Genomic DNA, 57,671 nt, shown 5'->3' with positions numbered 1-57,671 from the left:
GGACTTCGTTGCGGGTGGAGCAGCCGTCGGCCGGGTCGTCTCCGGTGTTCCAGTGGCGGAAGGCGTCGCGGTTGTAGCCGTCGCGGGACTCGGTGTCCACCGGCAGCCGGGTGACGGCTTCGGTCAGGGGAAGCGTCTCCGCGGCGTGAACGGGAGAGGACACGGTGAAGGGCAGGGCAGCGAGGGAGGCGGCGGCCAGGCCGCGCAGCACAGTGGTGAGCATGAGCCGTTGATAACGGCCCCGGAGGGGGCGCTGTCGGGCGTTCCTCGAGTGCGCCGCCCGTGTGGGTGGAATGGTCGTACCGGAAACGGCGAGGCGCAGCGCTCGTGCAGCACGCGGCGGACGAGTCAGCACGCATGTTGCTGCGTACCCGGCCGGGTGACGCTGCCCGAACGCGAGAACTCTGGCGGGCACCGGCGCGTCGTGCCGGGTATGAAGCCGATCAACGAGGCGCATGTAGCGGAGCCGGGACTCGCGGTCGTGGAGGTCGCCGCCGCCGATGACGAGACAGCATTCGCGGTCTAGGAGCTGCTCGCCACACGGTGGGCGATCGCGGCGGCGGACCGCACCACGCGCGAGCCGGGCGAGGCGGGTGTCCGGCTGCGCTGTTTCCTGGACCTGCGGCAGCACGCCGGGCACGAGGCCGACGACCGGGTGCCTAGCAGTTACTGATCAACTGCGCGCTGCCGGACCGTGTCCACCATGAGCCCGTCCGGCCCGAGCGCCGTCCCGATCCCCCTGCACATCGCCGGCGAAGCGCCGGCGCCTCCGGCCCCCGACGTGATCGGCACGTCCGCCGGGGCGGTGGAGCCGCGGTGGAAGGATCAGGAGACGGGCGACTGCGCGGCCGTCCTGTCCCCCGTCCTCGGACCCGCCACCGGCCTTGAGCCCTACAAGCGCTACGCCGCGGGAGCCCGGAAGCGTGGGGAGACCGCCCTCGTCGTCGCCTGCACCGGCGCGGGCGAACGCAGGCACAACGTCTTCTCCGGACACGTCGCCCCCGGCATCCACCTGCCCCACTACTACGGCTCGATCTCCGCCAACCCGCTCCCCACCAACGTGAACCCCGAACTCGCTGACGGCCTGGACCACGCCGAACACGAACTCGGCACCCGGCTGCTCAACCGTCCCCCGGACACCTGGTTCCGCCTGACCTACCTCAAGGACAGGCCCTCGCACCCCGGATCTGCCAGGATGTGGCCGCCGCCGGGGGAGGGGGAACTGCGCCCGATCCTGGTCGACGGCCTCGGCCACCCGGTGGCGGGCGTTTGGATGCCGACGGGCGGCAGTGCCCGGTGGTTCGTAGTTCCCCACGGCACCGACCAGCAGCTGCTGGTGGAGTGGCTGGTCCATCACGCGCTGCCCGCGTACGTGCCCGGCGCGCTGACCCGCGCCCGCTCGAACCTGGTGCGCGACCCGGCACTCGCCACCGACGCCGAAGCCCGGCTGGTCGAGACGATTGCCGAGGAGCAGCGCGCCCACGAGCGGCGGCAGACCGAGCTGCAGCAGCAACTCACCGCGCTGCGGGCCGTGGCCGATCCCCTGCGCGACGGCATGCCGTTCGACACCGGCCGCCCGCTGGAGGATGCGGTACACGACGTCCTCGTGGCGGCCGGCGCCGCAGTGACCCGCCTCGACGACGTGTACGGCACCAAGTCGGCAGACCTACTGGCCGAGTTCGGCAGCCGCCGAGTCTTGGTCGAGGTGAAGTCGGCGAACAACCGGCCACCGCAGAGCCTGCCCGACAAACTCCTCAAGCACCTGAACACCTGGCCCGGTCTGACCGGGACCGAGCCTGTTGACGGCGGCGTCCTGGTGGTCAACTACCAGATCAAGCTCCACCCTGCGCAGCGGGACACCGAGGTCTACACCGACCGCGCGTTCGCCGACGCGCTGACCATGCCGGTGATCGGCAGCGCCCGCCTGTTCGACTGGTGGCGCCGCGAAGACTGGGATGCCGTGCGACATGCCGTCTTCGGCGACACCGGCGTCGCGCAGCCTCCCGAGATCGCCGCGCCGGGTGCCGACCCGAAGGCGTCCGGGCGGCCCGGCCTGCTCTCGCGCCTGCTCCGGTAGCCAGCAGACGCCGGAGCACGACGGGACACGTCAGACCTGCTCGGCGTTGAGGGGGTCCGGGATCGGGCGGGCCTCCACCAACACCAGCTGCTCGGCCAATTGCGGAGACACCAAGTACCAGCAGGACCGCCGTCAAGTCCCCGTCACCCGAACGGATTGCCGTCAGTCGGCGATCTCCTACGCTCCATGGGCGTGCCGTACCGTTTCCGGACTGCGTCCGCCCAGGGGAGGGCGCGGACAGGACCTGGGAGAGGATGGCGACGGGGTGGGCGGGGACGCGACGGAGACGTGGGGCGAGAGAGCGGTCTGTCGGACCGCAGACCCGGACGAGCTGTTCGTCGAGGGCGCGGCCCAGAACCGGGCCAAGGCCCTCTGCACCGGCTGCCCGGTGCGCACCGAGTGCCTTGCCTACGCCCTCGACCACCGGATCGAGCATGGAATCTGGGGTGGCATGACCGAGCGTGATCGGCGGGCCCTCCTGCCGCGGCGTCCGCTGGTCACGTCCTGGCGTCGACTGCTGGAGGCCGCGCGGTCCGAGCATGATCGGCTCGTGCGCCCCGACGATGATGCGCCGGACTGGGAAGCCACTGCTTGACGGCCCGCCCCGACGAGATCCCTACAGCACGTCGGCCTCGGCGTCGACGTACCCGAACGCGTGGGCCATGTGCACCAGGGCCTCCCGGAGCAGGTGCTGCCGCTCGGCCCGGTCCATGGCCGGCGCCGCGGTGATGATGACGGCCAGCTTCGGCCTGGGGCCGTTGTCGTTCGGCCCGAGGGGCCCCAGGTCGACGAGGGTGTCCAGGACCGGCAGGACGCCGTTCTCGGCGGGCTGTTCGCTCGTGATCCGCAGCTCGGTGGTGGGCGGTGCGGCCCACTTCAGGCTGGCCGGGTCGCCGACGACGTCGGGCAGCAGCTCGGCGGCTGTCTCCCACGCGGCGAGCAGCACGGCCTGGACCTCGTCGAGGCCCAGCTGCGTGTCACAGCCGGGTCGGAGGGCTACTGCCCACGCCTCCGGGTTCTCGATCAGGACGTCCGCACAGGCGACCACGGTGGACTCCATCGTGGTGGGCAGGGCGAGCATGACGGAGGCCGTCACAGCCGGGGTGCCGTCGGGCCCGGCAATCTTGCACGTGTAGCCGGCGGAGCGGCCCGAGTTGCCGAAAGGCCCCCGCTCCCACCGGGCGGCGGGCAGCTCTGCGCCCCGGCGGCGGGACAGGATCGTCACCGCGCCGGCCACCGCACTGTGCGGCAGCTGCTGCTCGAGCTGCGTGCGCCAGGACTTGTTGATCTCCAGTGTGCTCGCCTCGGCCCAGGGCAGGTTCACCAGGGCCCGCAGGCGCAGCGCCGGTGTCTGGCCACCGGTCCCGATCTCCGCCGAGCGGCCCTCGTTCAGGCTGAAGCGGGGATCCGGCTGCCACCGCCACACGCCACGTCCCGAGCACGTCACGTGCCCCGGACCCCACAAGCCGCCGTCGAGGTCCACGCGCCGGGCGTCGGCCGGGATCACCCACGGGGCAGCCGTGCCCGCGGGCGGGCGGGGGAATCCGACGGCCGCGAGCGGATCCTGACCGCCCGGCGCCCGCCGACCGGCTTCGACAATCGCCTGCCAGACCGGCTCGGCGACGACGACTGCGGGAAGATCGGGGACCAGGCACAGCACCCAGCCCGGCTCGCCGTCGACCTCGTGCCGGACATCCTGCAGCGCGGCCGCGCCCTGCGCCCAGGCCTCCCCGCCGGGCTTCCCCAGACCCGCGCCGGCGAGCTCCTCGTAGGCCGCCCTCATCTCCCGCTCACGGTCCGGCAGGCCTTGGCCGACGCGCGGCCCGCTGTCAGGCCCCGCTTCGGACACGGCTTGCCGGACGAGGTCGGCGAGAGCCTGGGCGGTGGGCATGCCGGAGGCCCGGACACCGGCGGAGAGCAGCTGCACGATCTCGGCCCGGGGCAGCCAGTACGTGCTGTCCCCGTCCCGCATCGGCACCGCGACCGTGTCCGGACGCGGAGCCCCGGGCTTGCCCACCGCGGCCGGCACGGCAAAGAGCGCATGATCGGTCTGCGCGGGGATCTCGATGAACAGCACCCGCTCGTCGCCCTCCGCCCCAGACCATCCAATGCGTACGCCGCGGGGAGCCGGGGAGACCCTCTGGCGGATCAGCGTGCGGATCTGGTCCGCGTTCACAGCAGCCGGGTCGACGCCGACGACATGGTCCAGGACCTCTTCGTCGTGCTCAAGTCGGGTGGCGATGCCGACGACGATGACCCCGCCGCCCCCGTTGGCGAAAGCGGCGACGTCCTTGGTCAGCTCCTCGACCGCCTTCGGATCGTCCGCCACCCGGTACGGAGCCTTCTTCGCGTCGAGCCACTGCGTCTCGCGCAGCCCGAGCAGAGAGCCGGGCCGATGGGCCTCCAGCTCGGCCAGGGCGCTCTTCAAATCGTTCACCACTTCGGCAGTATCCACTGGCGCACCGGCCTCCCGCACGGCTCCCCGCAGGCCCTGCGGAAGGCGGGCCGCCGCAGGCTGGTCGAGGTCGTCCGGCCCCGGGCGCCGCGCATGGCCGAGCGGCTGGCCGACGACATCTTCACCGCGCTCGACGAGCAGACCGTCGTCGTCCCGGGCACCGGCACCCTCGACGTGATCCTCCCGTCGCCGGCGAAGTCGCTGGCCGCCGTCCACGAACAACGCCGGGCGCTGGAAGCCCGGATCGAGGACCTGCTGGAGGCCCACCCTAATGGGCAGTGATGCGGGGCACCGCCAGGCCCACCCCGGCCCATCGAGGCCCTGAAAGAGACTGCGGGCCCCGCATCACTCTCGTGACGGTGGTCGGTTCCGGAGAAGCCGCACACACCCCCTGGGACTTGGATCCCTTGGTCAAGAGTCGGCCTCCGGGACCGTCCTCCGCCACGAGTTCGCGCCTCCACCGCATCCAGTCCGATGATCGGATCGTTGAGGTTTGTGGTCTGAGCCGCCCGCAGGGATCACCTCTCACTACGCCTGGAGCCGCCGAGCTCTGGAGCAGACCGAGGGCCTTGGAGGCCGCTGGGGTCACGAACGGCTGATCGGATGCAGGGCTATCGAGCCCTTCCATTAGGGAGACGCGTGCCCCCGCACGGCTGCGATCAGCAGCACGCCCCCGACCGAGAGGACGAACACGACACGATGACCGTCACCTGCGGAATCGACTGGGCCAGCGACCACCACGACGTCGCCCTGGTCGACCACGAGGGCACCTTGTTAGCCAGGGCCAGGATCACCGACGACCTCAACGGCCTGCACCAGCTCCTCGACCTCTTCACCGCCCAAGGCGATACCGCGAACGCCCCCATCCCCGTCGCGATCGAGACCTCCCGCGGCCTTCTCGTCGCATGCCTCCGCGCGACCGGCCGGCCCATCTACGCCATCAACCCGATGGCCGCCGCCCGCTACCGCGACCGCCATACGGTCACCCGCAAGAAGTCCGACCACCTCGACGCGATGGTGCTCGCGAACATCCTGCGCACGGACAAGGCCGCCCACCGGCAGCTGCCTGACGACAGCGAGCTCGCCCAAGCGGTCGCCGTCCTGGCCCGCGCCCAGCAGGACGCGGTCTGGGACCGCACCCAGGCCGGCAACAAACTCCGCTCCCACCTGCGCGAATACTTCCCCGGCTTCCTCGCTGCCTTCCAGCACAACCGCGAAGGGCTCACCAGCGGCGTCGCCCGCGCCGTGTTGGCCGCGGCCCCCACCCCCGAACAGGCGGGCAAGCTCACCCGCGCCCAGCTGCGCTCACTGCTGAAGAGGGCCGGCCGCCAGCGCGGCATCGAGGCGGAAGCTGAACGACTTCGCAACGCACTGCGCATCCCGCAGATGCGCCAGCCCCCGCAGGTCGAGCAGGCCATGGGACGTCAGACCACCGCCTTGCTCAGACAGCTCGATGCCGCCTGCACCAGCGCGGACGACCTCGCCGAAGCAACGGTGGAGTCTTTTGACACGCACCCGGACGCCGAGATCATCACCAGCTTTCCAGGGCTCGGGTCTCTCACCGGCGCCCGGGTGCTCGCCGAGATCGGCGACGACCGATCCCGATTCACCGACGCGAAAGGCCTCAAAGCCTTCGCCGGGGCCGCACCGGTCACCCGGGCGTCCGGCAGAAGCCTCGCGGTCATGGCCCGCAGGGTCAAGAACCAGCGTCTGGCCTCGGTCGGCTACGTCTGGGCCTTCGCTGCGCTGACCGCCTCACCCGGCGCCCGCGCCCACTACGACCGAAGGCGAACCGACGGAGACCGCCACACCGCCGCCCAGCGCGACCTCTTCAACCGCATGCTCGGCTGCCTCCACCACTGCCTCACCAAGCGCACCCCCTACGACGAACTCACCGCGTTCCCCACCCCGACCACCCCACAACTCACCACCGCCGCTTGACAGATCAACTGCATCGGATGTCTCTTTCCCAGGTCCTGACCTCGATGCCCGGCATCGGTGTCAGGACCGCCGCAGTCCTCCTGGCCACCGTCGGCGACGGCAGCAGCTTTTCCACCGCCGCCCACCTGGCCTCCTACGCCGGCCTTGCCCCGGCAACCCGCCAGTCCGGCACGTCGATCCACGGCGAGCACGCCCCCAGAGGCGGCAACCGGCAGCTGAAACGAGCGATGTTCCTCTCCGCGTTCGCAGCGCTCCACGATCATCCCGCATCTCGCACCTACTACGACCGCTGCCGAGCCCGCGGCAAAACCCACACCCAGGCCCTCCTCCGCCTCGCCCGCCACCGCATCAGCGTCCTGTTCGCCATGCTCGGCGACGGAACCTTCTACGAACCGAGGAGCCCTCGACTCGCTTGACGAAGGACATAGAGGCACCCCCCCGGTCCCGGTGGTTGAGGAGGAGCTGCCCCCGTGGGCCAGCAACAGCGGTTTCTGACCAGGCGTCGGCGTACCCCCAGCCTTATCTTTCCGAGGACAACCCGATGACGCACTGCTTGGCCCCGCAGCACGCGGGGGACGCGGCCCATCCCTGCATCCGGCTGATGCTGGGCGGCGACTCCCCCCAGGGCACCTTCACCAGCTCGTGGACGTGGGCGGCGGTCATCGGCCTGGCCACCTTCGTCGTCACCACGTGCGTCTCCATCGACCAGGTACGCAAGAGCCGCCGCGCCAAGGAGGCCAAGCGCTACCAGCCGGACTACGACCTCCTCAACGAGACCGTCGTCGTGCTGGACAAGCTGGCCGGCACCGCCGCGCAGAAGGCCGATCTGGTCCGGCTCAACCAACTCCTCAGCCGCGTCAAGCAGGCCGAACGGCGCTTTCCCGCGCTGCCGTTCGGTGCCGTCGTCGCGCACCTCGACAACTACCGGAAGGCCACGCTGCCGGACGACTTCCGGCGCAAGCTGCTCGGCAAGAAGATGCCCCTGGACGAGTTGCTGGGTCTGTCGCGTCAGCAGGGCGCCGCCATCGCCGGGGCCCTCGCCGCCATCGCACAGGTGCTGAGTGAGATAGACCGGCGCACCGCCTGAGACACGGCGGCCTCACCGGCGCGACGGGGCGAGCGTGCGGCGGGCGAGCAGTGCGGCCGTGCCGTAGGCGGCGGCCGTGATCAGGAAGGAGGTGCGTGCCACGCGGTACCAGTCGTCGGGGTGTGCCAGCACGATGCCGGTGACCGCGACGCCGACCAGTCCGCCGAACTGGCGGTTGGCGTTGAGCATGGAGCCGGCGATGTTCGCGCGGTCCGTGCCCGCCGCCTCCATCAGGGCGAAGGTGACGGCCGGGGCGCCGACGCCGACGCCGAGGTTGGCGAAGCCGACGGCGGTGGCCAGCAGCCAGTACGGCGTGGAGTCGCCGACGCCCAGCAGCGCCGCGGACGCCACGCCCGCCAGGGCCAGGGCGGCGATCAGCAGCCGGCGCACACCCCAGCGGTGGCTGTAGCGGGCGAAGAGCAGGTTGCCGAGCAGCGGGCCGGCCATCATGGGCAGCATTTGCAGGCCGGCCACGAACGGCGGGACGCCGCGCGCGTTCTGGAGGAACAGGCCGAGCATGTAGATGCCGCCCATCACCCCGAAGTTGATGAGGAAGCCGACGAGGTTGGCGGCGGTGAAGCGGGCGTCGAGGAAGAGGCCGAGGGGCACGACGGGTGCCCGGCTGCGGCGCTGCTGCGTCACCAGGGTGACGGCCAGTACGACGGCCGCCGCGCCCGAGAAAAGGACGGGCGGGGACGACCAGCCGAGCGCGGGACCCTCGATGAGGGTGAAGGACAGCGCCACGAGGACGAGGACGCCCAGGGCGTTGCCCAGGACCGGGGGCCGGACCCGGCGGGCCGGGATCGCCGCGATGTACCGCCTGGTCAGGAGGGCGCCGGCGAGGCCGATGGGCAGGTTGAGCAGGAAGATGCTGCGCCAGCCGAGCGCGCTGACCAGCACGCCTCCGATTACCGGGCCCAGCGCGGTGAACGTGGACACGATCGCCGTCCACAGGCCCACCATGCGGGTGCGCACGGCGGGGTCGGCGAAGGAGGTGGTGAGCAGGGTCAGCGAGGCGGGCATGAACAGGGCGGCGCCCGCGCCCTGCACCAGCCGCGCGGTGATCAGCACCGGGCCGTCGGGGGCGAGTCCGCACGCGGCCGACGCCACGACGAACACCACCATGCCCTGGAGGTAGATCCGCCGGGCGCCGAAGCGGTCGGCCAGCGAACCGGCGAGCAGCAGCAGGGACGCGAAGGTCAGTACGTATCCGTCGATGACCCACGTCAACTGGGACACGCTCAGGGGTAACAGGGTGCGGATCCGCGCCCCGGCGATGTTCACGACGGTGGCGTCGACCGTCGCCATGACGAACCCGGCCGCGAGAGCGGCCAGTCGAACGCCGGGTCCGCCGCCGGGCCCGAGGGTTCGGCCGCCGGTGTCTTCCCTGGTCTGGTCGCTCACCGCGTCGCCGGTCATGGTCTCCTTCTCGGTCAGTTCAGTTTCAGTGTGGGGTTGCGCAGGTCGAGCCAGGTCGCGAGGTCGAGCGAGCGTTCCAGCACGGTGCGCTGCTGGAGGCTGATGGTGTCCTGGTCCGCGGCCACCGCCTCGGTCAGCCGCTCCCGGCTGCACAGGGCCAGCGCCGGGTGGTCCCCCGCGAGCAGGTCGCGGACCTGGGTCTTGACCACCGCGAGGTAGCGGGGGTCGAAGGTGCTGGGGTAGCCGCTCTTCCGGCGGTCGGCCACGGACGGCGGCAGCACGTCGCGCGTCGCGGCGCGCAGCAGGCTCTTCTCCCTGCCGTCGAACGCCTTCAGCGACCATGGTGTGCCGAACACGTACTGCACCAGCCGATGATCGCAGAACGGGACGCGCACTTCGAGGCCGGCCGCCATGCTCATCCGGTCCTTGCGGTCGAGCAGCGGCTGCATCTTCCGGGTCACGTTCAGGTAGCAGATCTCGCGCATCCTGCGCTCCAGGCCGGTCTCGCCGTCCTTGACCGGGACGTCCCGCAGGGCGGCGCGGTAGTGGTCCCGGACGTAGGTGTCCAGGTCGAGGCGGCGTACCAGGTCGTCGTCCAGGAGTCCGCCCGCCTCGAACAGGGAGCCCTTGCCGGCGAGCCAGGGGAAGGTGTCCGCGTAGCGGAACTCGTCGCGGTGGAACCAGGGGTAGCCGCCGAACAGTTCGTCCGCCGCCTCCCCGGAGAGCGCCACCGTGGAGTGCTCCCGGACGGCCTTAAAGAGCAGGTACATCGAGTTGTCGCGGTCGCCGATGCCGTTGGGGACGTCCCGGGCGCCGACGGCCGCCCGCCGTACCCGGGGGTCGGCCAGCGCGTCGCCGTCGAGCAGGACGTCCCGGTGGTCGGCGCCGACGTGCCCGGCGACCTCATGCGCGTACGGGGTGTCCAGCGTGGGGGCGAGGTCGATGGCCCTGAAGTGCTCCGCCTGGCCGGGGAAGTCGACGTTGAAGCTGCGGACCGGCTCCCCACGCTCCCGGAGCCGCCGGGCCGCGAGGACGGTGATCACGGAGGAGTCGAGTCCGCCGGAGAGCAGGGTGCAGCGGGGCACGTCCGCGACGAGCTGCCGGGCGACGATGTCCTCCAGCAGCTCCCTGATGTGGGCGACGGTGGTGTCCCGGTCGTCGGTGTGATCACCGGCCTCCAGCCGCCAGTAGGCGTGTTCGCGCAGGCCGCCGGCGTCGACCACGGCGACGTGTCCGGGGCGCAGCTCCCGCATGCCGTCCCAGATCGCGTGCCCCGGGGTCTTGGCGAAGGAGAACATCTCCCGCAGTCCGTCCAGGCCGACGACGGCGGGGCAGAGCGGGTTGGCCAGGATCGCCTTGGGTTCGGAGCCGAAGAGGACGCCGTCCTGGGTCTCGTGGAAGTAGAAGGGCTTGACGCCGAGCCGGTCCCTGACCATGACCAGTCGCTCGGTGCGCGCGTCCCAGACGGCGAAGGCGAACATGCCGTTGAGGTGCTCGCCGACCGCCTCGCCCCACTCCAGGTAGCCGCGGAGCACCACCTCGGTGTCCGAATCGGTGGTGAACCGGTGTCCCCGACGGCCGAGTTCGGCGCGCAGTTCGGTGTAGTTGTACGTCTCCCCCGAGTAGACGATCACCACGGCGCCGTCCGGGGTGTCCGCCCGCATCGGCTGCGCGCCGCCGGGCAGGTCGATGACGGCGAGCCGCCGGTGGCCGAGGGCGGCGTGCCGGTCCGTCCAGGTGTCCGCCGCGTCGGGGCCCCGGCAGGCCATGGTCCCGGTCATCGCGTCGAGGACCGGTGACTGCCGCGTCAGGTCCCGGCGGTACGAGACCCAGCCGGCGATACCGCACATGGGGTCAGCCCTTCCTCACGTGGATGACGTCTGCCGGGCAGACGTCGATGGCGTCCTCGACGGCCTCCTGGGCGTCGTCGGGGGGCGTGGGGTCCAGCAGCACCACGATGCCGTCCTCGTCCTGGTCGAAGACGTCCGGTGCGACCAGGACGCACTGTCCCGCGCCGCAGCACCGGTCCGCGTCGATGGAAATCCTCATGGTTGTCCTCCTCGGGCCTCGGCCCGTTCGTCCGTCCGGCCAGCCAGTCACCAGGTGACCGGAAGCGCGTGGCAGCCGTAGACCAGCATGTCGCTGCGGAACGGAACGTCCGCGAAGTCCACCGCCAGCCGCAGTTCCGGGAAGCGGGCCAGCAGGGTGTTCAGGGCGATCTCCAGCTCGGCCCGGGCCAGTGACTGGCCGAGGCACTGGTGGACGCCGTACCCGAAGGCGATGTGGTGCTGGGCGTTGCGGCGCCGGATGTCGAAGGTGTCGCCGTCGGGGAACTGTCCGGGGTCCCGGTTGGCGGAGGCGACGGCGCAGACGATGCCCTCGCCCGCCTTGATGAGCCGGCCGCCCACTTCGACGTCGGCGGTCGCGGCGCGGCGCGGTCCGCTGCGGGTGATGCTGTGGAAGCGCAGCAGTTCCTCGACGGCGCCGGGCATCAGGGTGGGGTCCGCGCGCAGTTCGGCGGTGGCCCGGGGGTGGCGGATCAGGGTCAGCGCGCCGAGTCCGATCATGTTCGCGGTGGTCTCGTGCCCGGCGATCAGCAGCAGGGTGGCCGTCCCCCGCACCTCCTCCCGGGTCAGCTCGCCGCCGCCCATCCGGTCGTGCACCAGCTCGCTGAGGATGTCGTCGCCCGGGTTCTCCTCCTTGCCGGCGACCAGGCGGGCGAGGTAGGCGCGCAGTTCCTCGCGGGCCGCGGTGCGTTCGGCCTCGGTGTTGACCCGGGAGAGCACGGTGGCGGTGATCGACTGGAAGAGCGCGCGGTCCTCGTAGGGCACGCCGAGCAGCAGGCTGATGACCAGCGACGGGAGCGGCAGGGCGAGGGAGCGCACCAGGTCCACGGAGCCGTCCGGTCCGTCCTGTTGCCGCCGGTCCGCCATCTCGTCGCAGAGGCGGTCGGTGATCCGCTGGATGCGGGGGCGCAGCGCGGAGACGCTCTTCAGGGTGAAGGGGCGCGTCAGCATCCTGCGGCGGCGGCCGTGTTCGGGAGGGTCGGTGCGGATCAGGCTGCCGCCCTCGCCGGCGGTGACCATGCCGCTGCGGGGGTAGCCGGGCGCGTTCACGTCGGAGCTGAACCGGGGGTCGGCCAGGGCGCTGCGGATGTCCGCGTAGCGCGTCAGCAGCCAGGCCCAACTCCCGTCGGGCATGGTGACCCGGGTGACCGGGTGTTCGACCCGCAGGCGCGTGTACGCGTGCGGCGGGGAGAAGGGGCAGCCCGGTGGTGGCTCGGCGGGCAGGGGCTCGTAGGTCTGCGACGTGTCCACGTCAGTCCTCGTCAGTCCTTCGTCGTCGGTGTCGTCGTGCCGGCCGGGTGCGGCGCGGACCGGTGGCCGCCCCAGGAGATCAGGGAAGTGCCCATGGTCATGCCGCCGCCGAACCCCGCGAGCAGGACCAGGTCCCCGGCCGCCAGCCGGCCCGAGCGGTGCGCGTGGTCCAGCGCGAGGGGGATGGAGGCCGCCCCGGTGTTGCCGTGCCGAGTGACCGGCAGGTGCAGGTGGGCCCTGGGCAGGCCCAGATGGGTCCAGAGGTCCTTGAGCATGGCCCCGTTGGCCTGGTGCGGGACGAAGTGGCGGATGTCCTCCGGCGGGACGGACAGCTCGGCCAGCAGGCCGTGCACGGCGCGCGGCAGTTCCCGGGTCACGTAGTCGCGTACCTCGCGTCCGCGCATGCGGAAGTAGTGGTCGCCGCGGGCCAGGGGGCCGGGGGTGGCCGGCTGCCTGCTGCCGCCCGCGTCGACGCGGATGAGGTCGAGCAGCGTGCTGTCCGTGGCCACGCGCGTGCCGAGGAAGCCGCCCGCGCCGGTGACCGGTCCGAGCACCACCGCTCCGGCTCCGTCCCCGAAGAGGGGGGCGGTCCGGCGGTCCGCCGGGTCGACGACGCGGGAGTACACGTCCCCGCCGATCACCAGCGTCCGACCGCCGGTCCCGCCGTCCCCCAAGGACGCCATGCAGACCCCGGCCCGCAGGGCGACGACGAAACCGGCGCAGACGGCGTTGACGTCGAAGGCGGCGGCACGGTCGGCGCCCAGCAGGTGCTGGACGACGGCGGCGGTGGGGGGCTGGGGCCGGTCGGGGGTGGAGGTGGCGACGATGATCAGGGACAGTTCGGCGGGGTGGACCCCGGCGTTCTCCAGGGCCCGGCGGCCGGCTTCCGCCGCGAGGTCCGAGGTCGCCTGGTCGCCCCGCGCGTAGCGGCGCTCAAGGATGCCCGTCTTGCGTTCGATCCACTCCGGGGTGACGCCGGTCGCGGCGGCCATCTCCTCGTTGCCGACCGTGCGCTCGGGCAGGAAGGAACCGGTGCCCAGTATCCCGACGCGCGCCGGGGTCGGCCTGTTCGCGCTCACTGCCGCTCGTCCTCACCGGTTGCCGGCACCGCACAGGGTGCGCTCGATCTCGGTGGCGATGTCTTCCTGGCCGTCGACGAGGTAGAAGTGGCCGCCGGAGAAGACGTCCAGCCGGAAGGGTCCCTCCGTGTGGTCGGCCCAGTGGTGGAGTTCACCGGGTGCCACCCGTGGGTCGGAGAACCCCGTGAAGGCGCGCAGCGGGCAGTCCAGCGCGGGGCCGGGCACATAGGCGTAGGTCTCCGCCGCGTGGTAGTCGCTGCGGATCGCGGGGAGGAACATCCGCATCACGTCCGCGTCGCCGAACATCTCCGAGCCTGTGCCGTCGAGGGCGCGGATGTCGTCGGCTATCTCCTCGTCCGTGAGCCGGTGCAGTCCGGTGTCGACGTTGCGGTGGGGAGCGGGCCGCCCGGAGACGAAGAGGGCCTCGGGCCAGTGCCCGCTCTCCCGCAGCCTCAGCCCGACCTCGTAGGCGAGCGTCGCTCCCATGCTGTGCCCGAACAGGGCGTAGGGGCCGTTCACTCGCGGGCCGACCGCCTCGGCGACGCGGTCGGCCAGTTCGTGCAGGTGCGGGATGTTGGGCTCATGCCGGCGGTCCTGCCGTCCCGGGTACTGGACGGCCCAGACGTCGACGCGCGGGGCCAGGCGCTGGGAGAAAGGGAAGAAGAAACTGGCGGACCCGCCGGAATGCGGGAAACAGAGCAATTGGTGGCGCGCCTCGGGCGAGGGGTGGAATCTGCGCACCCAGGCGGTTTCTCTGACGGGTTTACCGACCACGCCGCCCACTCCTCATCGTTCGCGTCGTCATTCGTTGGTGTTCTTTGACTTCGCTCATGCTGCCCCACCGGTTCGGGGCCGGGCAATCCCCCTATTTCCGCCGGGCCTTCCGGTAGGGGGGCGGGTATGCGGGGCCGTCGACGTTAGGGGTTTTCCATGGGATTGCGGCCGCCTAATCTCGGGCCGGAAGGGTGTGTACTGCCCGGTCCCGCACTCGCCCCCCCCCCGGAGGAAATCACGTGAGGGAAATAGTCAACGCCATCGTCTCCGCCGAGGCGACGTCCGGTGACTACGCGGCGCTGGCGCTCCCGGACAGCTACCGGGGCATCGCCGTCCGCAAGTCCGACACCGGCATGTTCGACGGGCTGGCCTCGGGGGTGAAGGACCCGCGCAAGTCCCTGCACTTGATGGAGGTCCCGGTGCCCCAGCCGGGCCCGGGTGAGGCGCTGGTGGCCGTGATGGCTTCCTGCGTCAACTACAACACCGTCTGGTCGGCCCTGTTCGAGCCGCTGCCGACGTTCGGCTTCCTGGAGCGCTACGGCCGCACCAGCGAGCTGGCCGGGCGGCACGACCTGCCCTACCACGTCCTGGGCTCCGACCTGGCGGGCGTGGTGCTGCGCACCGGACCGGGGGTCAACTCCTGGAAGCCCGGTGACGAGGTCGTCGCCCACTGCCTGTCCGTGGAGCTGGAGTCCAGCGACGGCCATGACGACACCATGCTCGACCCCGAGCAGCGGATCTGGGGGTTCGAGACCAACTTCGGCGGTCTGGCGGAGCTGTCACTTGTGAAGTCCAACCAGCTCATGCCTAAGCCCCGTCATCTGACGTGGGAGGAGGCCGCCGCGCCCGGCCTGGTCAACTCCACCGCCTACCGCCAGCTCGTCTCCCGCAACGGGGCCCGGATGAAGCAGGGCGACAACGTGCTGATCTGGGGCGCCAGCGGCGGACTGGGCTCCTACGCCACCCAGTTGGCGCTGGCCGGGGGCGCCACGCCCATCTGTGTGGTCTCCAGCGCGCGTAAGGCGGAGGTCTGCCGGCGGATGGGCGCCGAGCTGGTCATCGACCGCTCCGCGGAGGACTACCGGTTCTGGAAGGACGAGCACACCCAGGACCCCGGGGAGTGGCGGCGGCTGGGCAAGCGGATCCGGGAGCTGACCGGCGGCGAGGACGTCGACATCGTCTTCGAGCACCCCGGCCGGGAGACCTTCGGCGCCTCCGTGTACGTGGCCCGCAAGGGCGGCACCATCGTCACCTGCGCCTCCACCTCCGGCTACCAGCACAGCTACGACAACCGCTACCTGTGGATGTCGCTGAAGCGGATCATCGGCTCGCACTTCGCCAACTACCGCGAGGCGTGGGAGGCCAACCGCCTCATCGCCAAGGGCAAGATCCACCCGACGTTGTCGAAGGTCTACCCCCTGGAGGAGACCGGGCAGGCCACCCACGACGTCCACCGGAACGTCCACCAGGGCAAGGTCGGCGTCCTGTGCCTGGCCCCCGGGGAAGGGCTGGGCGTGCGCGACGGGGAACTGCGCGCCCGGCACATCGACGCCATCAACCGCTTCCGGCCTTGAAGGTCCGGGACCGGTACCGGTACCGAGGAGGGGACAGGGGAATGGACGTGCAGGACACGGCGGAACCCGGCGGTGCCGTCGGGATCGTGGGGCTCGGGGCGGTCGGCGAGGCCCTGTTGCGCGAGGTGGCCGCCGCCGGGCTCCCGGTGGTCGGCGTGGACCACGACCCCGATGTCGTCGCGCGGGTCGAGCAGCGCCTCAAACGGGACGCCGCCGGCGGGGGGCTGGTCCCCCGGGCGGTGACCACCGAGACGGCCGCGCTGGCCGGCGTCGGGATCGTCGTGGAGGCGGTGCCGGAGGACCCGGTTGGCAAACGGGGCGTGCTGCGCCTGCTGCGCCGGAGCTGTCCGCCCGGGGCCGTCCTCGTCACCACGGCCTCCTCGCTGCCCCTGCTCCCGCTGGCCACGGCCACTGGCTGTCCCGAGCGCGTCGCCGGGCTGCGGCTGCTGCGGCCACCGGCGGCGGGCGGTCGCGCCGAAGTCGTCCGCACCCCGCTGACGTCCGGCGCGGCGGCCGGGGCGGTGGAACGGCTCATGACCGCCGTCGGCCTGGAGCGCGTCGCCCTCGGACACGGCCCGAGCACCTCCGCCGCCCGGCTCGTACACCGGTACCTCAACCGCGCCGTCGCCCTGGTGGCGGAGGACCTCACCACGCCCGGTGACATCGACACGGCAATGCGACTGGGCTGCGGGCTGCCCGCTGGCCCGCTGGAACTGATCGACGAGTTGGGCGTGGACGAGGTGCACCGCTGCCTGGAGTCCGCGTGGGAACGCACCGGTGAGGAGGCGTTCCGCCCGGCACCGCTCCTGACCTCGATGCGGGAGCGGGGCCTGCTGGGACGCAAGACCGGCCGGGGCTTCCACCGCTACGACCGCCGGGGTCGTCGCATGGACGGGCAGCTCCCCGGCGGGGACGGCCGGGTCGGCGGCACGGCGGCGGGCGGGGCGGTGCGTCACGTCGGCGTGGTCGGTTCCGGCACGATGGCGCGCGGGATCGCGGAGGTGTGCGCCGCGTCCGGGCTACGCATCACCCTGCTGGCCCGGGGCGCCGACCGGGCCCGCGACGCGGCGACGGCCATCGAGGCGTCCCTGGTCAAGGCGGTGCGCCGGGGCCGGATCACCCCCGGGCAGAAGGAGGACGCGGTCGCCGCGCTGACCGCCGTCGACGACTGCTCCGCGCTGTCCGGCTGCGACCTGGTCGTCGAGGCCGTCGTGGAGGACCTCGCCGTCAAACGGGACGTCTTCGCGCGGCTCGGGGAGGTCTGCCGGCCCGGCGCGCTGCTGGCCACCACCACCTCCAGCCTGTCCGTCGCGGCCTGCACGGCTCCGGCCGGCCGCCCCGGCGAGGCGCTCGGCCTGCACTTCTTCAACCCGGCTCCGGTGATGCGCCTGGTGGAGCTGGTGCGGACGCCGGACACGGCCGACGACGCGGCGGAGGCGGCCCGCGTGTTCTGCGCGGGCCTCGGCAAGGTCTCCGTGGCCTGCCCCGACCGGGCCGGTTTCCTCGTCAACCGCCTCCTCTTCCCCTACCTCGTGGACGCGGTGCGGCTGCTGGACGACGCCGGTCAGGACGCCGCGGCGCTCGACACCGCCGTGGAGCGGGGGTTCGGCTACCCGATGGGCCCGTTCACCCTGCTCGATGCCATCGGCCTGGACGTCTCACTGGCGATCCTGGAGCGGCTGCACGCCGCGTTCCCCGAGGCGGGCTGCGCGCCGCCGGCCGTGCTGCGGGAGCTGGTGGCGGCGGGGCACCTGGGGCGCAAGGCGGGCGGGGGGCTGCGCGGGGCGTGAGGTCACGCCCGTCCGCCGAGGGCGTCGGCCGCGTCCAGTGCGGCGGGCAGCCCGGTGCGGCCCCGCACGCCCAGCTTGCGGTAGATGCGGGTGAGGTGCTGCTCGACGGTGCTGGGGGTGACCCGGAGCCGGCCGGCAATCTGGCGGTTGGTGAGACCTGCCTTCGCGAGGCAGGCCACCCGGTGTTCGGCCCTGCTCAGCGCGGGCGGACCGGCCTCCGATGCCGACGGCCGCGGCCCGGGTCCAGGGCCGGGGCCGGGGCCCGCGCCGCGCAGCCGGTCGTGCAGCGCCCGCGCCTGGGCGCGCAGCCACGGGCTGCCCATGTCCGGCTGGGCCAGCTCCTCCGCCAGCAGCCGCACCGCCTCCTCCCGGTCGCCGAGCGCGGCCAGCGCCTCGGCGGCGTACACCCGCCACGCGGTGAAGACGGTCACCTTCAGCCGCCACGCGGTCATCAGGTCGCGACACGCGTAGAAGTCGCCGAGCGCGGCCCGGTGACGGCCCGCGGCCAGGTGGAAGCGGCCCCGCGCCTGGAGGTAGTGGAGTCCGGGCAGCGACTGGAACATCAACTGCGGTACCGGCACGCGGAAGCACTCGGCCGCCGCGTCCAGGTCGCCGAGGCCGACGCAGGCCAGCACCTTGGCGGCGAGCGGCAGGCCCAGCGCCACCCCCCAGGCCGACGGCGGCAGCAGGGCGAGGGCCTGCTCCGCCCGGGTCAGCGCGGTCGTGAAGTGGCCCAGCCAGCTCTCCAGGGTCGCGCTGGCGGCCAGCAGGATGGCCTGGCAGGTGACCGTGCGCTCCGCGCAGCCCACGACCAGGCGGTCGCCCCAGTACGCGGCCCGTTCCAGACGCGCGGCGCGGATCAGCGAGATCAGCGCGGCCATCGCCGGTGCCAGGGGCGGCTGGTTGGGCATCTGCGCCTGTAGGAGCTGCTCGGCGGCGGCACACGCGTCGTCGGTGGGACCCTCCGTCAGCAGCAGCGACAGCACCAGCGCCCCGTCCCACTGCGGGTCGACGGAGACGATGCACAGGCCGGCGTCGTGCCCGGACTCCAGGGGGCGGTCCCGGTAGCGGGCGCCGTAGGTGGGGAAGAAGTAGGCGAACCAGACCCGCAGCGCGTCCAGCCGGACCCGTTCCTCCTGGGACAGCTCCTCCCGCACGGCGTCCAGGTCGGTGAGGAGCGAGCCGACCTCCCGGGTCCGTCCCGACCACAGCAGGTAGATCCCCAGCAGCAGGCTGTGCCGCCGGCTCAGCAGGCCGGCCCGGTGCTCGTCGAGCAGGTCGGTCAGGTGCCAGCGGACCGCGCCCGGGTCCACCTCCCACTCCGCCTGGGTCAGTTCGGCGCGGACCACCGCGCGCTGCGCGCCGTCGGCGTCGTAGGCGGCCCGCAGATAGGCGACGGCCCGTTCGGCGTCGTGCCCGTGCAGGGCTTGCGCGGCGGCCTCGCGCAGGGCGACGACCGCCCAGGGGTCCCGGGCGGGCCGCGCGTGGACTAGGTGGTCGGCCACGTCGCCCAGGGCGGCGTTGGTCTCGCGGAGGGCCAGCGCGGCGTCGCGGTGCAGCCGGGTCCGCTCGTGGCCCGGTATGCCGTCCAGCACCACGTCGCGGGCCGCCGCCAGGCGGTAGCGCAGGCCGTCGGTGAGGCCGACCGCCTCCAGGGCGTTGCGGGTCCGGTCGGCCTCCCCTGCGGGCATGCCCAGGTGGTGCAGCAGGCGTTCGGCGCGCTCCGCGGTGGCCGCCTCCCCGAGGACGGCGAGGGCCCGCGCGGTGCGCAGCGCGTCGTCGGACATCAGGTCGTGGATGTACTGCACGGCGAACCGCACCGCGTCGCCGCCCGGCGGGGGCAGGGCGGCGCCCCGGTCCGGACCGGCGGGTGCCGGGGACGTCGACCAGTCCTTCAGCAGCGCGTGCAGCAGCAGCGGGCTGCCGCCGGACGCCTGCCGCCACAGCCGCGCGGTCCGGTCGGGGACGGCGCCGCCCATGTGCCTGGCGAGCACGGCGGCGACGCACGCGGTGCACAGCGGGGCGAGGCACAGCAGCGAGCAGCTCGGATTGCGCATGTACTCGGCGAGCAGCACCGGGTTCTGCTGGGGGAGGTCGGAACTCCCGGTGAGCAGGATCAGCGCGCGCAGCGGGGCCACCCGGTGGATGACGTAGAGCAGACAGCGCAGGGACTCGCGGTCGATGTCCTGGGCGTCGTCGATGACGACGACGAGTGGGGTGCGTCCGGTGACCGCGCAGACGGCCTCGTGCAACGCGACGGTGGCCCGGGCGGGTGACGCGCAGACGGCCGCCGTGTCGTCCGCGGAGTAGCCGAGACAGGACAGGAGTTGGGCGACGATGCCCAGCGGTAAAGCGCGTTCCGCCACCGATCCGGCGGCACTCAGCACGGTCACTCCGGCGCGTTCGGCGCGTTCTCTGGCGTATTCGGCCACTCCGGTTTTCCCGAGCCCAGGGGGACCGAGAACGAGAACGGCCTGTCCCCTACCGTCGCGGGCCTGTCCCAAGAGTTCGTCAAGAAGTTGTTGCACACGGCATCGCTCCACCAACTCCATGACGGACATCACTCCTTCCTCGGGCCGGTTCCCGGCCCACGCACGCACTGATCATGCAGTCAAAGCACGCCCCGCGACACCCCCCCCCTACTCCGGGGGTCCGACCGCCGCCGGGGCCCGTTCACCGCTGTGCGGCAAGGGGCGTCGACCGGATCGGCGGCGCTGTTCGCGGACGGGAGATTAGGGGGGTCATCACACCCCCCTAATCGCCGAAGACGGTGAAGTTGGGGCTTCTTGCGGCACGTTCGGGCATTGGCTAGCGTGCAAAGCCTTGCGAAGCCCTTTCCGACTTCGGGCGACGCCGCGTGAATCCGATGTCATCGCCGGGCCGCCGGCCCGCGTGCCGTGCCCCCGCACCTCACCCATTGGAAGAGTCCCCATGGCATCCGAGACACCGGACCGTATGTGCCCCGTCCATCTCGATATGGATTTCTACCGGGACCCGCACGCGGTCTATCGAGCGATAAAGCAGCACGGAAACAAACCCACCGAGGTGGTACTCGAAACGGGTATGGCCTATCTGCCGCCGAAGTTGCGCGCCTGGATGGTGACGTCCTACAAGGACGTCGAATTCGTGTTGCGGGACGACCGGTTCCGCAAGAGCATCGACCGGGCGATGCCGCTGTTCGCGGCCAGCACCCCGGGCGGCGGACAGGCGCGGGACCGGGGCTCGCTGCTCTACGACAACATGGCGAACAACGACCCGCCGGTGCACACCGCCCTGCGCAAGCCGCTCAACAGCTCCTTCACCGCGCGGGCGGTGGCCCCCCGGCGCCGGGCGATGCGGGAGCTGGTCGACTCGGTGCTGGACGCCGTCGCGGGGCGGGAGTCGTTCGACCTCGTCCAGGACTTCGCCTTCCCCTACTCGATCGGGGTCATCTGCGACACGCTCGGGGTGCCGCGCGAGGACCGCGGGACGTTCCACCAGTGGGTGCAGACGATCACCGGTGACGCGGCGCCCGAGGTGCTCCGGCGCGACGCGCGGCAAATGGCCGGGTATCTGGGCGGGCTCATCGCGCGGCGCCGGGAGAACGGCACCGACGACATCCTGACGCTGCTCGCCCGCTCCCTGGACGAGCCGCAGGCGGTCGCGCAGGCGTACGCGCTGCTGGCCGCCGGCTACGAGACCTCGGCGAACCTGATCGTCACCGGGCTGCTGGTGCTGGAGTCCGACCCGGAGCAGAAGGCGCGGTTGTGGCGGGACCGGTCGCTGGTGCCGGCCGCCGTGGAGGAGATGCTGCGCCACCAGTCCCCGTTCAACCTGTCCCTGTACCGGTACGCCACTGAGTCCGTGGAGGTCGGCGGCGTGACCATCCCGGCCGGTTCCATCGTGTTCCTGGCCTTCGCCGCGGCCAACCGCGACGACACGCGTTTCGCGGACCCGGAACGCTTCTCGGTCGGCACGCCGCGCCGCGAGCACCTGGCGTTCGGCGGCGGCATCCACAACTGCATCGGCAAGCACCTGGCGCGGCTGGAGGCGGAGGTCGCCTTCGACGCCCTGGTCCGGCGCTGTCCGCAGCTCTCCGTCCGCACCCCGCCCCAGCGCATGGAGTGGAAGGCCAGTCCCACCTTCCGGGGGCTCAGGAACCTCCTCGTCGCCCCCGGACCGCGGCCGTCCCGCCCATGCCCGGAAGGAACAGGTGAAACAGCCTGATGACCGCACGGACCCACCCCCCACGACCGGCACGGCCGCACCCGGGACCGGACCCGGCGCCCATGGCCGTCATCGGACTGTCGTGCCGCCTTCCCGGCGCCCGTGACCCGGGCGAGTTCTGGCGCAACCTGCTCTCCGCGACGGACAGCGTGGGCACCGCCCCGCCCGGCCGCTGGGCGGACCGCGCCGGGCCCGCGCCCGCCGAACCCCAGGTCCCCGTCCGGCACGGCGGCTTCCTCGAGGGTGTCGACGACTTCGACGCCCGGTTCTTCGGCATCGTCCGCCGCGAGGCCGAGCACATGGACCCGCAGCAGCGGCTGCTGCTGGAACTGGCCTGGCAGGCCCTGGAGGACGCCGCCGTGCCCGCGCACGACCGCCGTGTGGCGCGCTGGGGCGTCTACGTGGGGGCGAGCGCCGACGACTTCCGGATGCGGTACTTCGCCTCCGGGTGCCTGGACCGGACCGGGCACCTGGGATCCAGCCGTGCGCTGCTGGCGGGGCGGATCTCCCACCACCTCGGGCTGCGCGGCCCCAGCGAGGTCGTCGACACCGGTCAGTCGTCCTCCCTGTGCGCCGTGCACCGGGCCGTGGCGGGGCTGCGGCTGGGCGAGTGCGACGCCGCCCTGGTGGCCGGGGTCAACCTGAACCTGCTGCCGGACGTCACCGACCAGGTGCACCTGTGGGGCGGTCTGTCCCCCGATGGCCGCTGCCGCGCCCTGGACGAGCGCGCCGACGGGTACGTCCGGGGCGAAGGGGGCGGCGTCGTCGTGCTGAAGCCGCTCCACGCGGCCGTGCGCGACGGCGACCACGTCTACTGCGTGGTGCGCGGCAGCGCCACCAACAACGACGGGGGCCGGGCCGGGCTCGGCGTGCCCAGCGCGGAGGCCCAGCGCGAGGTGATCGAGGCCGCCCACCGCGCCGCGGGTGTCACGGACGCCTCGGTGGGCTACGTCGAACTGCACGGCACGGGCACGCCCGTGGGTGACCCGGTGGAGGCCGAGGCGCTCGGCGCGGCGATCGGACGGCACCGTCCGCCCGGCGCGCCGCTGCTGGTGGGCTCGGTCAAGTCGAACATCGGGCACCTGGAGGCGGCGGCGGGCATCGCCGGGCTGATCAAGGCGTGCCTGGCTCTGCACCACGGACGGCTGCCGCCGACCCTGCACCACCGCCGCAGTTCCCGGAACGTGCCGCTGGCCGACCTCAACCTGCGGGTCGTCGTCCCCGGCCGGGAGGAGCGCCTGGGCGCCGAGGAGGCCGTCGGGGTCAGCTCGTTCGGCATGGGCGGCACCAACGTGCACGTGGTGCTCGCCGGTCCGCCGCCGGCCGCGCCGCCCGCCGGCCGGGTCCCGGCCGGGGGCACCGTGTGGTGTCTGGCCGGTCGCACCCGGGACGCGGTCCGCGCGCTGGCCCGGGCCTTCCTTGACCACCCGTTCCCCGTGGAGCGGCACACCGTGCACGACGTGGCGTGGTCGCTGGCCCAGCGCGCCGGGGGCGAGCACCGGGCCGCCATGGTCGGCGGCGGCTGGGACGAGATGCGCGACGGGCTGCGCAAGATCGTTGCGGGTCACGACCTGGCCATCCCCGGGGACTGGCTGCGCGCCGGGGAGGACGGCCGGGCCGCCTGGGTCGCGGTCGCCGCCGCCTACGCCGCCTACGGCGACACCGCCGAGGTCGCCCGCCGGCTGGGCACGGGCCTGCGCAAGGTGCCCGGCCTGCCCACGTACCCGTTCGCCCGCGACACCTTCCGCGGCCCCTGGCCGGCCCGCATCGCCGCGCCGCCGCCCGCCCCCGCCTCCGCGCCCGCGCCCGTGCCGCCCCCCGAGGAGGTGCGGGAGGACGGCGAGAAGGTGCGGGAGGACGGCGCCCGTCCGCTACTCGACGACTGGGAGCGGGCCGCCGATCCCGCCGAACGGCTGTGGCTCGTCCGGTCGTTCCTGGTGGGTGCGCTGCTCGACGTGCTGGGCGAGACGGGCGACGAACCGCCGGACGTGGACGCCGACAGCACCTTCGAGGACCTGGGTGCCGACTCCATGTCGCTGCTGGAGCTACAGGACCGGGTCAAGGCCGCCACCGCCGTGGAACTCCCGGAGTCCGCCCTCTTCGACCACCCGACGATCAACGACCTCGCGGCCCGCCTGAACACCGAACTGGAGGCATTCCGTGGCTGAGCGCACACCGGAGCCCGAAGACATAGCCGTCGTGGGCATGGCCTGCCGCTACCCCGGCGGCACGGACACCCCGGAGAGGCTGTGGGCCCTGGTCGAGGAAGGCCGGGACCCCATCACCGACTTCCCCGACAACCGCGAGTGGTACACCGAGGACCTGTACGACCCGGGCTATGTGCGCCAGGGCGGGTTCCTCCACGACGCCGACCTCTTCGACGCCGACTTCTTCGGCATCAGACCCGCCGAGGCGATCTCCATGGACCCGCAGCAGCGGGTGCTCCTCCAGGTCGCCTGGGAGGCGATCGAACGGGCGGGCATCGTCCCGTCCAGCCTCAAGGGCTCGGGCACCGGCGTGTTCGTCGGGCTGATGCCCAACGAGTACGGGATGCCGCTGTGGAAGTGGCAGGACGAGACGGCCGGTTTCATGGGCACGGGCACCTCGCCGAGCGTGGCGTCCGGGCGGATCGCCTACCTCCTGGGGCTGGAGGGCCCGGCCCTGACCATCGACACCGCCTGCTCCTCGTCCGGCGTGGCGATCCACACGGCCGTGCGATCCCTGCGCAGTGGCGAGACGGACCTGGCGCTCGCGGGCGGCTGCACCGTGCTCACCGGGCCTGGCATGTTCGTGGATTACGCGAAGAAGGGCGCCCTGTCGCCGGACGGGCGCTGTCGCACCTTCTCCGACACCGCCAACGGAACCGTCTGGGCCGAGGGCGCCGGTGTCCTCGTCCTGGAACGCCTCTCCACGGCCCGGTGCAACGGGCGCCGCGTCCTCGGCGTCATCAAGGGGACCGCCGTCAACCAGGACGGCGCCAGCAACGGCCTCACCGCGCCGAGCGGCAAGGCCCAGGCCAAGGTGATCCGGCGGGCGCTCGCCGACGCCCGGCTCGCGCCCGGCGACATCCAGCTCGTGGAGGCGCACGGGACGGCCACCAAGCTCGGCGACCCCATCGAGGCCAACGCCATCCAGGCCACCTACGGGGCGGACCGCGACGGCGAACCGGTGTGGATCGGCTCGTTCAAGTCGAACATCGGCCACTCCATGGCCGCCGCCGGGGTCGGTGGTGTCATCAAGTGCCTGAGCGCGATGCGCGCCGGGCTGATGCCCCGGACGCTGCACGTCGAGGACCTCAACTCGCACGTGGACTGGACGTCGTCGGTGAACGTCCTGAAGGAGAGCAGGCCCTGGCCCCCGGCCCGGGACGGCGTACGCCGCTGCGCCGTCTCCTCGTTCGGCGTCAGCGGCACCAACGCGCACCTCATCCTGGAGTGCCGGGAGGAGGAGTTTGCGCCCGGCGCCGACGCGGGGTACGCCGCCGACGACGCCACGCATGCCCTCACCCTCTCCGCCAAGACCCCGACGGCCCTGCGCGCCCACGCCGCGCGGGTCGCCGACCACCTCGCCGCTGGCACCTCCTCCGTGGCGGCGACCGCCCGGGCCCTGGCCACCCGGCGCGAGCACTACGCGCACCGCGCCGTCGCCGTCGCGGCGGGCCGGCGGGACCTGGTCGCCGCGCTGCGGGCGCTGGCCGGGGGCACGGACTGCCCGGCGGTGGTGCGCGACGAGGCGCGGCGCGTCCGGCGCCCGGTGTTCGTGTTCCCGGGGCAGGGCTCCCAGTGGGACGCCATGGCGGTGCGGCTGCTGGCGGAGTCCGACGTCTTCCGGCTGCGGATCGAGGAGGTCGCCGGCGCGTTCAAGCCCTACCTAGACTACGACCTGCTGGCGGTGCTGACCGGCGAGGACCGGGAGACCGACCGGGAGCGCACGGACGTCGTCCAGCCGCTGATCTTCACCATGATGCTGGGCCTGGCGTCGCTGTGGCGGCTCGCCGGTGTCCGGCCCGCCGCGGTGATCGGGCACTCCCAGGGCGAGGTCGCCGCCGCATGCCTGGCCGGGGCGCTCAGTCTCGACGAGGCGGCCCGGGTGGTGGCCTGCCGCAGCCGTGTCCTGGAGGAAGGCGGACGCGGCGGCATGGTGGCCGTGGCGCTGGGCACCGAGGAGGCGGTGGACGCCGCCCGGGAGGCGGACGCCCGGCTCACCGTCGCCGCGTCCAACGGCCCCGCCTTCACCATCCTGTCCGGCGACGACGAACCCGGTGTCCGGCGGCTGCTCGACCAGTGCGAGGACCGGGGCGTCTACGCCCGCCGGGTCCCGGCCAAGTGCGCCTCGCACTCCCCCGTCGTGGCCGAGCTGGAAGACCGGATCATGGCGGGCCTCGACGGTCTGCGGGCCGCCGAGGAGGACGTGACGTTCTTCTCCACGGTCGAGGGCGACCGCGTCCGGGGCACCGAGCTGACCGCCGCGTACTGGTACCGCAACCTGCGCGAGCCGGTCCGGTTCGCCGAGACCGTCGCCGCGATGGTGTCGCACGGCTACGACGCCTTCGTCGAGATCAGCCCGCACCCGGTGCTGCTCACTTCGCTCCAGCAGATCCTGGAGGGGACCGGCGGCCACGCCCCGGTGTGCGCGACGCTCCGCCGGGACCAGGGCTCCTACGAGCGGTTCCTGACGGCCGCCGCCGAGGCGTCCGTCCAGGGACACGATATCGACTGGGCCGCGCTGCACGGCGGCGCGTGGCCCGAGGGACCGGTTCCGGAGGACCTGCCCACCTATCCGTTCGAGGGCCGCCGGTTCTGGCTCCCGTCGCAGATGGCGCCCGCGGCCCCGGCCGTCCCGGCGACCCTCCCGGCGGCCCTCCCCGCGCGGGCGGACCGGCCCCGGATCGGCGCCGGCGGGCACCCGTTCCTGACCTCGGTGGTCGAGACGGTCGACGGCACCGTGGTGCTGAGCGGGCACCTGTCGCTGCGCGACCACCCCTGGCTGCTGGACCACCGGGTCGAGGACACGCCCCTGCTGCCGGGCACCGCCTTCGCGGAGCTGCTGCTGGCGGCGGGGCGCGAACGGGACTGTCCGGTGCTCGACGAGATGGTGCTGCGGGACCCGTTGCCGCTGCCGCTGGACGGGGCCCGGGTCGACGTCCAGGTGACCGTGCGGGGCCCCGACGCCGAGGGGAAGCGGGCCGTGGCGGTGCACTCGCGTCCGGCGCCCGGCGCCGGGTGGCGGCAGCACGCGGACGGTGTGCTGGCGGCCGGGCTCTCCCGACCGGCGCCCGAGGCCGGGGACGGCGAGGGTGCCGGTGCCAGGCTGCCGGACCCGGAGGCGCTGTACGCGCGGTTGCGCGGCCTCGGGTACGGCTACGGCGAGGCGTTCCGGGGCGTGGACGGCGGTGAGCACGGCGACGGCTGGGTCCGCTCCCAGGTGGTGCTGCCGGACGGCGCCCGCGTCAACCACGCCGGCTTCACCATGCACCCGGCGCTGTCCGACGCGGCCCTGCACGCCGCCGTGGCCTGCGGTCTAATCGAGACGCCGGCGGCCGGGGACATCGCCGTCCCCTTCGTCTTCAACGGCGTGCGCGCCGACGGCGGTGACGACGCCGACCGGTGCTGGGCGCTGGCCCGCCGGGTGGCCCCCGACGCGATCACCCTGACGCTGACCGGCGACGACGGCCGGGTCCTGCTGAGCGTCGACCGCATGGTGGTCCGCGGTCTGGAACGCCCCGGCCGGCGCCCGGACCGCGAGCCGGCCACGCTGTACACGACCGAGTGGGCGGCGGCCGAGGACGCGCCCGGCACGGCCCGCCGCCTGTGCGTGGTGGGCGCCGACGGGCCGCTCGCCGCCGCCCTGCGGGACACGGCACGCGACGGGATCGCGGTGGCCACGCTCGACGAGGCCATCATGATCGTCAAGGCGCTGCCCGGGGACTGGCAGATCGTCCTGCCCGCCCCGCCGGCCGCCCCCGGACCGGTGACCCCGGCGCAGGTCCACGACACGGCGTCCTGGACGCTGGCGGCCCTCCAGCGGTGGCTGCTCGCCGAGGACCTCGCCGGACGCGCGCTGCTCACGTTCGTCACGCGGAACGCGGTGGCCGTGCCCGGTGACGACGCGCACGACCTGGCGGCGGCCGCCCTGTGGGGGATGGTGCGCAGCGCTCAGACGGAGAACCCCGGCCACCTGCGGGTCGTCGACGTCGACGACGCCGGGGTCGCCGCGCCGGACGCGGTCAAGGCGGCGCTGGACCGGTCCGACGCTCAGCTCGCCGTGCGCGGTGGCCGGGTGCTGCGCCCGCACCTGTGGCCGCACGCCGCCGCCGTCGGCCCCTTCCCCGACTGCGGGGACGGCACCGTCGTCATCACCGGCGGCACCGGCACCCTCGGCCGCGCCCTGGCCCGCCACCTCGTCACCCGGGCGTCCGTGCGGTCCGTGGCGCTGCTCAGCCGCAGCGGCCCCCGGGCGTCCGGCATTACGGCCCTCACCTCCGAACTGGCCGGCCTGGGCGCCTCGGTGCGGGTGCTGGAGGCCGACACCAGCGACCCGGAGCAGGTGCGCGCGGCACTGGACCGGCTGCGCTCGGAACGCCCGCTGGCCGGCGTCGTGCACGCCGCCGGACTCCTCGACGACGCCATCGTGCCCAACCTGACGTCGGAGCAACTGCGCCGGGTGCTGGCGAGCAAGGCCGACTCGGCGCTCCACCTGGACGCCGCGACACGCGGGGACGACCTGCGCTTCTTCACCGTCTTCTCGTCCCTGTACGGCGTGCTCGGCGGCCCCGGGCAGGCCAACTACGCCGCCGCGAACACCTTCCTGGACCACTTCGCGCAGTGGCGCCGGGCGCAGGGCCGGCCGGCCAACTCCATCGCCTGGGGCCTGTGGGACGAGCCGACGGGCATGACGGGGCACCTCGACGAGGCGGACCGGCTGCGGCTGCGGCGAAACGGCGTGGCGCCGTTCACGGTGCCGGAGGGGCTCGGCCTGTTCGACGCCGCGCTCGGCAGCGGCACCACCGCCGTGATCGCGGCGCGGCTCGCGGTGTCCGACACGACCGGCGACGCGACGGCGGACGGCCCGTTCCTGTTCTCCCGCCTCACCGCCACCACGCCCGCGTCCGCCTCCGTACCGGCCCCCGCGCCCGCGCCCGTTGTCGTCGTCCCGCCCCCGCCGGACCCGCGGCCGGAGACCCAGCAGGACACCCGGCCGCAGACCCGGCAGGAGACGCGACCGGCGCCCCGGGCGGACGCGCGGCAGGAGGCCACCCTCCTGGAGCTGCTGAACTCGCCGGACACCTCCCACGACCAGCGCGTCGCCGGTCTGCTCGGGGTGGTCAGGGAGGGCGTCGCCGAACTGCTCGGCACCGACGCCCGGCGCGTGGACGCCCATCATTCCTTCTACGAGATGGGCTTCGACTCCCTCACCTCGATGGAGCTGCGGGTCCGCCTCGGCAAGAGGCTCGGCGTGCGGCTGGGCGCGACCGTGGTGTTCGACCACCCGACTCCGGAGGCGCTCGTCTCCCACCTCGTGGAGCTGTTCCGGCCCGCCGGGGAACAGGAGTCCGACGACCCCGAGGAGCCTGCCCCAGGCCCCGCCACCGTCGAACCGGCCGTGCCCGACTCCGCCCCGTTCCCGCTGACCGAACTCCAGGAGGCCTACCTCGCGGGGCGCGCGGGCGACTTCGAGCTGGGCAACGTGTCGACGTACCTGTACGTGGAGGTCGACCTGACCGGCTTCGACGTGACGGCGGCCGAGCGGGCGCTGGACCGGCTCGTGCGGCGCCACCCGATGCTGCGGGCCGTCTTCGACCCGGAGGCCGGCCACCAGTGGGTGCTGGGCGACGTGCCCCGGGTGTCGATCCCCGTGGAGGACCTGACCCGGCTCACGGAGGAGGAGCGCGGGCAGCGGCTCGCCGCGATCCACGCGGAGCTGAAGGTCCGGGAGTTCGACGTCACGAGCTGGCCGCTGTTCCTGGTCCGCGCCACGGTCGTCGCCCCGGCCGTCACCCGGCTGCACGTCGGCGTCGACGTGCTCGTCTCGGACGGCGGCAGCACCTCCGTCCTCTTCGGGGAGTGGGCCCGACTGTACGCCGACCCGGACGCGGTGCTCCCCGAACTGCCGTGCACCTTCGAGGAGTTCGCGCACCGGCTGGGTGAGCGGACCGCGACCCCGGAGTACGACCGGAGCAAGGAGTATTGGACCGGCCGGCTCCCGGATCTGCCGCCCGCCCCGCAGCTCCCGCTCGCCGTCCGCCTCGCCGACGTGGAACGTCCCGTGTTCACCAACCGCTTCCTGCGCGTGGAGGCGCCGGAGTGGGAACGGTTCAAACGCAACGCCGCCGCGTCCGGTCTGACGGCGTCGGGGGCCGTGCTGGGCGCGTACTGCCAGGTGCTCGCCACCTGGTCCAGGACGCCGGACTTCACGGTCACCTGCCTGGTGTCGCGGCGGGACGCCGTACCCGACCTGGACACGGCACACGTCGTCGGCAACTTCTCCGCCACGAACCTGCTGGAGGTGCACGTCGACCAGGCCGCCCCGTTCCGGGACACCGCCCGGCGGATCCAGCGGCAACTGCTGCGGGACCTGGAGCACACCGCCTATTCCGGTCTCGACGTGCTCAGGGACCTCGGCCGGATGGACGGGAGCGCGGGACGGGCCCGTATGCCGGTCGTCTTCAACAGCGCGATCGGCGGGGCCGCCCCGGACGGTCAGCAGACCGGACCGGTGGGCCTGCTGTGCCGCATGGGTGAGTCCGGCACACCGGTCTGGAGCGGTGTGCGCACCCCGCAGGTCATCCTCGACCACACGGCGTTCGAGGAGAACGGCGGTCTGATCCTCAACTGGGACGTGGTGGAGGACGTGTTCCCGGAGGGCGTCGTGGACTCCATGTTCACGGCCTATGAAAGGCTGATTCGTGCACTCTGTCGTTGACCCCGCCGCCCTCGCCACCGGCTCCGCGTGGCGCGCGCCCGTGCGGCTGCACACGCCGGAGGCGGCCCCCGAGGGGATCCGGCCGCCCGCGCGGGCCGAGTTTTCCGCCGACCACACCTTGCACGCGCGGTTCGTCGAGCGGGCCGCGCGCACTCCCGACGCCGTGGCCGTGGTCTCCCGGGACCGGCGGCTGAGCTACGCCGACCTCGACGCGGAGTCGAGGCGGGTGGCGGCCCTCCTGGCCCGGCACGGCACCACCGCCGGGACGCTGGTCGGGGTGGTGATGGAGAAGGGCTGGGAGCAGGTGGTCGGCTGTCTGGGCGTGCTGCGGTCGGGCGGCGCCTACGTTCCCGTCGACCCGCGCTGGCCGGCCCGGCGCCTCGCCGCCGTGATCGACGCCGCGGGTCTGGAGACGGTCCTCACTCAGCCCGCGCTGCGCGACGCCGTCGACTGGCCCGAGGGCCTGACGGTGCTGGAGGTCGACACACCCGCCGCCGGGGACACCGGGGACCGGGTGGTGCCGGACGCCGTGGTGACGCCCGGGGACGTCGCGTACGTGATCTACACCTCCGGCTCCACGGGCATCCCCAAGGGGGTGGTGATCGAGCACGGACCGGCGGTCAACACCGTCCTGGACGTCAACGACGAGGTGTCGTTCACCCCGGACGACCGGGTCCTCGGCCTGTCGGCGCTCCACTTCGACCTGTCGGTCTACGACATCTTCGGGCCCCTCTCCGCCGGGGGCGCGGTCGTGCTGCCCGGCCCCGGGGACGCGCGCGAGCCCGCCGCCTGGCTCTCCCTGATGGCGCGGGAGGGGGTCACGGTGTGGAACAGCGTTCCCGCCCTGATGGCCATGGTGTGCGAGCACCTGGCGTCCGCGCCGGAGACCGGTGCCCGGCTCCCGGACGCCGGGTCCTCGCTGCGCGCGGTCCTGATGAGCGGGGACTGGATCCCGGTGGTGCTGCCCGCCGAAATCCGGCGGTACTTCCCGCGGGCGCTGCTGTGGAGCCTCGGCGGTGCGACCGAGGCGTCCATCTGGTCGGTCTGGCACCGGATCGTGCCCGAGGACGCGGCGCTGCCGTCCATCCCCTACGGCACGGCCATGCGCAACCAGCGGATCTTCGTGGCGGACGCGCTGCTGCGGCCCCGGCCCGTCTGGGTGGTGGGCGAGATCTGCATCGCCGGTGCCGGTCTGGCCCGGGAGTACCTCGGCGATCCGGAGAAGACCGCGCGGAGCTTCGTCGTCTCCCCGTCCACCGGGGAACGCGTCTACCGGACCGGTGACTGGGGGCGCCTGCTGCCCGGCGGCGAGATCGAGTTCCTCGGGCGGGACGACATGCAGGTCAAGGTCGGCGGCCACCGGATCGAGCTGGGCGACGTTGAGGCGGCGCTGCTGCGCTGCCCGGACGTCGCGGCCGCCGTCGTCACCGCGCCGGGCGGGCGGAGCCGTCAGCGGCTCGTGGCGCACGTCGCGCTGCGGGCGGGCGCCACGCGGACGGGCCCGCAGCTCAGGGCGGACGCGGCGGAGCTGCTGCCGCCGTACATGCTCCCGGCCGTCGTCACCGTGTGGGACGCGCTGCCGCTGACGGCGAACGGGAAGGTGGACCGCGCCGAGCTGGCCCGGCATGAGCGGGCGGCGGGACCGGACACCGCCGAGGACGTCCGTCCCGCCACCGAGGAGGAACGGGTCCTGCTCGACCTGTGGCGGGACTTCTTCGAGATGTCCTCCCTCTCCGTCTTGGACAACTTCTTCGAGCTGGGCGGGGATTCGCTGCGGGCCGTCCGGCTGATGGCCGGGGTGCGCAAGGTGCTGCGCGTCCCGCTGCCCGTGTCGGCGCTGTTCTCCGCGCCGACGGTGCGGTCGCTGGCGGTCCGCCTGCGGGAGTGCCGGGCGGCGGCGTAGCGCGTCCGACGCACCGGCCGTCGGCCTGTGGCCCATGGCCTACGGCCGGTCACCTCACCTGGTGAGGACGAGGCTGACGTTGTGCCCGCCGAAGCCGAAGGAGTTGGCCAGCGCGGCGGACCAGTGGCCGGTGCGCGGTTCGCCGCGCACCAGGTCCAGGTCCACGCGCGGGTCGGGTTCGTCGAGGTTGCGGATGGCCGGCAGCGTGCCGTCCCGCAGGGCAAACAGGGCGGCCAGGGCACCCACCGTCCCGGACGCGCCCAGCATGTGCCCAGTCATCGACTTCGTCGCCGTCACCGCCGCGCCGCCGCCGACGACCCGGCCAATCGCCTCCGCCTCCGCCAGGTCACCGGACTCGGTGGAGGTGGCGTGGGCGTGCACCACCCCGATGTCCGCCGGGGTGAGGCCCGCGTCGCGCAGCGCCTGCTCCATGGCGAGGGCCTGGCCGTCCGGGTCGGAGGCGGTGATGTGGCGGGCGCTGGAACTCACGGCGCTGCCGGCCAGCGTCCCGTGCGTCCGCGCGCCCCGGGCCTCGGCGAACTCGGGGCGTTCCAGCACCATCATCCCCGCGCCCTCGCCCATGACGAACCCGGACCTCCCCAGGTCGAACGGACGGGACACGCCCTCCGGGTCCGTGCTGCGCGTCGACAGGGCCTTCATCTGGGCGAACGCCGCGAGGGTGAAGGGGTGCAGGCAGGCCTCCACGCCGCCCGCGACGACCACATCGGCCCGTCCGGCGCGGATCAGGTCCTGCCCGAGGGCGAGGGCTTCCGCCCCGGAGGCGCAGGCGCTGACCGGTGTCCGGGCGCCGCCCTGGGCGCCCAGGTCCATGCTCACCCAGGCGGCGGGGCCGTTGGGCATCAGCATGGGCACCGCGAACGGCGACAGCCGCCTGCTCCCGGCGCGTTCGAAGACGTCGTCCTGCCCCAGCGTCGTCAGCACGCCGCCGGTGCCCGTTCCGACGACGACGGCGAGGCGTTCCGGTTCGACCTCCGGGGCGCCGGCGTCCCGCCAGGCCTCCCGGGCGCTGAGGACGGCAATCTGCTCACCGCGGTCCATCTTCCGCGCCTCGGCCCGGGGGAACAGCGAGGCGGGGTCCACGGTGAGACCGGCCGCCACGTGGACGGGCAGCTCCGCGGCCCACTCCTCGGCCAGCAACCGCACCCCCGACTTCCCGTCGAGCAGCCCCGCCCACGACGACGGCGCGTCGGATCCCAGAGGCGTCAGCGCACCGACACCAGTCACCAGTACACGACCGCTACGGGTCACACGAACCTCCTCGGGTTTGGAGCAAACACACAGTTCCCGATCTGCTCTCACGGCGATCATGGCAGTGACCGTCGGGGAACACAGGTCGGGAGCCGACCGTTTTGCCACCGGGGGTTTGTGTCATCCCCACAATTCGGGCCCGGGAGGTGTCCTCGGCCGGCGGTGTCAGACCACGGTCACCGGGTGGCACACCACCGCGTCGAACAGATAGCCCTGGGTGTTGTAGACGGCGGTGTCGGGCTGGGTGCGGCCCGCTGTGTCGGTGGCGCGGGCCAGCAGGTGCGTCGGGCCGGGCGGGCCGGGCGTCCAGGGCAGGGACCAGCGCGTCCAGGTGCCGGACTGCGGCCGGTCGTACAGCCGGGCTCGCCGCCGGCTCGCCCCGCCGTCGGTGCTGACGTCGACCCGCGCGACGGCGCCCGCGCCCGACCAGGACCGGCCGTGCAGCACCCGGCCCTCCCCCGCCGGGAACGTCGCGCCGCTCGCCAGCTCGAAGGCGCTCTTGATCGTCTGCCGGGTCAGCGGCGCGCTGCCGTCCGCCGGGTAGGCCGGGCCGAACAGCCGGTAGAAGGTCGTGTTCCACGGCGAGTACAGGGTGGCTTTGTCCACGAGTTCTCGTGGACAAAGCCAGGCAAGAGATCACCAGCCGCCTACCGCCCGTCCCCGGTCACATCCAGCCCAACCTGGACGACCGAAAGCGCCAAGAGGCATCCGCGTTCGTCTGGGCACAGGTCACTCACGGCGAGCCGCTCTTCGCACCACGGACGATCGAGGCAGAATAACCCGAAGAACTCCGGAGAGTATGGCTCAGCCAGCGCAGCAGCACCTGGGCCAAACTCGCCCGCCCAGGCCGGATCCATCACTTCACGGCACTACGCAGGCTCCTGCTCCAGCACGCCGAGCACCTCATCCGAAAGATCGACAGCGGTCAGACCGACTCCTGGTCCATCTGCGGATAGCCGATCTCGGAGATGTCCTGGGCCAAGTCCGCCAAGCTGACCTCCGGGTTCAGCAACGATACGAGGTCCTGGTCCAGTGGTCGCAACGCATGAACCTGGCTCACCGCCCCCAGGTCGACGAAGACCTCGTAGTAGTCCTCTGCGAAGCGCTGGAACACTTCCGGAGACCGGTCGACCAGGAGGCTGAACAGGCTCGTCGCCCCGTCAGGATCGACAGCGCCCTCGGGGAAGTCGATCGTCCCGTGGTGCCACCGCTCGTCCGTCGGTCCCCGCCACAAGCAGGCCGTCACGACGGGCACCCCCTCGTGATCGGTGAACGCCGGTTCCTCGACGAAGGCTCTGAAGGGCTCGGGGACTTCGTCGATCACACCCGGCCAGGGCTCGCCATCGTTGCCGAAGGGGCTCATCGGCGATTCGTGGTCGAAGCCGCGCACATAGGCCCCGGCCGCCGAGAACACGATCGAGTACTCGTCTCCCGACCCGTTGCGCATCGAGGCCATCTCCTCACCGTCGGCCCAACCGGCGTTGAAGGAGTAGTACCGACTCTCCCAGTCCGGGCTCAGGATTGCATCGAGCATCGCCAGTGAACGGCACAGGTCCCGCAGGTCGGCGACGGCGGGGAGTCGGCGGGCCACGTCATAGACAGTCACGCGCTCATCCAACCCGATGCCACCGACACCCCGACCCGCCAGGGGCATCGTGAGCCACCCAGTTCCAACATGCGTGGCCAGGTTCCAACTACCGTGTCCCGGCTCAGCCACGACATCGACACGGAACGCTCAAACGGCCAACTCGCACGCTCACTGGCCAACTGAAGCGCTCAGTCACATTGGCCTCGCCCAGAAGCATCTTGAGGCGAGCTGCTATAGGCCGAACTCAAGGTGCTCGATGTCCGTGAACCGGACCTCCTCCAGAGAGCCGGCGCGGCGGCCGTCGTCCTGAAAGTACACCTCCTTGAGCGCTTCGGCGGCGATCTCCTGGAGCCGGGCGTCGCTGGCCCCCTGCTCCTGGGCCTCGAAGAGGCGGGCGGCGTAGACGGGCGGCAGGGCGACGGTCAGGTGCCGGATGCGGTCCTGGTCCGTCGACCCGATCGGCGCGGTGTAGCCCATGCGGGCGCGGGTGTCGATAACGATGCCGCCCGTGCTCGCCGCCTTCGCCTTGGCCTTGGCCCGGATCTGCGGCTGCCACCGCTTCTTCACCTCGCGCTCCAGGCGTGCGGCGAGGTCCGGGCGGGGCTTTTTGATCTGGTCCTTCACGTACCGCTCGACGGTGCGCTGCGAGATGCGCAGCATTTGGGCGACCGGCTTGGTGCCGCCCAACTGCTTGACCAGGTACCGCATCTGCGGGCCCGCCGTCTTGGGTGCTGGGCGGGTGAACGCCTTCTGCACTGCGGCGTCCAGGCCGTCCCCGAACAGGCTCATCGTCGCCTTCTCCTACTCTCCGTTGTCGACGTCGGTGACGGTGCCGTCCTTGATGTACCGGGCGAGGTTGAGCTCCGGGGCGTTGAACCGCTCGCGGACCTCTTCGCCCCACAGGATGCTCTGGGTGCCCTCGTGCTTGACCAGGCCGGGGTTGATGCCGAGCTTGAAGCCGCCGGGCAGCGGCTTGCCCTCCCGGTAGGGCAGGAAGTCCAGCGGCGAGGGCCCGCCCGCGGCGTAGACGACGCAGTCCGACAGGATCGCGATCGGGTACTGCCCGGTGAACGCCGCATGCTTGACGATCTTGCGGTGCAGGTTCATCCGGGTGCGGGAGATGACCGCCGCCCGGATGTCCGGCCGCCACGTCGGCCGGGACAGGGCGCGCCACGGCTCGCCGGGCCGCCAGCCCTCGCCGCGGGGCCGCTCGCGGAGCTTGCCCAGGCCACCCTTCACCGTGGCCTTGACCGCCGAGACGACGATGGCCAGCTCCGGGTCGCGGGCCTTGTAACCGTCCATCGCCGTGAGGAAGTCGGCCGGGGCGAGGTCGGCGTCGACGCCGAGGTCGGCCATCGTGGCGAGGTAGGCGTCGCGCAGCCGGTTGTACCAGCCGTCCAGGTAGCGGCCGTTGTCGTAGCGCACCCACGCCTCCAGCGGGCGCACCTCGTAGCCGAGCTCCACCGCGTAGGCGACGGTGGGCGTCGCGTACCAGGCCGGGCCGGTCGGGCGCTCGCCCTTCGGCGTGAACGGGCTGGGCAGCAGGCTGCCGTCCAGCTCCACCCACTCCTTGCCGACCTTCACGCGGGACAGGTCGACGTGGGAGAGGTCGACCAGCCACGAGCCGGGCAGCTTCGGGTCGAACGCGGGGGCCTTGACGTGCGTCGCCTCGCCCAGGCCGACATTCAGACCGTTCGCGCCGGCGGCAAAGGCCATGTTGACGTCGATACCGACCAGGTGCCGCAGGGTGCACTCCGCGTCGGTCATCGGCCGTGCCCAGTCGTACGCCTCCTCGAACAGCTTCTCGCCGGGGCCGCGCACGTGGAAGCGGGGCAGGTCCTTGAGGACGGGGTGGCCGTCGGGGACCTCGCACGGCGGGAAGTTCATCGGGTCGATGGCGTCCTTGCCCAGCGAGCCGGGGTTGTGCTCGGAGTGCCGCTTGCCGTCGGCGTCCGGCTCGGAGGCCCGGGTCGGCGGGTGCAGGGCGGTCATCAGCTCCAGGCCGGTCACGGCCGTGGAGCCGCGCGGCGTCATCACGCGGGAGGCGTACACGCCCAGGACGCGGGCGAGCTCCGCCGGCGGGAGCTGTCCGGCCGCGCCCCAGTGCCGGGTGTCGAGCGCGTTCCAGGAGGGGATGCACAGCTGCACGCAGGCCCGCTCCGAACCGGTGGCGGGGCGGTAGATCCGCGCCCACGGCCCGAACCCGCGCTTGGTCAGCTTCCACTCCGCGCGCGCGAGCTGCTTGATGACCTTGTGGCCCTCCGGGATCCGCCCGGCGTGCTTCTCCTCCTCCGTGAGGGTGACGGGCAGGCCGTAGCGCTCGAGGGCGGACTCGGTGAGGACGATGAGCGGGTCGGCGTCCTTACCGGGGCCGGCGAGCTTCGGCTGCCCGAGCTTGGCTTCGCGCAGTGTCCAGTCGACCAGGGCCGGGATGCTCTTGGCGGGTACGTCCAGGACCAGGCCGCCGGTGCAGTACGCCAGCACCGTGCCGTCGTCCTCGACGTCGACGACCGCGAGCGGGCCGTTCTCGAAGCGCGGATCGGTGCCGCCCGCCGGGGTGCCGGCAGGGGCCGCCTTCTTCGCTCCCGGGCGGCGCGACGTCGACGACGTCCTGGTGGTGCGCGCCGGACGCGGCGCGGCCGCCGGAGCAGCTGTGACAGGGGCAGGGCTCTGGGTGTTCTCGGTTGCAGTCATGACCGCAGCCTCGGACGCCTCCCCTGTGGACAGAGTCCGCGCTTCCGCCGGGGCGGGCGCTGCGGTGAACGTGGCCGGCACCGCAGCGTCAGGGGCGGGCGTGGCCGTGTCGGCCGGGGCGGCGGGGTAGAGCTCCGCGAGCTTGTCCAGCAGCCGGGCGTAGGCGTCGCGCTCCGGCGGGCGGGGCTCCGTCTTGCCGGACTCCCAGCCGGACACCGTGGCCCGGCGCACCTTCAGCGCGGTGGCCACTTCGTCGATCGTCAGGCCGTGTGCGGCACGCAGCCGCTTGCGCTCCGCCGGCGGCGGCAGCGCGGCGCGGGACGCGACCAGCGCGTCGACCGCGTCGAACAACTCGGACATGGAACACCTCCTGACCAACACTCTACTCCATGAAGCGTACGAATGGCGTACGTTTGGCGTACTATTGCCGTACCTAGCGCGTTAGATGGGGCGGGGTTCGGTGTTCTGGCTGGCGTTTCGTGCTGACGCCGCAGCGGAGCCACCGTGCCGGAACCCGCCATCTCGCCCCCGCGCCTCTCGCGCCGCGCGCTCCGCATCGACTGCCCGGCGTCGCCGCAGGGGGAGGCGTCGGCTGCCGCGGTGGTGCCAGCGGCCCGCCAGCAGGGGGCGTACCCGGCGCCGGCTCCGACCTATGCCGATCGGCCCGCGTCGAGATGGATCAAGCCAAGTTCAGGAAGCCGCATACGTACGCCTACCGCCCGGCCGGAGACTACGCAGTGCAGTTATCCGACTACACGCTTCAGGTGGAGGGCTTCCTTGCCGCGCAGGGACGACATCGTGACGATCGTGATCGACACGAAGAACGAAATGAAGAGATCGATCGACGGCCTGGGCACCAGGGTCAACGACCTGGAGCGGGACCTTCGGACCGCGTTCACCACCGAGGTCACAGGGCTGCGCGAGACCGCCCTCGCCGACTTGAAATCGTCGCAGCACGAAACGCGGACCAGTTCCTACAACGCGGGCAAGCGGGCGAGCGAAGCCGTTGCTGCGGTGGCCGACCTGCGCCGGGACGTTGACCGGCTGCACCACGGTCTCGAAGGTCTGCGTGAGGACGTCGGCAAGATTCTGGAGGCTCTGCAGGCCGCAGCACCGGCATCGGCACGTGTGCCGGCGGCCGTCGATTCGGCGGAAGACCCGCACCCGCACCAGGCCGGGACCAGCATCGGGTACGAATCGGATTCTGTCGTCCTGCCCGAGCAGAGGCAGGCACCGGACCAGGAGTCGGCACCCCAGGTTGAACCTGCTGCTCTGAGGCTCTCTGCGGACAGTTCACCCGAAGGTGATGAGCCGGGAGTCTCCACGGACCCCGATGCCCCCACGGCCGACGAGGACGAAACCGATCAGTCGCCACCTGAAGCTGAGCAGTCCGCCCCGGGATCCGACGAGCGCGAAGAGGAGGACCACGACGTTCCCCGCGCGGCGCTGGAGGCCAGCGAGCAGGGCCCGAGCGATTCGGTGGAGGAGCCGTCTCCGCTCACCTGGAAGGGCAGAATCTGGGCGATCATGAGGGCCGGTAAGGTTGCGTCGGCCACCCTGGTCTGCCACCGGGACACCTGGGAATTCGTGGCAGCACAGGTCGGCAGCCACCCGCACTTCCGGACCCCGTCCCTCGAAGAACGTGAGAACGGCCTGGTGGCCGCGGTCCTCTCCGGCCGGTCGCTGGTCGCCATGCTGCTGGCCCTCTACCGCACGGCGAATGCCTCCATTCGCAGGCCCGACGGCGAGGACACCGAGGAGCTGATCACCTACGCCGACTGGGCCATGGCCTCCCAGGTCTACTACGCGACCGCCCGAGTCCTCAGCAAGGCCTCCTACGAAGAAGGGGATCCCGTTGTGGTGACGATCGACAACCGGGTGCCCGCCCGGCCATGACCGTGCCGGGTGCGCATCTCCTGAACAGGTGAAACGGAAGCCTCGCGGTCGACGCATCGTGGGCGTACCGGCAAAGAGCTGAGGGCCCTCACCGCTGGTGAGGGCCCTCAAAAGTCTGACCCCGGTCGCGTGACGTAAGCCAGAGGCTGAACCGGGGAATCTGCCGCCATGATACATCAGGGGGGTGCAGATACAACCGACGGCGGAGCAGCTCAAGCTCCTGGAGCCGCTGATTTCCCGGCCCCGCCTGGCTCCCTTCCTCGCCGCCACGGCCACGCCGGCCGCCGCGATGGAGCTGTACCTGTGGAACGTGCGGCTGTCGGCCGCGTTCGGTGAGGTGATCGCCCTTGCCGAGGTCATCCTGCGCAACGCCATGGCGGAGCAGCTCGCGGCCGCGTACGGGGCGACCTGGTACGCGCGCACCGACTTGTTCGACGACCGAACCATGAGCGGCTTCAAGACGACGTGGCGCAACATCACCATGCCCGCCGACCTGGCGACCGGGAAGCCGGCGCAGAAGACCCTCCAGGCGGTCCCGGCCGGGAAGATCGTGGCGGAGTCGACCTTCGGCTGCTGGGTGAACCTGCTCGACAAGGGCGGCACCCGCGGCGACGGGCCGTACCGCAAGAACGTCGACTACGACTCCACGCTGTGGCGCAAGGCCCTGCACAAGGCGTTCCCGAACAGCGGCGGCAAGCGGACGACGGTGTTCACCACCGCCAGCCACGTCCGTTCCCTGCGCAACCGGGCCGCCCACCATGAGCCGCTGATCGACGGAGTTCCCCTCCCGGGCCAGAACGATCGCCGCGGCCGAACCCGCCGGCTCACCCTGCGCGAGGCCCACACCGAGGTCCTGCGCCTGGTCGAGTACATCGACCAGGACGTCTCCGCCTGGCTGGGCCAGACCAGCCGTGTGCCTGACCTGCTGCATACCCGGCCCTGACCCGCGTCCGGCACACCGCACGAGCGGAGCCGGACGGGTGGCGCGGTCGTGTCCGCAGCGACGGGGTGCTCGTTGACCGGCGGGGGCCGGCCGACGAGCAAGGGAGACTCCGATGGGGCGGATCAAGAAGAAGCGCGCGGCACGTGACGCGCGCCGCCAGCCTGGCATCCAGCCGCAGGCCGCGCCGCCGTTCCCGCAGGCGGAAGTCGAGCGGGTCATGCGGCTGTGGGACCGGGCGATCGACACCGGGCTGATGGCCAGCGGCACGGATGTGAAGTACCACTTCACCCTGGACGGCAAGGTGCTCTCCGTCGCCGTCGGCAGAAGCGGGCAGGTGCTGGCCAACGGCGAACGGCTCACGCCGTCGGTGGCCGAACGGCTGCGCCAGGACATGCCGCTGCTGGCGGGGATGGTCACCTTCTACGAGAACAACCAGCTCGCCGGCCGCGGCCTGGACGATGCGCCTCAGGACGGCGTGACGCCCCTGTTGCCGCCCGCCGGCCCCGACCCGATGCCGGCGGTGGACGAGGAAGCCCTGGCCGAGGCTCAAACCGCCACCGCGGTGCTGGTACGCCAGGGCAAGGTCGCCGAGCCGGTGGGCGCGATGGTGATCCCCGCCCAGAGGGGCGGCGTGCTGTTCGCCGTCGGAGGCCGGGACGGGGAGCTGTACGTCAACGGGCGGGCGCTCACCCAGCAATGGGCCGACGCGCTGCGGGCCAAGGTGCCAGAACTCGCCTCGGACATCGACCGGCTCCAGGCCATGCGTGCGGAGTGGCTGGATGCGCCCCCGCAGGACCGCACGCTGGCGCTGGCCGGCAGCTGCACCGACCCGAACTGTCACACCCCGCACTGAACGAACAACGCGCGCCCCGGGGGCAGATGTTCGGGTCGGCCTGGCTTGGCGGCAGCACCTATTGGCGGGCTGCGGGGATGAACAGGCGGGTGCCCTGATACAGGCCAGACGCGGTCTCTTCCCGCCGCCGCTCCACCAGGTTCATCGCCTCCAGCCGGTCTGCGATCTTCGATGCTCCCGGCAGGCCACACCCCAGCAGGGACGCGATCGTCGCGGAGATACGGCCGCGCTGGCTGTCGACTGGTCCGTCGATCAGCCGGACCTCGCCCGTTGCCGAGGTATCCAGGACCAGCAGCAGAAACGCGAGCCGGTCTGTGGCCGCCCCGCGTCCCGTGCGCGTTCCCATCAACCCGGTGCCCGGCGCGAAGAGCGCAGACACCACAGGCCGCAGGGCCCCGTCCGGGGCGGCCGCGGTGGGCGACGTGAACACAAGGCCCGGGTCCCCGTCCGGAGCGGTGTGCCAAGCCGCCCGGCGCAGCCCGGGAGTCACGAGCGATGCCACATGCGAGAGGGACACCCCGACCCACTCCCCCAGGCTCTGTGAGCGCAGCGTCACCGACTTTTCCCCGGGTGGGATCAGGGCCTGCAAGACCACCGCGGCGAGCCGTACGGCATCGAGCTCACCCGCCAGGCCGGGGCCGTTCAGGACTGCATGAACAGCAGCACGCGCGCGCTCCCGGCTCGGCTGATCCGGCACAAGAGGGGATGTGGGCTCCATGGCGGTCTCCTTCTTCGGCGGCACATGAGTGAAACGGTCGGGTTGGGCAGACGGCTGCGGGATCACGCGGTCCGCTCCAGCTGCTGCGGTGCGGCCATCGGGCGGCCGGCTTTCTCGGCACGGGCCCGGCGCAGGGCGGCGGCCTCGGTCGCCGCTGCCTGACGACGTCGCTGGAGGCGAGCATCGTTCATCGAGGCCGGCGCATCGTCCGGGGCGGCGTCGGGCTCGGGGAACGCGCGCCGGCTGAGCTCACGCATGGCCCTGTTCTGCCGTTCGATCGCCTCGGTGACGCCCGAGCTGACGTGCTGGACACGCGGGACGGCCTGGTGGGCGGCCAAGGCCCGGTGGAAGCCGGGCGGGGCCATGTCGCGGGTCTTCACCGGCGCCTCGGGCGCGGCCGCCGCCGGAGCGGTGACCGCCTCGCGGTGCGCGAGGCCGGTCGCGCCGGCGGCCAGGACGCGGACGGTGCGGACCGCCTGGGTGCCGACAGCGTCGTTCGCCGCGGTGACGATCCGGGAGGTGATCAGGCGCAGCTGGGTGGCGTACGCGGGTGAGTCCGGGCGCAGGTCCAGCTGGCCGGTCTCCGCGTGGAAGGCGACCGCCTGGACGTGCGCGGCCAGCTTCGGGGAGAGGCCAGCCGCGATGTGGGGCCACTGGTCCAGGATGCTTCCGCCGGCGGCCGGGATGTCCCAGGCCCGGTCGGCCATCAGGCCCTGGAGCACGGCGGCGAACCCGGTCGGCTCCCGGCCGTCACGCCGCACAGTCGCCCGGAGGGGGCGCTTCGCCTTGCGGGTGCCGGACTCGCCGCGGGCCTTGGCGGCCTCGCGCGCCTGGTGCAGTGCGACCCGGGCCAGGTCGACGCCCGACAGCTCCGTGGCCGGCTGCTCGTTGCTGGTGGTGGTGTTCAGGGTTTCGGTCATCACGGCCTCCTACCGGCGTGCGACGGTCATGTGGTTGGTGCTGCTGAGCAGCTTGCGTACGCGCTGCACCAGGTCAGCGCCGTAGATCTCCTCAGCGCCGGCCGGGCCGAGGGTGTCGAGCGTCGTGATGACCTGGTCGGGCCTGCCGAGCATGAACTCCTGCCAGGCCGTGGCCCGGAACTTCTTGAGTGCCTGTTCCATATCTCCGGTTCTGAGTAGCCTTGGCGCCTAGGCTGGCCGTGTGTCCGAGGGCGCCGGGCGGACCGGAGAGCGGGTGTGCGAGGGCTGTGGTGAACGGCTGAGGCCGGGAGCGCGGCCCGACGCAGTGTTCTGTTCGGCGGTGTGTCGTGCCAGGCAGTGGCGTCGGGTCCGTCGGCTGCGGAAGCGAGTGGCGGCCGAGCTGGACGGCGACGGAGTGGTCAAGTGCCCGGTTTGCGGGGCGACTTGGGTGGCGGGCGTGGACCGGCGGTCGAACGCCGTTTATTGCTCGCGGCGGTGCGTGACGAGGGCCTGGCGGGCCCGGAAGGAAACGTACGGCGAACGGTCACGGTGACCGCAGCGCGAACGCATCCGGATCGCACTTCTGATCGGATTCCGGTCATTACCGGTCAATCGTTGCGATCATAGGATTTACGGTCCGACTCTCGGGTTCGAGAGGCGGGCCGTGTCTCGTCACGGTCAACGGCCGTGCCCGGCCTGCGGGTTGAGGTGAGAACCGTGCCCGAGGAGATCGAGAAGACCGGCGCCGGCGACAAGGTGGGCAGTGTCAGTGCGAGCCGGTACGCGCAGATTGTGGCCGAGCTGCGGAAGTTGGTGGAAACGGCCAGCCGCATCCAGTTCGCGATCGGGGACTACGCGCTGGAAGTCGAGCCGATGCGCGAGTACGGCGGCAACGAGAAGAGCGAGGCGCCGTTCACGGTGAAGGAGTCGCTGTTCCGGCTGGCCGAGGACATCGGGGTGTCGTACTCGATGGTCAACCAGACGAGGTGGACGGCGTCCCGGTGGCCCGAGGAACGCCGGGTCACCGGCGTCTCCTACACGGTCCACCGGATTCTGGCGGGGATCGCGGACGATCAGGAGCGGTTCGAGGCGATCCTCACCCCGCCCGCGGGGAAGTCACGGTGGTCGCCGGACGAGGCGAACCGGCGGGCGGGCCGTCAGGTCGTCAAGCCGGTCACCCCGCAGGAGAAGGTGAGCGCGATCCACACGCTCGCGAAGGACGAGGGGGTCGCGGCGACGGTGACCGGGGACCTGCTGAAGCGGCCGGCGGTCGTCGCGCAGGTCAAGCCCGAGGACCGGGTGAAAGCGGTGACCGAACTCGCCCGCGAGGACTCGGTGGCTGCTGCGATCGCCCCGGACATCCTGCGGCGCCCGGACGTCGTGGCAAAGGTCGCACCGGCCGACCGGGTGAAGGCGGTGCAGGAGCTGACACAGGACGAGTCCGTCGCCGCCGAGGTGACCACCAGTCTGCTGCGCCGCCCCGACGTCGCGTTCAAGGCGATGGGCGACGACACCGCTCGTCACCAGGTCAACCACGCGCAGGTCGAGCGTGGCCGCCAGGCCCGCGAGGACTTCGAGGAGAACAGCCCTCTCGCCCCGGCGATCCGCGGCATCGACCGGTCGGTGGAGTTCCTCGACCTCGTCACCGCCTGCCACGCGTTCGTCGCGGCGTCCGGCCGTGTCGTCCCCGGCCTGCGTGACCGTCAGCTCAGTGACGACGAACGCGTCCTGGTCCACGAGAACGTCGCCCGGGTCCGCGCGACTCTGGACTGGATCGAGACGGCCGTCGACACCGGGAAAGTCGACGTCGACGGCGAACTGGCCCGGCTCCTGCAAGGCGAATAGCCGGTGCCACGCGCTTCCGAGCGCAGATCGGCGGCCTCCCAGCGGCACGCCGACACTGTCCGGTTCGTGCTCTTCGAGGCCCGCCCAGCCGGGCTGGCCTTCCCCCAGCTCGTCCGTTCCGGCGAGCTGACACCCAGCCAGACCCGCGCGGGCCTCGCCTGCCTGCGCGACATCATCTCCGAACGGGGCTGGCCACCCCTGATCTGGACAAAGAAGGACGGCTACCGGTTCTGCACCGACACCGCCGAGCTCCAGGCATACGAACTCGGGATCGTGAGGGAGAAGCTCACAGAGATCCGCCGGTTCATCACCGCCGTCGTCGGCCCGCACGCCGCTCTCCAGCCGAAGGGACGGTGGATCAAGCACCTGAACACCCAGCTCAGCTCGGTCGAGTCCACGCTCGACATCATCTCCGACTTCATCGACAACTGACCGGGTTGGGGGACGGCGCGGCCGTCCCCCAACCTCCGTCACCGGGAAGGGGGTTCGAGATGTCCCGGCTCCGCTGCTACCCCTCCGACACCTACGATGACGAATGGGCCCTCATCCAGCCCCTTCTCCCGCCGCCGGCCTGCGAGTCCCCCAAAGGGGGGCGCCCCGAGAGGCACCCCCGCCGCGAGGTCGTCGACGCGATCCGCTACGTCGTCGACACCGGCTGCAAGTGGAGGGCCCTGCCCCGCGATTTCCCGCCCTGGCGGACCTGCTACAACTTCATGGCCCGCTGGGCGGCTGCCGGCGTCGTCGGACAGATCCGCGACCAGCTCCGCAAACGCATCCGCCGCGAGATGGGCCGGGCGCCCGGCGCGGTCGCCACCGTCATCGACTCCCAGTCCGTGAAGGCCGCCGAAACCGTCGGCAAGGACTCGCGCGGCTACGACGGCGCGAAAAAGATCAACGGGCGCAAGCGGCACCTGGTCGTCGACACCAAGGGCCTGCCGCTGTTCGTCATGGTCACCCCGGCCGACGTGACCGACCGCGAGGCGGCCAAGGAAGTGCTGTTCCGGCTGCGGCTGATGCACCCCGAGATCACCATCGTCTGGGCCGACTCCGGCTATGCCGGACAGCTCGTGACCTGGGCGAAGAAGCACCTCGACCTGACCCTCAAGACCATCAGCCGCCCGAAGGACGCCGTCGGGTTCGTCATCCTGCCCCGCCGCTGGGTCGTCGAACGCTCGCTCGCCTGGATCATGCACGCCCGCCGTCACGCCCGGGACTACGAACGGCTCATCCAGCACTCGGAATCTTTGATCACCTGGGCAGCGATCACGCTGATGACCAGGCGCATCACCCGCCGGTCCTCCCGCAGGAGCGGACAACCCGCCTCCCACGAGGCCAACCGCGACTGATCGTTCTCAAGTTCACGGTCGGCAACTCCACCCGGACCGGCCCAAGGACTGGCCGGAAGCCCGCTCTGGGTCGCGGTCACACGAGTTCGCCGGGGGCGTATCGCCGTCGGGGCGGGCCCACCCGGTTCAGTTCGGACTGGAGGTGCAGGGGCAGGGCGTCGTGGACAGCCTTGGGGAAGAACGCTGCCAGCGGGGCCTCTTGGCGCCGGGGGTAATAGCCGTGCTTGCGCAAGTGCTGCACCAGGTCGTCCTCCGTGAGCTCTGCTCGGAGTCGGGTGGCGAGCCCGTCGGGTGCCTTTACGAGCACGCGGCGTTCATCGAGGTCGTTGTCGTGGTCCACCGTCATCAGGTGGGCGGCGAGCGCTCCCAGCGCTAGGACGTTGCCGTCTGCGGTCTGAGCTCTCCCACTGGCCATGGTCTCCCATACGTGGCCGCGCTTGGCCTGGACGTTCCACAGGACGGTCTCTGCTGTCGACACGATCCGACCTTAGCCACCCACTCGGCCCGGCGATGTCCTGTTCATGAATGACGCCGCCCCCCACCCTCACTACCGGCCGAGCCGTTCGCCAACCAATCACGACCCCCGACATGTCATGTCGGCCTCAGGAACAGGCACTCAAGCCTTTCCCTACTGCCTGGCCGCGTGATGAGAGGTGGCCGGGCCGCAGCGTGAGAGGCGGGGGTTCAGGGGCGGGTGGCGATGATGGCTGGGTGCGGCTCGTTTCAGGCCGGCGCCCAGGTCGTAATCTCCCTGCTCAGCACCGGGATGGAGCCGTCTGCGGCTCGTGACGGTACTTGTGCTGTACGGAGCCAAAGCCACCGTGACGTACATGAGCATCAGTCGGTCTTTCTGAAGACCTCCGACATCCCGTCTCCCGTCTCATGAGTCAGCAGCCCCGTCGCGTCCGGCGTGATCAGGCCGACGTGAGTGGCCAGTTCCCGGCCGTGCACGTCGACGGCCGCCTCGATGAGGCCCGCGAGCGCGTCCAGCCCGGTCCGGGCGCGGGAACGGGCCACGGCCCCGCAGCCGACGGCGACCAGGGCGGCCGGCCACCACCAGCAGGCGAGCAGGGCGTAGCCCGCGGCCCAGGCTGTGAGGCGGGCCGCGGCGCTGAAGGAGTCGCGGGCCGACTGGATCTGCCGTCCGGCGGGCTCGGGGAGGATCAGCCACAGCCGCGGCCACAGGGCGGCGAGGTCCACGCCGTAGGCGGCCTCGACGCGGTCCGCCGTCGCCTGCATGCGGTCGCCGTACCAGGTGGGGCGGGTCGGTTTGCGCAGCGCGATGCGGTCGCGGGCCTCGGTGAGGGCTTGGATCCGCGCAAATGTGCTTCTCGGGATCGTCACCGCGCCGTTCGCTTCGGCAGCGGTCGGGTTGGCGTGTGCGACGGCCTCCTCGACTTTCGCGTCCCTTTCCTTCCATTGCCGCTCGCGTCGTGCGGTGAGGGCGAGCGAGAGCGGGTCCCGGCCGAAGCGCAGCCAGTACTGTTCGATCGCGCCGCCGAGGAACTGTGCGGCGAGTGAGGCCGCGGCGGCGGTGAGCAGGACGAGCGCCGCCAGGAGTGCGGCGGTGCCGGTCCGGTCGAGTGCCGGGCGGGCGGCGAGGTCGTCCAGGGTGGCGCGCAGCCGGTCGACGTCGTGCCAGTGGCGGTGCCCCAGGGTGGTGCCGATGGCTGTGACGGCGAGGAAGAGGGCGCCGGGCAGCACCAGCAGGTTCAGCCAGCGTTCGGTGAGTTTGCTGCCCAGGGTGGCGAGGAGTGGGTTCATGAGGTCGGCGGCCCGGGGGTCACTCTTCGGGGCGCAGACGCCGTTTGCGCATACGGGTGTCGTGGACCGCACAGTGCGGGGCGGGCAGCAGGTCGCGGGCCCGTTCCAGTCGGCTGCAGCGGGCCTGTCCCGGGCACACAGCCACCTTGATGTGCGTCGCAACGCCGGGAGTAGTTGCGCCCCGGGATTCGTTGAGTAGCCCGCGTGCGTCCCCGGCCTGGCGTAGCACGTGGTCCAGGTCGTCGTAGCAAGCCGCCAGCACGGCGGCGTCCGCGCCCGACCGCAGCAGGGTCAGCGCACGCTCGGCCGCCGCCTGGACCTCGGGCAGCCGCCGCACGTTGCTCGACGAGCCGAGCAGGGCGCACAGTGCCGCTGTCCTCTGGGCCATTGCAGAGCGATCGGGCTGTACCGTCATGCTCCAAGTGTGCCGCAGATTAAGCACAGTCGAGGATGGCCATTGTGGCGGCGGAGTCGGCATGGGGAGTTCGGCAACGTGCGGGATGATCGGGACCGGCTGGTCCGGGCGATCCGTGATCGCGTCATGCGGTACGGGGCTGCGGGCGGGCGTGTGAACAGGGACGCCGTGTTCGGCGACGAGGCAGATGCTGAGCTTCGGGCACTGCTGAGGATCGCCGACACGACGACGGATATGGAGGCCCGGCACGCGGCCGGGTGGCTCTGTGCCGCTCGCGCGGCGGGTGACTCGGGGGATCACGGCCGGGTCTACGGAGGCATGGCCGGAGCGCTGCTCTTTCCGGTGTGGGTGGTTGATCCACGGCTCGTGCCGCCGGAGTTCGCAGTGGGCTACGCGGGTATCGACCCTGCTGCGCGGCCGAACCCGGGGCATGGCGACAGTCCCGCCGATTGGGCGGGAGAGTGTGTTGCGTTCTTGATCGCTGCGGAGGGGCAGCAGCACAGTCCGCCGCCGGACGCCTCCACCGATGTCCGGCGAGGCTATGAGACGGCTGCGCAGTACGCCGCCATGACACCCTCGCGCGACATACTCCTCGCCTCCGCGATCGGGTACGGCACTCTGTCTGTCCTCGCGACTGCGGAGGACGACCCGTTGTACGCGGACCGCAGTGAAGGACTCTCCGTCGCGATGACCCTCGCCGGGATGACCTGGCCGTTCGGTGACCTGGGCGCCGATCGGGTCCGGTTTGCCCGCCGTGCCCTCAAAGGCATCCCGTCCGATTCCCCGGACCGGCTCGCTGCCCTCAGTAATCTCGGGATCCAGCTCCTGGAGCGATACCGGCAGGGCTACGACCCAGAAGACCTGCACGACGCTGTCGGTATCGCGCGTGACGTGCTGGCCCAGATGCCTGCGGAGAGCCCGGACCTGGCCTACTACCTCAGCGCACTGGGAAACGCGCTGATCCTGCTCCTGGATCAAGAAGGCGACTTTGAGCGGTACGACGAGGTTGTGGATCTGTTCCGCCAGGTGGTCCCCGGCGTTCCTCAGGAAGCGGCGGCTGCACGGCTCAACCTGGGTATCGCACTCCTGCTGAGAGGCCAGCGCACTCGCCGGGCCGACGACCTGGACGAGGCGGTCCATGCGCTGACCGAGGCGCTCCCGGCGTCCCGGGACGCGAAGCAGACCGCCGCGATACGCCGAGCCCTGGGCAACGCGCAGCGTGCCCGATTCACTCTGTTCGGCGGTGATCCGACGGAACTGGACACGGCGATCAGGCACCTCTCAGACTCAACTGCCGGACCGAAGGAGACGACGCCTGACTCCGCGGTTGATCTGGAAACTGCCGCCACAGCCAGATACGCCCGGTACCAGCACCATCCGGAAGGAAGCACCGCGGATCTGGCGGAGGCTCTGCGGCTGTTGCGAGAAGCCGTCGCGCACCTGCCGACGGCCCACCCGGTCCGGCCCGAGGCTCTCCACCATCTCGGCCAGGTGCTGAAGAACAGCTACGAGGAGGGGGGAAGCCCAGAGGAGGTGAGCGAGGCCGTGCGAGCTCAGCGGGAGGCGGTGGCGCTTACCCCCGAAGGGCACAAGATGTTCGAAACGCGGATGCTCGACTTGGGCATGGCGTTGAGTTTGCGGCACCTGCTGACCGATGACGGCGAGGACCTGCGAGAAGCCCAGGAGTGCTGGCGCCGGGCGGTGCCATCGCCCGGCCTGGACCGCGCGGCCCACGCGACGCTGCTGGACAAGGTGGGGATCATTCGGTCTTTGGCCATTGCGCGCGTCCCTGAGTTGGTCGCCCAACTGGACGAGACAGTAAAGCTGTTCAGGGATGCACTCGCCCTCACCCCGGAGGGCGACCCGCTGATGCCCCACCGGCACCTCGGCCTCGCCGCCGCCCTGTTGACCCGCTTCGCGCACACGCAACGGCGCGGCGACGCCCGCGAGGCACGCAAGCTGGCCGACATGGTGATCGCGGCGCTGCCTCCGAACTCCCCCGACCTGCCGAACGCTCTGGCCGTGGCCGCGGGCTCGCGCCTCCCGAGCTCACGCAACCACGTCCGGGACGAGGCGGTCACGCTGGCCCGCCAGCTGATCGAGATCACCCCGCCCAACCACCCCCGGCGCGCCCTGCGACTGGCGAATCTCGGCCACGCCCTGGTCGTCCGGAGGGCGGGCCGCCTTCGAGCCGACCTGGTCAAGGCGGCTGAGGCGTACCAGGAAGGGGCCCTGCAACGGCATTGCGCCCCTTCCCAGCGCCTGGATGCCGCACGGTTCTGGGGCAACCTCCAGGCGGAGCTCGGTGACTGGGCAGGCGCATTGGACGGCTATGCGGTGGCGGTTGACCTCCTGAACTCCGTTGCGCCCCGCCATCTCGCCCGCGACGACCAGGAGTTACTGCTGAGCCGAGCCGTCGGGCTGGGTGCCGCAGCGGCGGCCTGCGCGGTGCGCTGCGGCCTCCCCGGGCTCGCGGTCGGTTTGCTCGAACAGGCCAGGGGTGTGCTCCTCTCCCACGCCTTCGACGCCGACAGCGATCTGACCCGACTCCGGGAGGCGGCCCCGGACCTCGCCAACCGCTTCGAAGAACTCCGGGATGCCCTGGACACGGCTACCGACAGCCAGGATCAGGGATTCCTCGAAGAAGAGATCCCCGGCGCCGCGCACGGCCCCGACGCCGGCGCCGATCTGCGGCAGCGGCTGGCCGCCGAGTGGCGAGAGCTGACCGGGCGTATCCGCGCCGAGCACCCGGAACTTGGCCTGCTGCGGTCGGTGCGGGAGTGGGACGAGCGGGAACTGCGCGCGACAGCCGCGGCGGGCCCGGTGGTACTGGTCAACGTCTCCCCGTACGGGAGCGACGCACTGGTCGTCACCCAGCGATCCATCGACGCCGTACCACTCCCTGGGCTGGATCCAGCGACGACATCGGCCCGCCGGCAGGCCCTCCAGGACGCGCTGTCGCGTATCGAGACGCCCCGAACCTCCCGCACCGAGTCCCTGCGCGCACAACAAGTCGTCCGCAACACGCTCACCTGGCTGTGGCAAGCGGTCACCGGACCCGTCCTCGACCACCTGGGCATCCCGGCCGCCCCCGCCGGACCGCTGCCCCGTGTGTGGTGGGCGCCCGGCGGCGTCCTCGGCACCCTGCCGTTGCATGCCGCGACCCCCCAAAGAGGTGCGCCAGGTGCGTTGGACCGGGTCGTCTCCTCGTACACGCCGACTTTGCGGGCTCTGCACCACGCCCGGCAACGCGCCGCCCGCCCCGCGGGCACCGATGCGCTCGTCGTCGCCGTCGGCGAAGCCAGCGGCCTCGCACCGCTGCCCGCCGCGCGCCGTGAAGCCGAACACCTCGCCCGGCTGCTGCCCAGCGCTCAGGTGCTGACCGGCGCGTCCGCCACTCACTCCGCGGTGGTCTCCGCCCTGCCCCGGTACGCGTATGCACACTTCGCCTGCCACGCCCTGGGGGAGCTCGAGCGTCCGTCCGCCAGCCGGCTCGTCCTGCACGATCACGCCGAACATCCGCTCACCGTCCGCGACCTCGCCCGGCTCAGGCTGCCGTCGGTCCAGCTCGCCTACCTCTCCGCCTGCGACACTCTGCGCACCAACCCCGAACTCGCCGACGAGGCCGTCCACATCGTCAGCGCCCTCCAGATCGCGGGCTTCCCCCATGTCGTCGGCTCACTGTGGCACGTCGACGACACGATCGGAGCCGGTGTCGCCCAGGACGTGTACGAGGCCCTAGTCACGGGCGACAACGCGTTGGATGTCAACCGGACAGCAGAGGCACTGCACTCCACCGTGTGCGCGCTGCGCGACACGTATCCCCAGACCCCAAGTCTTTGGGCCTGCCAGGTACACGCGGGTCCCTAGGTGTCTGGCCGGGGAGGTTGTGAACGCCACGTGGGGAGGCGACCTGGGCAGGCTCGCGGCAGCTCCGATGCACGACGGCAACGAGCGTGCTCCCGCTGTTTCTCACAGCCACGCGAAACGGCAGGTGACGCGCCCAGTCAGGGCAAAGGAGGGCTCGGGACCGGCAGGACCGCGACGTTGCCCCCGGACTGCCGCAGCCGTTCGAGGAGACGGGCGTTCTGGATCTCCAGCTCGGCATTACGCAAGGCCAGGACCTGGATCTGGTCGGCGTAGGTGGCCACGGTGCCCTTGAGTTCGCGGATCTCGGCGGCATGCTCGCTATGAAGCTCGCGCTCCGCCCTCTTCAGCCGGGCGACTTCTGCCCGCAGCTCCTCCGGTTCCGGACGGCGCGTCTGCGGCGCCTCCAGAATCTCCTTCACCGCCTGTGCCACCGGCGAGCGGTAGTAGGAGGCGCGGGAGACGCCGGCCTCGGTGCACACGTTCACGACCGTGATCTTGCCGTCGGTGAGTTCGGGTAGCCCGTGCATCAGCCGCTCAAACGCCTCTATCAGCGCGCGGTCGATGTCGGTGAGTCCTCTGCCGCCCGTGGAGAGCCGGTCGAAGGTGTGCCGGATGCGCAGTCGTGTCTCGTCGTTCACGCCGACTCCGCGCCTTCCTCGGTGTCGTCCGTGGTGATGCTCTCGATGAGTTCGTCGAGTTCGGCGGCGTGGTCGGTCAGGGCAATCACCTGCAGCCGGGGCAGGGCCTCGCGTTCCTTCTTGGGCAGGTCGAGCACCGTCAGGGCCTGGTCCCGTGCGGTGGTGAGCCGGGGCAAGTGCACTGCCGACCGGCGGGCGTTGGGGCAGCGCAGACACATGTTGTGCAGCGGCACCGGGCGGCCGAGCGCCTTGGCGCGCTTGCGGCAGACCGCGGTGGCGGCCTGGTAGAAGCAGTCGTTGAGTACCCCGGGGTGCAGCGTCTTGGTCAGGTGCCGCAGCATCGTCCGCAGCCGGGCAGGGGACGCGACGACACCGGGCAGGTCGCCGAGTTCGCGGCGGATTCGCTCGAACTCGGCCGAAATACGCTCGGCGGCCCCGCCGGAGGAGGCGCCACCGTTGTTCCAGTCGCGGTAGATATCCTCCAGGTAGTCCAGTCGCGCGACCGCGTCGTTGGCCGCTACTTCCTCGGCGAAGCCGGACTCCGATGTACCCGCATATCCCTCGAAAATGACTATTCGGGCATGTTGGTACTGCCGGGCGCCGGCGACAACGCCGAAGGGCTGGTGAGCGATATGCCAGGCCAAAGTTCGACGGAACTGCCGCGTGTCGAAACTCCAGGGAACCCCTGCTGGATCAGGTCCCTCCTCGGTAAGACCGAGCGGCCCGTCCGAGTCCTCGCCTCCGCGGCCGTGTTGATGGCTTTCTGAATCGAGGGTGTCCGGGGTGTCGTAGTCCTCGACACCGCTTGTGTCGTTGGGGATGAACAACCCGGCTTCCGTGCTGAAGAGCTCGTTGGCATGGTCGCGGAAGCGGCCCAGCCGGTAGGGAACGGACCCGAAGAGCTGATAGCCGGTGATGTCCGTGCCCCAGTAGCCGAAGAGATGGTCCGGATCGTCATGGAGGCCGAGGAGGACGTCGACGGCCTGGTGAACGATGTCCAAGACGACCCACTCGGCCTCATCGCCGCTGATCTTGCGGTGCTTGTAGACCCGCCCGCGCAGCTTGTAGCGGATCCGGCCGTCGTCGCCGGTCTCGGTGAATGCGCACTCGCGGCCCAGGAGGCGGACCTCGTCGTCGCGAAGTCCAGAAAGGTACGCGATCACGATCCAGCAGGCCGTGCGCAGGTACTCGGTCTCCCGGTTCACAGTCGTGGGGTCCAGCCGTGGCCGCCACGGCCGGCCGGACTCCGGCCAGGGCGACATCGGAGTGTCGAGGCCGCCTTCCTCAAATCCCAGCTCGGCCGCCGCCCGTGCCACGAGGTGATCGACACGGGCGTAGCCGCCGATCATCAGCTCGATCAAGGTGACGTTCGGCGACTGGACGACTCCGCCGACCACCTCAGCGCCTGGTCGCCGTGAAACCGCCTCCAGCGGTAGGGCCGGCAGGCCGCGCCCGGCCGCCCGGCGCTTCGCGATGAAGGAGGTGAATGCGGCTTCCTTCGCTCCGCCCATGCTGTAGGGCCGCCGGCGTGCGGCCTCCTGCAGGGCCTGTATCTCGGCACGGGCGGCGCGGATGTCGCGGCTGGCGATGGTGATGTAGAAGATGGCCGCGCGTAGCAGCGGAGCCATGATCTCCTCGGGGATGCGGTCCGTGCTGTTCTCGTCCGGTCTCGGCTCCTTGCCCACGACCGCCGCTGCTGTTCGGCCGGGCCACGGATGGACGTCCAGTCCGTCGCTGTGGAGGAAGGCGCGATGGGCGGCGAGCTGCTTCATCGTGGTGACGAGCGACGCAGCGGTGGAGAGGGACCCCTTCTTCCACTGGTCCAGCAACGCCGCCAGATCCTCCCGGGTGACTGCGGAGAGCCGTGTTATGCCGAGTTCGCGCAGGTCGTGCATGGCGTTACGTACGCGGGCCAGTTCCTGCGCGGCCCACGTGATCTTCATCGGTTTCACTGTCGAGACGCTCAAGTAGCTGGCCGGGATGCCCCGGCGGAACCGCGAGTAGAGGTATTCCTTGGCCGTGCGGATGGCCGTGTCGTCGGCGAATCCCGAGAAGTGGCAGAGGGCGTTCTTGCGGGTGGTTCGGGGGACGAAGGGGCGCAGGTCCCAGACCATGTCGCCGACGCGCGGCCCGCGGCCGGTCGCGGCGGTGGTGAGGTGCTCGGGCACGACGTACGCGTCGTCCGGGACCGGGGCCGCCGGACGAGCGCGGAGTTGAGGCGCGGTGGTCATGAGATGAGCTCCACAAACTGTGCGGGCAGCGACAGGCACGGCCCGCCGGCTTCGGCGATGGCGGTGGCCGTGGTGATCTGCTCGGTGCTGAACTTCGGCCGGATGTCGTTCACAATCCGCTCCCAGGCCAGGCCGTAGCGGGCCTTCCACTCGGCAGCGGCGTATTCCTCGCGCTGTGCTTCGAGGAAGTCGAGGAAGGACAGCAGGCTCGGCAGGTGCCGGGTGGTGAAGACGGCGTTCGGGCACTCCAGGCAGCCCCAGATCGCGACCGGGCAGCCTGCTCCCTTCTTCCGCGCCCAGGGGGAGCCGTAGTAGTCGCGGCACGAGGCCAGCCAGACGTCGTTGTCCGTCCCAAGGGCGGCGCGGACTTCGTCCGGCTCAAGGTCCTGGTCGCCGTCGTCCAGGCGGCGGCCGTCGTCATCCAGCACGACCGGCGCGGCCAGGGCCGCGTCCAGGGCTTCGCGCAGGCCGTCCTCCACCGCCTGCTCGTGTACCTCGCGGTGGGCCTCGATGTCGGCGTAGTGCCCGGCGGCGACCTCCTTGGTGTGACCGGACACGAAGTCGTCGAGGATGCCGCCGGCCCGCAGATAGTTCCGCGACTTGTAGCTCTTGCGCAGGCGACGCATGTTCATCGACACGGCGCCGCCGCGGTCCTTCATCTCATCGATCCGGTGCCGGGCCATCCAGGGCACCGCGTCCCGGGCCGTGTGGGTGCGTCCGTCCCGGTAGACGTCATGGACTCCGGCGTCTAAGGCGAGCACCCACAGGGAATCGGTGCCGGCGAACTCGCGGGCGCGCTGTGTGAGCCGCAGGGCGAGGCGGAGCAGGCCGCCCGGGTAGTGCAGGGCGCCCCCGTCGCTCACCCGCATCGTCTTGTGAGTGTGCTGGTGCGCGCGCTTCTTGACGTACGCGATGCTGACGAACCCGCGCGCCGGGTTGGACAGACAGTCCGCCTTCAGAGTCTTGGCGCACTCGGGTTCAAGTCCGGTCTGGCAGATCAGCAAGGTCAAGAAGGGCACCATGTCGGCCTTGGTCAGGAACAGGTGCGCGTTGACGGCTCTGATCCCGCCCAGGGCCCGCAGCGGACGATGCTGCCGCACGATGTCGTTGGTCAGCGGCCCGTTGCGGGCGACATACCACAGGACGTTCTCCAGCCGCCCCCACCCACCGGTCTCGGGGTCCTGGCCGGCTTCGGCCATCCGCTCACCGCGCAGAATCCGGTCCCGGACCGCGCGGACGTCGGCGAGCGCCGCGGCCTCCATACGCTCGAACACCGGCAACGGGTAGGCGTCGAGGGGCTTGCTGGTCAGCCGCTCCACCGTCGTCGCCGTGAACCCGATCCGCCCGTGCATCTCGGCGCTGAAGGCGTCCGGGGCGGACTCGTGGACGGCACGCAGCAGGCGCACGACCGTCCCGAGCAGCTTGTACGGCTGGCCGCTCCCCTTCGGGAAAGCCCGCGCCAGGTGCCCTTCGAAGGCATCCAGGAGCTCAGGTTCGAGGTCGTCCAGCGCGAAGTCGTCGGCGTGTCCGGGCTCGGCCGCAGCCACGAACTCGACGAACAGCCGCACGGCCCGGATCGCTTCGCGGAAGGCATACTTGCCGCCCATGGTTCCGTCGTCACCCCCGATCTGGCTCAACTCCTGGGTGAGCGGGCGGACGAGGCGGGGACACGGCAGATGCGAGAGGTCGTAGCGGATATCCTTCCCGTCGAACTGGAGCGAGAAGGCGACCGGCCCGATGCTGGGCACCGGGTCCGGAGGAGCGGGGATGTCGCTCGCTGCTGGAAACCGAACGCGCCGCGTCCTCATGCTGCCGCCGCCTCCGAAGCGACCGCCTCCAGGGCCGCGACCTGGGTGTCCCACTCCGCGAGCGCGGACAGGACGATCTCCTGGAACTCATCCAGAAGGTCCAGGTAGATGTAGACCGTCGACTCGTGCGCATGCCCGAGAAGCAGCTGCAGCTTGCGCATGGGGCTGCCGAACAGCAGCCGCTCCAGCTCCGCCCTGGTAAATCGCCGGTCCTCCCGCTGCCCCAGCGCGCGAATGGTCTGCCGCAGCATCAGACCAAGAATCTGAACTGCAAAAACGTGACGGAGAGTATGCGGCGAGACCTCGATGTCGATCCCGAAGGAAGCACA

40 protein-coding genes and 4 pseudogenes (2 of these 44 cut by a window edge) are annotated in these 57,671 nt (G+C 71.8%); 20 read left to right on the top strand and 24 right to left on the bottom strand.

Going from position 1 to position 57,671, the window contains the following annotated elements; translation table 11 throughout:
- Nucleotides 1-223 carry the start of an HNH endonuclease family protein gene (locus tag AB0G32_RS14730; protein WP_361162550.1) on the bottom strand. It extends 437 nt beyond the left edge of the window, so 223 of the gene's 660 nt are visible here — the first part of the coding sequence; its start codon is at nt 221-223; the stop codon falls past the left edge of the window.
- Between the two features lie 210 nt (nt 224-433).
- Here AB0G32_RS14730 and AB0G32_RS14725 point away from each other — a divergent pair.
- From AB0G32_RS14725 to AB0G32_RS14715, 3 genes and pseudogenes are all read left to right on the top strand, one after another.
- Nucleotides 434-673 (top strand): annotated as a pseudogene (locus tag AB0G32_RS14725) (DUF6207 family protein).
- Nucleotides 674-703: 30 nt separating this feature from the next.
- Nucleotides 704-2,077, top strand: coding sequence for a hypothetical protein (locus AB0G32_RS14720; RefSeq protein WP_361162549.1), 1,374 nt, complete (start codon nt 704-706; stop codon nt 2,075-2,077).
- 265 nt (nt 2,078-2,342) lie between these two features.
- Nucleotides 2,343-2,672, top strand: coding sequence for a WhiB family transcriptional regulator (locus AB0G32_RS14715; protein ID WP_361162548.1), 330 nt, complete (start codon nt 2,343-2,345; stop codon nt 2,670-2,672).
- Nucleotides 2,673-2,693: 21 nt separating this feature from the next.
- Here the strand turns inward: AB0G32_RS14715 and AB0G32_RS14710 are convergent, their stop codons facing one another.
- Nucleotides 2,694-4,514, bottom strand: a complete 1,821-nt coding sequence (locus tag AB0G32_RS14710) for an RNA-binding domain-containing protein (RefSeq protein ID WP_361162547.1) — start codon at nt 4,512-4,514, stop codon at nt 2,694-2,696.
- A 36-nt stretch (nt 4,515-4,550) separates the two neighbouring features.
- Between AB0G32_RS14710 and AB0G32_RS14705 the strand changes: the two are divergent.
- The 4 genes and pseudogenes from AB0G32_RS14705 to AB0G32_RS14690 form a co-directional block, all read left to right on the top strand.
- A pseudogene (locus AB0G32_RS14705) lies at nt 4,551-4,802 on the top strand (IS110 family transposase); the annotation flags it as partial.
- A gap of 429 nt (nt 4,803-5,231) precedes the next feature.
- Nucleotides 5,232-6,473 (top strand): IS110 family transposase, encoded by a 1,242-nt coding sequence (locus AB0G32_RS14700; protein WP_361162608.1) that lies wholly within the window; start codon nt 5,232-5,234, stop codon nt 6,471-6,473.
- Nucleotides 6,474-6,496: 23 nt separating this feature from the next.
- A pseudogene (locus AB0G32_RS14695) lies at nt 6,497-6,889 on the top strand (transposase); the annotation flags it as partial.
- A gap of 125 nt (nt 6,890-7,014) precedes the next feature.
- Nucleotides 7,015-7,560 carry a hypothetical protein gene (locus AB0G32_RS14690; RefSeq protein WP_361162546.1) on the top strand — a complete coding sequence of 182 codons (546 nt, stop codon included), beginning with the start codon at nt 7,015-7,017 and terminating at the stop codon, nt 7,558-7,560.
- Between the two features lie 12 nt (nt 7,561-7,572).
- Here the strand turns inward: AB0G32_RS14690 and AB0G32_RS14685 are convergent, their stop codons facing one another.
- The 6 genes from AB0G32_RS14685 to AB0G32_RS14660 are packed head-to-tail and all read right to left on the bottom strand — an operon-like array spanning nt 7,573 to nt 14,149.
- Nucleotides 7,573-8,979, bottom strand: coding sequence for an MFS transporter (locus AB0G32_RS14685; protein ID WP_361162545.1), 1,407 nt, complete (start codon nt 8,977-8,979; stop codon nt 7,573-7,575).
- 14 nt (nt 8,980-8,993) lie between these two features.
- Nucleotides 8,994-10,829 carry an asparagine synthase (glutamine-hydrolyzing) gene (gene asnB, locus AB0G32_RS14680; protein WP_361162544.1) on the bottom strand — a complete coding sequence of 612 codons (1,836 nt, stop codon included), beginning with the start codon at nt 10,827-10,829 and terminating at the stop codon, nt 8,994-8,996.
- Between the two features lie 4 nt (nt 10,830-10,833).
- Complete coding sequence (locus AB0G32_RS14675; RefSeq protein ID WP_361162543.1) at nt 10,834-11,028, bottom strand: ferredoxin; 195 nt, start codon at nt 11,026-11,028, stop codon at nt 10,834-10,836.
- 47 nt (nt 11,029-11,075) lie between these two features.
- Nucleotides 11,076-12,296 carry a cytochrome P450 gene (locus tag AB0G32_RS14670; protein WP_361162542.1) on the bottom strand — a complete coding sequence of 407 codons (1,221 nt, stop codon included), beginning with the start codon at nt 12,294-12,296 and terminating at the stop codon, nt 11,076-11,078.
- 11 nt (nt 12,297-12,307) lie between these two features.
- Complete coding sequence (locus AB0G32_RS14665; RefSeq protein WP_361162541.1) at nt 12,308-13,375, bottom strand: ketoacyl-ACP synthase III; 1,068 nt, start codon at nt 13,373-13,375, stop codon at nt 12,308-12,310.
- Nucleotides 13,376-13,387: 12 nt separating this feature from the next.
- Nucleotides 13,388-14,149, bottom strand: a complete 762-nt coding sequence (locus AB0G32_RS14660) for an alpha/beta fold hydrolase (protein ID WP_361162540.1) — start codon at nt 14,147-14,149, stop codon at nt 13,388-13,390.
- Nucleotides 14,150-14,388: 239 nt separating this feature from the next.
- Between AB0G32_RS14660 and ccrA the strand changes: the two genes are divergently transcribed.
- Both ccrA and AB0G32_RS14650 read left to right on the top strand, forming a co-directional pair.
- A complete protein-coding gene (ccrA, locus tag AB0G32_RS14655) occupies nt 14,389-15,723 on the top strand; it encodes a crotonyl-CoA carboxylase/reductase (RefSeq protein ID WP_361162539.1) in 1,335 nt (444 codons plus the stop codon).
- A gap of 41 nt (nt 15,724-15,764) precedes the next feature.
- Nucleotides 15,765-17,513 (top strand): 3-hydroxyacyl-CoA dehydrogenase family protein, encoded by a 1,749-nt coding sequence (locus tag AB0G32_RS14650; protein WP_361162538.1) that lies wholly within the window; start codon nt 15,765-15,767, stop codon nt 17,511-17,513.
- A 2-nt stretch (nt 17,514-17,515) separates the two neighbouring features.
- On the opposite strand, the gene AB0G32_RS14645 is transcribed toward AB0G32_RS14650, so the two are convergent.
- Nucleotides 17,516-20,065 carry an AAA family ATPase gene (locus tag AB0G32_RS14645; RefSeq protein ID WP_361162607.1) on the bottom strand — a complete coding sequence of 850 codons (2,550 nt, stop codon included), beginning with the start codon at nt 20,063-20,065 and terminating at the stop codon, nt 17,516-17,518.
- A 424-nt stretch (nt 20,066-20,489) separates the two neighbouring features.
- Between AB0G32_RS14645 and AB0G32_RS14640 the strand changes: the two genes are divergently transcribed.
- The 4 genes from AB0G32_RS14640 (at nt 20,490) to AB0G32_RS14625 (ending at nt 32,544) form a co-directional block, all read left to right on the top strand.
- A complete protein-coding gene (locus AB0G32_RS14640) occupies nt 20,490-21,719 on the top strand; it encodes a cytochrome P450 (RefSeq protein WP_361162537.1) in 1,230 nt (409 codons plus the stop codon).
- Nucleotides 21,720-21,781: 62 nt separating this feature from the next.
- Nucleotides 21,782-23,887: a beta-ketoacyl synthase N-terminal-like domain-containing protein gene (locus tag AB0G32_RS14635; protein ID WP_361162536.1), complete on the top strand. Its 2,106-nt coding sequence runs from the start codon at nt 21,782-21,784 to the stop codon at nt 23,885-23,887.
- Nucleotides 23,880-30,641, top strand: a complete 6,762-nt coding sequence (locus AB0G32_RS14630; protein ID WP_361162535.1) for an SDR family NAD(P)-dependent oxidoreductase — start codon at nt 23,880-23,882, stop codon at nt 30,639-30,641. Before AB0G32_RS14635 ends, AB0G32_RS14630 begins: the two co-directional genes overlap by 8 nt.
- Entirely contained in the window at nt 30,625-32,544 is a 1,920-nt protein-coding gene (locus AB0G32_RS14625) for a non-ribosomal peptide synthetase (RefSeq protein WP_361162534.1), read from the top strand. Before AB0G32_RS14630 ends, AB0G32_RS14625 begins: the two co-directional genes overlap by 17 nt.
- A 54-nt stretch (nt 32,545-32,598) precedes the next feature.
- On the opposite strand, the gene AB0G32_RS14620 is transcribed toward AB0G32_RS14625, so the two are convergent.
- The 5 genes and pseudogenes from AB0G32_RS14620 to AB0G32_RS14600 all read right to left on the bottom strand — a co-directional run bounded on the left by AB0G32_RS14620 (nt 32,599) and on the right by AB0G32_RS14600 (nt 38,455).
- A complete protein-coding gene (locus tag AB0G32_RS14620; protein ID WP_361162533.1) occupies nt 32,599-33,813 on the bottom strand; it encodes a beta-ketoacyl-[acyl-carrier-protein] synthase family protein in 1,215 nt (404 codons plus the stop codon).
- A gap of 165 nt (nt 33,814-33,978) precedes the next feature.
- A pseudogene (locus tag AB0G32_RS14615) lies at nt 33,979-34,404 on the bottom strand (sulfite oxidase); the annotation flags it as partial.
- A gap of 334 nt (nt 34,405-34,738) precedes the next feature.
- A complete protein-coding gene (locus AB0G32_RS14610) occupies nt 34,739-35,419 on the bottom strand; it encodes a hypothetical protein (RefSeq protein ID WP_361162532.1) in 681 nt (226 codons plus the stop codon).
- A 213-nt stretch (nt 35,420-35,632) separates the two neighbouring features.
- On the bottom strand, nt 35,633-36,190 hold the full coding sequence (locus AB0G32_RS14605; protein WP_361162531.1) for an XRE family transcriptional regulator: 558 nt from the start codon (nt 36,188-36,190) through the stop codon (nt 35,633-35,635).
- 12 nt (nt 36,191-36,202) lie between these two features.
- Nucleotides 36,203-38,455: a helix-turn-helix transcriptional regulator gene (locus AB0G32_RS14600; protein WP_361162530.1), complete on the bottom strand. Its 2,253-nt coding sequence runs from the start codon at nt 38,453-38,455 to the stop codon at nt 36,203-36,205.
- 438 nt (nt 38,456-38,893) lie between these two features.
- Here AB0G32_RS14600 and AB0G32_RS14595 point away from each other — a divergent pair, with 438 nt between their 5' ends.
- The 3 genes from AB0G32_RS14595 (at nt 38,894) to AB0G32_RS14585 (ending at nt 41,787) form a co-directional block, all read left to right on the top strand.
- Entirely contained in the window at nt 38,894-39,991 is a 1,098-nt protein-coding gene (locus tag AB0G32_RS14595; RefSeq protein WP_361162529.1) for a hypothetical protein, read from the top strand.
- Nucleotides 39,992-40,175: 184 nt separating this feature from the next.
- A complete protein-coding gene (locus AB0G32_RS14590) occupies nt 40,176-40,934 on the top strand; it encodes an Abi family protein (protein ID WP_361162528.1) in 759 nt (252 codons plus the stop codon).
- 112 nt (nt 40,935-41,046) lie between these two features.
- Nucleotides 41,047-41,787 (top strand): hypothetical protein, encoded by a 741-nt coding sequence (locus AB0G32_RS14585; RefSeq protein WP_361162527.1) that lies wholly within the window; start codon nt 41,047-41,049, stop codon nt 41,785-41,787.
- Nucleotides 41,788-41,845: 58 nt separating this feature from the next.
- On the opposite strand, the gene AB0G32_RS14580 is transcribed toward AB0G32_RS14585, so the two are convergent.
- From AB0G32_RS14580 to AB0G32_RS14570, 3 genes are all read right to left on the bottom strand, one after another.
- Nucleotides 41,846-42,505: a hypothetical protein gene (locus AB0G32_RS14580; RefSeq protein WP_361162526.1), complete on the bottom strand. Its 660-nt coding sequence runs from the start codon at nt 42,503-42,505 to the stop codon at nt 41,846-41,848.
- 62 nt (nt 42,506-42,567) lie between these two features.
- Nucleotides 42,568-43,425, bottom strand: coding sequence for a DciA family protein (locus AB0G32_RS14575; protein ID WP_361162525.1), 858 nt, complete (start codon nt 43,423-43,425; stop codon nt 42,568-42,570).
- A gap of 9 nt (nt 43,426-43,434) precedes the next feature.
- Nucleotides 43,435-43,626 carry a hypothetical protein gene (locus AB0G32_RS14570; RefSeq protein ID WP_361162524.1) on the bottom strand — a complete coding sequence of 64 codons (192 nt, stop codon included), beginning with the start codon at nt 43,624-43,626 and terminating at the stop codon, nt 43,435-43,437.
- A gap of 516 nt (nt 43,627-44,142) precedes the next feature.
- Between AB0G32_RS14570 and AB0G32_RS14565 the strand changes: the two genes are divergently transcribed.
- From AB0G32_RS14565 to AB0G32_RS14555, 3 genes are read left to right on the top strand one after another with little or no spacing between them, the layout of a single operon-like run.
- Nucleotides 44,143-45,270, top strand: a complete 1,128-nt coding sequence (locus tag AB0G32_RS14565) for a DUF6192 family protein (protein WP_361162523.1) — start codon at nt 44,143-44,145, stop codon at nt 45,268-45,270.
- Between the two features lie 3 nt (nt 45,271-45,273).
- Nucleotides 45,274-45,702 (top strand): RacP protein, encoded by a 429-nt coding sequence (locus AB0G32_RS14560; protein WP_361162522.1) that lies wholly within the window; start codon nt 45,274-45,276, stop codon nt 45,700-45,702.
- Nucleotides 45,703-45,761: 59 nt separating this feature from the next.
- Nucleotides 45,762-46,616, top strand: coding sequence for an IS5 family transposase (locus tag AB0G32_RS14555; protein WP_361162521.1), 855 nt, complete (start codon nt 45,762-45,764; stop codon nt 46,614-46,616).
- A gap of 76 nt (nt 46,617-46,692) precedes the next feature.
- On the opposite strand, the gene AB0G32_RS14550 is transcribed toward AB0G32_RS14555, so the two are convergent.
- The 3 genes from AB0G32_RS14550 to AB0G32_RS14540 form a co-directional block, all read right to left on the bottom strand.
- Nucleotides 46,693-47,094 carry a hypothetical protein gene (locus tag AB0G32_RS14550; protein WP_361162520.1) on the bottom strand — a complete coding sequence of 134 codons (402 nt, stop codon included), beginning with the start codon at nt 47,092-47,094 and terminating at the stop codon, nt 46,693-46,695.
- 359 nt (nt 47,095-47,453) lie between these two features.
- On the bottom strand, nt 47,454-48,380 hold the full coding sequence (locus tag AB0G32_RS14545; protein WP_361162519.1) for a hypothetical protein: 927 nt from the start codon (nt 48,378-48,380) through the stop codon (nt 47,454-47,456).
- A 19-nt stretch (nt 48,381-48,399) separates the two neighbouring features.
- Complete coding sequence (locus tag AB0G32_RS14540; protein ID WP_361162518.1) at nt 48,400-48,768, bottom strand: hypothetical protein; 369 nt, start codon at nt 48,766-48,768, stop codon at nt 48,400-48,402.
- 195 nt (nt 48,769-48,963) lie between these two features.
- Here AB0G32_RS14540 and AB0G32_RS14535 point away from each other — a divergent pair, with 195 nt between their 5' ends.
- Nucleotides 48,964-52,665, top strand: a complete 3,702-nt coding sequence (locus AB0G32_RS14535) for a CHAT domain-containing protein (RefSeq protein ID WP_361162517.1) — start codon at nt 48,964-48,966, stop codon at nt 52,663-52,665.
- A gap of 137 nt (nt 52,666-52,802) precedes the next feature.
- On the opposite strand, the gene AB0G32_RS14530 is transcribed toward AB0G32_RS14535, so the two are convergent.
- The 4 genes in view from AB0G32_RS14530 to AB0G32_RS14515 are tightly spaced (at most 56 nt apart) and all read right to left on the bottom strand, a layout consistent with a single transcriptional unit that may run on beyond the window.
- Nucleotides 52,803-53,303 carry a hypothetical protein gene (locus AB0G32_RS14530; RefSeq protein WP_361162516.1) on the bottom strand — a complete coding sequence of 167 codons (501 nt, stop codon included), beginning with the start codon at nt 53,301-53,303 and terminating at the stop codon, nt 52,803-52,805.
- On the bottom strand, nt 53,300-55,534 hold the full coding sequence (locus tag AB0G32_RS14525; RefSeq protein WP_361162515.1) for a hypothetical protein: 2,235 nt from the start codon (nt 55,532-55,534) through the stop codon (nt 53,300-53,302). The genes AB0G32_RS14530 and AB0G32_RS14525 overlap by 4 nt, the downstream gene beginning before the upstream one ends.
- Complete coding sequence (locus AB0G32_RS14520) at nt 55,531-57,282, bottom strand: hypothetical protein (protein WP_361162514.1); 1,752 nt, start codon at nt 57,280-57,282, stop codon at nt 55,531-55,533. Before AB0G32_RS14520 ends, AB0G32_RS14525 begins: the two co-directional genes overlap by 4 nt.
- 56 nt (nt 57,283-57,338) lie before the next feature.
- Nucleotides 57,339-57,671: the final stretch of a tyrosine-type recombinase/integrase gene (locus AB0G32_RS14515; protein ID WP_361162513.1), read on the bottom strand. It continues 1,041 nt past the right edge of the window; only the last 333 of its 1,374 coding nucleotides appear in the window; its start codon lies beyond the right edge, outside the window; it ends in the stop codon at nt 57,339-57,341.

This window comes from Streptomyces sp. NPDC023723, assembly GCF_040639815.1.
GTDB lineage: Bacteria > Actinomycetota > Actinomycetes > Streptomycetales > Streptomycetaceae > Streptomyces.
Note: the sequence above shows the minus strand (reverse complement) of the source record. Positions and strands in the feature narration are given on the sequence as shown.

What these genes read in the sequence shown, in the direction of transcription:
- AB0G32_RS14720 (WP_361162549.1), top strand. Translation starts at nt 704, where the DNA reads ATGAGCCCGTCCGGCCCGAGCGCCGTCCCGATCCCCCTGCACATCGCC.
- AB0G32_RS14700 (WP_361162608.1), top strand. Translation starts at nt 5,232, where the DNA reads ATGACCGTCACCTGCGGAATCGACTGGGCCAGCGACCACCACGACGTC.
- AB0G32_RS14690 (WP_361162546.1), top strand. Translation starts at nt 7,015, where the DNA reads ATGACGCACTGCTTGGCCCCGCAGCACGCGGGGGACGCGGCCCATCCC.
- AB0G32_RS14685 (WP_361162545.1), bottom strand. Translation starts at nt 8,979, where the DNA reads ATGACCGGCGACGCGGTGAGCGACCAGACCAGGGAAGACACCGGCGGC.
- asnB (WP_361162544.1), bottom strand. Translation starts at nt 10,829, where the DNA reads ATGTGCGGTATCGCCGGCTGGGTCTCGTACCGCCGGGACCTGACGCGG.
- AB0G32_RS14675 (WP_361162543.1), bottom strand. Translation starts at nt 11,028, where the DNA reads ATGAGGATTTCCATCGACGCGGACCGGTGCTGCGGCGCGGGACAGTGC.
- AB0G32_RS14650 (WP_361162538.1), top strand. Translation starts at nt 15,765, where the DNA reads ATGGACGTGCAGGACACGGCGGAACCCGGCGGTGCCGTCGGGATCGTG.
- AB0G32_RS14645 (WP_361162607.1), bottom strand. Translation starts at nt 20,065, where the DNA reads ATGGAGTTGGTGGAGCGATGCCGTGTGCAACAACTTCTTGACGAACTC.
- AB0G32_RS14640 (WP_361162537.1), top strand. Translation starts at nt 20,490, where the DNA reads ATGGATTTCTACCGGGACCCGCACGCGGTCTATCGAGCGATAAAGCAG.
- AB0G32_RS14635 (WP_361162536.1), top strand. Translation starts at nt 21,782, where the DNA reads ATGGCCGTCATCGGACTGTCGTGCCGCCTTCCCGGCGCCCGTGACCCG.
- AB0G32_RS14605 (WP_361162531.1), bottom strand. Translation starts at nt 36,190, where the DNA reads ATGAGCCTGTTCGGGGACGGCCTGGACGCCGCAGTGCAGAAGGCGTTC.
- AB0G32_RS14600 (WP_361162530.1), bottom strand. Translation starts at nt 38,455, where the DNA reads ATGTCCGAGTTGTTCGACGCGGTCGACGCGCTGGTCGCGTCCCGCGCC.
- AB0G32_RS14585 (WP_361162527.1), top strand. Translation starts at nt 41,047, where the DNA reads ATGGGGCGGATCAAGAAGAAGCGCGCGGCACGTGACGCGCGCCGCCAG.
- AB0G32_RS14580 (WP_361162526.1), bottom strand. Translation starts at nt 42,505, where the DNA reads ATGGAGCCCACATCCCCTCTTGTGCCGGATCAGCCGAGCCGGGAGCGC.
- AB0G32_RS14575 (WP_361162525.1), bottom strand. Translation starts at nt 43,425, where the DNA reads ATGACCGAAACCCTGAACACCACCACCAGCAACGAGCAGCCGGCCACG.
- AB0G32_RS14570 (WP_361162524.1), bottom strand. Translation starts at nt 43,626, where the DNA reads ATGGAACAGGCACTCAAGAAGTTCCGGGCCACGGCCTGGCAGGAGTTC.
- AB0G32_RS14555 (WP_361162521.1), top strand. Translation starts at nt 45,762, where the DNA reads ATGTCCCGGCTCCGCTGCTACCCCTCCGACACCTACGATGACGAATGG.
- AB0G32_RS14545 (WP_361162519.1), bottom strand. Translation starts at nt 48,380, where the DNA reads ATGAACCCACTCCTCGCCACCCTGGGCAGCAAACTCACCGAACGCTGG.
- AB0G32_RS14540 (WP_361162518.1), bottom strand. Translation starts at nt 48,768, where the DNA reads ATGGCCCAGAGGACAGCGGCACTGTGCGCCCTGCTCGGCTCGTCGAGC.
- AB0G32_RS14525 (WP_361162515.1), bottom strand. Translation starts at nt 55,534, where the DNA reads ATGACCACCGCGCCTCAACTCCGCGCTCGTCCGGCGGCCCCGGTCCCG.